This window comes from Bacillus cereus group sp. BfR-BA-01382 (assembly GCF_022663475.1).
GTDB classification, from domain to species: Bacteria; Bacillota; Bacilli; order Bacillales; family Bacillaceae_G; genus Bacillus_A; species Bacillus_A thuringiensis_S.
Window position 1 is genome coordinate 1 of the sequence record NZ_JAKUFQ010000044.1, and the last position, 44,311, is coordinate 44,311.

Sequence of the window (44,311 nt, forward strand, 5' to 3'; positions counted from 1 at the left end):
CCTTGTTGAGATCCTCTTCCGTTGTTCCCTTGCTGATTCCCATTATTTCCTTGTTGAGATCCTCTTCCATTGTTCCCTTGTCGGTCCCCATTATTTCCCTGTTGAGATTCTCTACTGTTATTCTCCTGTTGATTCCCTCTATTTTCTTGCTGGGATCCTCTTCCATTGTTTTCTTTTATTTGCTTCGATGGCTGTTCTTCTGTTTTCTTTTGTTCTTTATGCTCTGGCTTCTCATATTTTTTTTCTTGTACGGGAGACAAATCCGGTGATGCATCAGGAGATGACTCCGGCTGCAATTGTATCTCTTCTTCGTTTTCCACCGGATTAGACGGCGTGGCAGGAGGCGTAAGCGATTTGTTCTTCTCACTCTCTTGCTTTATATAGACACCTGTGCCAATTCCAGCTTTTCTAGCATTCTCTCGTACTTGCATTGTGCTACTTTGATATTCAACTGTAATATGTTTTAGCTCATATTCTTTCTTTAATTCTTTCATCGCCTTTTCCAACTGTGGTTCTAGTGCCTTGTCCTTTGCAACAGCTGTTAGCATAACTTGCTTATCATTCGTTAAATACTTATCCTCTTGACTTTGCTTTATAATCCTACGTATTACTTCTTGCAATTGTTTATTTTCCCATTGCTTCAATTCTTTTAAAATACGCCTTCCATCATCATTACAAGCCTGCAAATCTATAACACGAAAATCCTTTGTTACGCTCACCTCTAAACTTGGATTTATATCAACTGAGACGTAAGCAAATACTTTTTCTTCTGGTTGGTTGTAGAAAAACAGCACTGCAAATAGAAAACAAGCAACAAGTATTGATGCAGGTTTTAAAAAGGAAGGGATCGAAAAATGCGATGCTTTTTGTTCTTGCTCATCAAATAAGATTTCCTCCCCGATTATGCAAGAATCCCCTTTTCTTTTACACGTAATAAACTCTCCATTTGGTGTTAAAACAACTACGCTATGCTTTTTTATATCCATCACAATTCCTTTATTCATCATGCTTTTCCCCTCTTATGTAATCCAGAATATATGTATAGTTGTTTGCAAAAATAATACACATTGCAATAATGTATTTTCTATGTCGTTCCAACGTTTTACGACTTACCCTAACACGTGGTTCTATATGTTTAAGCGGTAACTTTTTCTTTCGGAACAGCTCTTCCATCATTTCCTCTTCTTTTATAATAATTTTTACAATTTCTATTAAGTGCTCACGTGTATCACGATGCTTAGGAGATTCTTTAGCAAGCTCTGAGAATGTGATTTTAAACTCAGCTAGCACACTTTGAAAATGAAGAATTTCCTCCTTACGGTTACTATTTTCCATCTCTTTCATATACTCCGTAAGCGATACTTGCATTTCTAACATTTCCTCTTGCTCATCTTCTTTTAAAAAGACAAAGTTATGTTTAGACTCCTTACGTATATAGTCAATTACATCTCTTTTTATAAGAAGATCAGCAAACGCTAAAAAGGATTTTCCTTTTGTATATGAATACTGTTCAATTGCTTCGTTAAACGCAAACAATCCAATGCTATATTCATCATCCTGTTCTGTAATATATCGGCGGCAGACAGATGAGATTGATTTTCTAATAAAAGGCTGATACTGTACGATAAACGCTTCTTTGTCTTCTTCGTTGTTTTGTATGTTACATACGATATCTTCTATTTTCGGTTTTCTTAAGATCTTCATTACTAAACTCAACACTTGTAATCTCCCAGCCTCCTTCAAATAGCAAAATGGCCACTACACAAGTGACCATTTAACCAGATTTTCTTGGTACTTTTCTTCGGTCTTGTCTTCTTGCTGTTAGTTATATTTTTCGATTCTAACTTTTCCTAACGTTTTCTTAATGATTTTCCTTTTCTCTCGGCACAAAAGTTAAGTTTTAATTTTTATCTACTTTCTTATTTTCTACCGTTCGTTTTGCTTATTCTTTTTCTATTTTATCTGCAATCCTTGAATAACTCTTCTCTATATCATTGGTAATTTCATCCTTTTATTTCGGATGCCCACTTAATCTAGTAAATTTATTAATGCTTCTATATTCTTTCATAGTCATTTTTCTTCTATTTATTTTCTTCACTATACATATTCGGAGGAATACATAGTTTTATGGGGGTCAAAAAATATTTTTTTAAAAAATACATATTTATTTCAAAAATAAAAACCATCAATTTGAAAAAGGATAATCAAATTGATGGTTTTCTTATAATATCTATTAAATTGGATTCTCATTTTGTACATTTTATCATGATTGAGGAGAGAAAAGATTAATATAAACCGATGCAGCTAAGTCATATTATCGAATCGAATGTAGTGTAATCACATATTTCTCATTCTCTTAAGTAAGGACTAAAAATAACCTATCCATAGAGCTACTAAAACCACTACGAATAAAGCAAAGCAACATGTAATATTTCGAATCCACTTTTGTATATCATCAAAATACTTTTCTATAAATGCAGTGTAAATAGAAAGCATAAGAAGTAGCACAATGAAAGTAAAGGATCCCAATTTATCGTTAAATCTTTCATTAGTAAATGTACTTACATGAAGGAATAGAAAAACAAACGTTACTATGAATAGCTCAAATAGCCTTTTTTATTCTCCCCACCACCTTACAGTAATTCCCTTTTATTCCATTTTATCAGAACATACTGTGTAGCAGTATATGAATATTATATTCATTTCAAAAAGGCCAACAATACAAGATCATTAGCCTCTACTTTCCATATTCGCACCTTTTATCACTTTACTTCCTAACAACCGGAATCCACATTTCACCAAATACTAGGCCATTTCTCTGTCCCATCTCAACCGTTGTATTCGGTCCACCAACATAGGCAAAATCCTTTGCTTCTGGTAAAGCTTGACCGAAGGCGATGCCAGTAAGCTTATTACTTAGCTCTTTAGCCGTTTTGTCTTCCCCTTTCACTACTAAGTATTCTCCCCTCGGAAACTGAATCACTCTAGATTCTTCTTCTATTTGTGCTTCTGTCATGACACCCGCATAATACATCATTTTGTTATTCACCGCTTCGCTCACGGAAAAAATGTATTCATTTGTAGCTAAAGCTTTTAAAGTGTCCAGCCTTCCATCTTCTTTAACAGCCGACCAAAAGTCTTCCTTTTCTTTATTTATCCCAGCAAAGTCTGTATAGTCACTCTTAATTTCAGTTCCAATACCTAACACAATAAAGCTATCTTTTTCTTCAATCGTATAATTCTTCATATTCAAAACCTTCCTTCTTTTAAAATGATTCAAATGATTTATCTTTTCATCTGATACGTTTATAATACCTTTAAACCATGTCAAAAAATGATACTGTTTAGGAGACCAAAATGAAAAAAGTTGAACGGATTAATACAATTATGCGGTATATCAACAACCGCTCCCACTTTACAATATCTGAAATTATACAAGAATTTAACATATCACGGTCGACAGCTATTAGAGACATTAGAGAAATTGAAGCTATGGGAATGCCACTTGTCGTTGAAGTTGGGAGGACCGGGGGATATTTTGTTATGCACAACTCTATCCTGCCCGTTGTTCGCTTTACTGATAATGAAGTGAAAGCTCTTTTTATTGCCTTTATGGCTACGAGGAATCAACAACTTCCCTACCTAAAGAGTCGTCAATCTTTAGCCGAAAAACTACTAGGACTCATCTCAGAAACCCAGCAAGATGATCTCGTTCTTTTAAATCAACTCTTGCTTTTCCAAGGGACTAATCCTTATAATCCCGATCTACTTGAGCTTTCTGATCTCCCCCATCCTATGTTAGAAAAACTCATTCAAATCCTTCTTTTAGATAACCATTTATTGATTACTATGAAAGAAGATGAAGAAATCAAGTCTTATCCAATTTATCTATTGCACCTTTATCAAGAAAAAAGCCATTGGATCATTGAAGGGTTTGACTTAAAAGAAGAAAAGAAGATGATGTTTCCTGTCGATGATCTCATTAATATCGAACCATACACGACGAACAAAAGGCTAAATAAGAAAAAGATTTTAGAAAAACTAAGTAAGAAGGACGAAGCAATTAACCTTGTATTTGAACTTGGTCCGACAGCAATTGCCCAGTTCAAAAAATACCATCCTTTAAAAATTTCAATATCTTATACTAATCCTTACCAATCCACAGCCATTTTAAAAACTTTTATCAATGTTAACAATCCCGATGAAGTGATGGAAATAATAAATTGGCTGCTTTTTCTAGGGAAGGATATTAAAATCAAAGAAATACCCGATGAAGTATTAGCAGATTTACAAAAACGAGTGTGCTTATACATTCCATAAGCAGTGAGCCTCAAATATTAAGCTTTATCACTGGATAATTATCCTATTTTTAAATACCATTTCATTTACTACAATGAGAGCATGATAAATAATAAAAGCACGGAAAATCTCCCGTGCTTTTCTAAATATATATTATTCCTGAAGGTTTCGTTTATCTCGTTTCTTACCCTAACTGACGTTTAAATGCTTTACTGGCGAAAAAGTAAGAGATGACCATTATACCTACGCACCAAGCGAGTGCAATCCAAATATCGTTACCCACAGTTCCTTCATATAAAAGAGCACGAATCGCATTCACGATTGAAGTTACAGGCTGATTCTCTGCAAACGCACGAACAATTTTTGGCATCGTTTCGGTAGGCACAAAGGCCGAACTAATAAATGGAAGAAAAACTAGCGGGTACGAGTAAGCAGTCGCCCCTTCCATAGACTTCGCTTTCAATCCTGGAATGATAGCTAGCCATGTTAGCGCCAGCGTAAACATCCCAAGTATTCCAGCTACCGCGAGCCACTCTAGAATATTAGCACTGGAACGGAAACCCATTAATAATGCAACAAGAATAACCACCACGATAGTAAGTACATTAGCAACAAAAGAGGTTAAAACGTGAGCCCACAATATCGATGAGCGCTTAATAGGCATCGTAATGAAACGTGCCATCAGCCCACTCTTTACATCCGTAAATAGTCGCACGGAAGTGTAAGCTACACCGGATGCGATAGCCATTAGCAAAATTCCCGGCAATAAATAATTAACGTAGTTATCCGTTCCTGTCTTTATAGCCCCGCCAAATACGTAAACAAATAATAGCATCATCATAATCGGTGTAATTGCTACCGTAATAATTGTATCCGGACTACGCATAATATTGCGCATTAAGCGCCCTAGTAATACCCCTGTTTTGCTTTTCATTTACATCTCCTCCTTTTTACCGATAATCGCAAGGAAAATTTCTTCCAACGTCGGCTGCTTCTCGATATACTCTACTTTTGCTGGCGGGAACATCTCTTTCAGTTCAGTAAGAGTACCTGTCGTAATAATTTTTCCGCCATGCAAAATAGCGATACGGTCCGCCAGTTGTTCCGCTTCCTCCAAGTACTGAGTAGTGAGCAAGATCGTTGTGCCGCTGCCGGCAAGTTCCTTGACGGTATCCCACACTTCGATCCGCGCTTCCGGATCAAGTCCAGTCGTTGGTTCGTCAAGAAAAATAACTGCTGGCGCCCCAATCAAACTCATCGCGATATCAAGTCGGCGCTTCATCCCGCCTGAATACTGGTCTGCCCTCTGGTTGGCCGCATCAGTCAGGCTAAATCTTGCAAGTAGATTATCAGCAACTTGTGCGGGATTGGAAACACCACGTAACTTAGCGATCATTATCAAGTTTTCCCTTCCAGTAAGCATGCCGTCTAAAGCTGCGAACTGTCCTGTCAAACTGATGCTTTGACGAACATGATCTGGTTGTCGCTGGACGTCAAAACCGCAAATACTCACTTCACCATCATCTTGTTTCATTAACGTCGAAAGGATATTGACCGTTGTCGTCTTTCCCGCTCCATTTGAGCCTAGCAGCGCAAAAATTTCGCCACGCTGCACCTCAAAATCCACTCCCTCTAAGACTTCTTTATCTTTAAAAGATTTTTTTAACCCTTTTATAGAAATTGCTGCATTGCTCATACTTTTTCCCCCTTATAGAATTAGATTACATACACCCTCTATTTAGTATCACTGATAATCTGTATTACTTAGTACTGGTTTAAAAATATAACTGAATAGCGATGGCGGCAATTCACATTTGTAACCAGCTAATCAGTCGGTATTACTAATTGCATTTATTTTTTTCTCAATTTCTTCATAATACTTTCATTCAAATCTTCACGATACTTGGAGACATACGTTTTAGCGTTTGCCACTAGTTCGTCAGCAAAGGAAGCCACGTCATCCCCAGTAATGTCAAGCACTTGTCTTCCTTCCGCTGCACCCGCTTCGAACAAATCGATTAATTCATACTGTATGTGTAACATATCCATCCCGTTACCCGCTGAGAAATTCCACATGTAGTTTTGAATTTTCTTAAATACAAATTGGTAGTCCTCTGGCAGAGCCTCAACTCGTGCCATCATCATTTTGTACTCTTTTTTATCACCAATTAACTTTTTGAACATTTCTAACATCTTATTTTCCTCCTTTTTTATAAAGCCGAACAAGAAATTCTCAAAGTATCGGCCAGAACATTTTATCTTATGAACCTATTTTGACTTCAAGACGTTAATTTTTGACGATACAAAATCCCATTTTTCCCAAAACAATTCAAGCTCCTGGCGGCCTTCTTCATTTAATGAATAAAACTTACGAGGAGGCCCCATATCTGATGGTTTCTTTTCAATATTCACAAGCTTTTTCTTCTCTAATCGTACGAGGATAGTATACACCGTACCTTCTACAACTTCGGTAAACCCAAGATCATTCAGGTGGCGGGTAATCTCATAGCCATACGTTTCACGGCGACTAATGATTTCCAGTACACACCCTTCCAGTGAACCTTTCAGCATTTCAGTTAAATTTTCCATGTCCTGATCCTCCTTTACCCCCTATTCTGTCTGGCTTATATTCAGTACTACAGAGTACTAAGGCGAATTTTTACTGAATAGCTTTTGAGTAAAACTACACTATTCAGTATTACTTATTACAACTACATTGTATGACTAAGTAGTTGTGGATGTCAACTTTATTTTCAAAAAAATTAAAAATCCGCTTTACCCTAACCGGATACAGTCTCCTTTTTTTGTTGTAAGGGCCGTCAAACTAGTAAAACAGCGCTGATTCAAAGTGTAATTTAAATCAGCTCTGCTTTATTGTTTTCATACCGATATATCATGTTTTTTCACGATACAAATTGTTTCTCACTACCATTCCCATTGCATATAAAGCATAAAGGCAAGTGCGGTCAGAGAAAATTCCCAGAGATTATCCGTACATGATACGAGCCCCTAAAATACAATTCTGTTAGAAATTTGTTCTCTATATTCTCTTTTATTTTATTTCTGATAGTTGATTCACAACACTATCTAAAAATTTTTCTACCTTTTCTTTTGATGTATCCGGCGCATGATAACCAATCGTAAATGTAAGTCTTCCATTATAAGAGCTTACTCCCATTGAAAAGAATGGTGCATACATAATAGGCGATGCCATATACCCGTCCTCAGCTTGAATTTGACCAAACTGAATAGGTTCCTCAGCGATCACTCCCAAATTTGTCAGTAATGGCAACGCCATCCCCATCTGTACAGCCTCTTCATATTGCTGATTATACATTTCCTTCACTGTAGATAGCTTCATTTCTGCCAGTAGCTCCATTCCTGCTGCTGAAGAAAGACCTGGATTTTGAGACTTTATTTTATCCATTGATTGTTTAACTCGAACAAGAGTCTGCTTAAATGTTTCATCGTCTTCCATTTTAATCACTGACATTTCCATACCGGATAAGTTGCAAATAGCACCAGTTGTATTATTAGGCAGATATCGACGTAAATCAATTGTCAAGCCAATCATTTTTTCTGCAGTGCGAGGTTCTGCATACACAGTGAAATGTGATAAAGCTCGGAAGTATGCAGTCATGATTACATCATTCAAGGTAGCCTGTTGTGCTTTTGTCCATTGGGTTAAACGTAGAGTTTGCTCATGGCTCAATCGCCGTACGGACATTTGGGGAAATTTATTTTTGTTAGGTTGAGATGGAAAAGACCATAACGATGCCTGTTGTTCTTGGTTAGGACGATACGCACTTTTTATGTCCGATATTCCAGCGTATTTGAATACATGTGATTGATCTCGACAACTCTCATTTCCCTCATCAAATTCCTTTATAATTTGCTTCTTAGACCGTCCCAATGAAAGGTGCGTATATATTGTTCCAAGCAATTTAATATATTCCTTGACTCCTGCACCATCTGAACATAGATGAGATAATTTCACAACTAACATATCTGTTGTAGTGCCCCGTAATAATTTCGTTTGAACCATAGGCCCCTGTATACGATCACCAGGTTCTTTAATAAAATCTATTGCCATTATTTCAAGTTCTTGATTATTTCCTTCTGCAAAAAAGCAAATAGATGAGTTAGTGTCAGATGAATGTTCCTTCCAGTAAGGAATATCATTTTCTACAAACCGGCTGTTCAAAACTGGTTGCAATTGCAACGTTATCCTTACTGATTCTTCAAGTATTTCCTTGGATATACCTACAGGAAAATAAAGAACTGCATTAATTTGTTGATCTGCAGAATAAAGACCTAATACATAATTCATTCGATCTTGTGGTGTTACTGAATACTTTCTTTTCTCCATAATTCCGTCCCCCTTTAAGACTTTTTGTATAACCCTATTTTCCATATGCTTGTAATTTTTCTAGTCATTTTTCTTCAAGAGCTAATAACGCTTATTTTTCGAATTTTTAACGAAATCATCTTCTCCGTATTGGTTTCATTCTTTTTGCAGGTGATATATCCATTATTTTATTGTTATTAACACTGCCTAACCTCCCAATGAAACCAAACAAAAATAAATTAAGTTTACATATACATAAACATTTTATTATAACGTCTATAAATTATCAATACAGCAAATAAATCATTTTTATGTCTGTCAATAAAAAACAATATATTCAAGGGCTACTTCATAATAAAAGATTGATGTGCATGTATATGTACCCATATCACTATCAAAATAAGAATGAGAATTTTTTCAACAAAAATAAGCTGCAGATATTGATTTTACAGTAAAAAAAGCCCCTCCATTTTGAAAATGAGTAGGGCTATTTCCAATTTGAATTTTATAAAAGAATGATTATCATAAATAATATTTTACTTTTTAGTCTACCTTATTATTTTTAATCCATTTTCCTAATAAATGAATGGATTTTATTCATATAATTTGAGGTGGTATCGTTGGTTTTTAAAAATAGAAAGCTTATTTTCAAATCAAATGAAAAAGAGGTGAAATTATAGATATTCATGTAAAAATTTCGTTTTGGGGATACTTAAAATCTTAAGGTGATGGGCATGTGGTGTTACACTTTAAAAGCTTTATAAAATTATAAAATTTATAGATATAGCAAATTTTCTTTATTAATAATCATTTGTATGTATGTACGTTTACTCACACACATACAAATGATTTATAAAGCCACAATTAAGTGAAAACATCTTTTCCGTTACGATAACATCATAGCCATATCTTCTGCTGCATTTGTAATTAGTTTTAAACCAAATGTTTCTTGTAATACATCAAGCACGCCAGCTGAAATAAATTCAGGAGCCTTTGGACCGATGCGAATATCTTGAATCCCAAGACTAAATAGCCCTAGTAAAATGGCAACCGCTTTTTGTTCAAACCATGATAGGACAATACTTACTGGCAATTCATTCACTTCACATTGAAAAGCATCAGCTAAAGCAGCCGCTATTTTCACTGTAGAAATTGAATTATTGCACTGTCCTAAATCAATGTAACGCGGAATTTCCGTACCAGGTACAACACCGTAATCCACATCATTAAAGCGGAATTTCCCGCAAGAAGTTGTTAAAATAACCGTTTCTGGCGGAAGTGACGTTGCTAATTCACGATAATATTCTCCGCTTTTTCCCGGTGCATCACAACCGGCGATAACAAAGAAACGCTTTATTTTCCCTTTTTTTACTGCGTCAATAATTTCTGGAGCTAATGATAATACTGTATTATGATGAAACCCTGTCACTAACTGTTCATCCGACTCCATATGTACTTCTGGAAGTTCTAGCGTTTTTTGAATTAACTTTGTAAAATCATCATTTTCAATTTTTTGTACACCTTCTAAACCTGCAATGTCATATGAAAAGAATCGATCAGAGTACGAGCCTTTAATTGGCATAACACAGTTCGTTGTAGCTAATATGGCACCAGTAAATTTTTCAAAAAGGCGTCTTTGATCATACCATGCCTTACCGATGTTTCCTTTTAAATGTTTATATTTTTTCAGCTGCGGGTATCCGTGTGCTGGTAGCATTTCAGAATGCGTATAAATATTAATGTCTTTTCCTTCTGTTTGCTTTAATAGTTCTTCTAATGCAAATAAATTATGGCCCGTAACTACAATTGCTTTACCTTCTACACAATTTTGTGTAATTTGTACAGGTTCTGGCACACCAAAATGATTCGTATGTGCCTCATCCAATAACTCCATCACCCGTAAAGCTGATTTCCCAACTTTCATAGCCATATCAATATGCTCTTGTTCGTTAAAATTAGAATTTGTTAATGTCATATATAAAGCTTCTTGTGTTGTAGCATCTACAAATGCATCCGTATACCCTAGCTGAGCAGCATGTGTGCGATAAGCTGCAATTCCTTTTAGCCCAAACACAATCGTATCTTGTAAACTCGCAATCGTTTCATTCTTACCACAAACACCCATCACTTTACATCCGCCTGTTGGCGTTTGTTCACATTGATAACAAAACATATCATCCCACCCTCTCCCAATCATTTATTACACCTTAAGCATAATACCCATTGAAAAAAAGTGATGTGATATCAATCACAATAATAAATAAAGATTTGTGACAGTTCATATTGTTGACATAATATTTTTATTGACACTAAAAAATGTACATTAGTGTGCACACATCTTTCGATACTTTTAAATAGCTAAATAATTAATTTGGAGAAATATATACAACGAAAATTTTTTGAACCCTTATACAAATAGTTGCAATTCATCACATATGAAAATAGACATACAAAAACGCCATCCTTTTCTATCATTCAATAGAAAGAATAGCGTATTTTTTATTTTAAGGAACTATCATTTTTTATTAAAGCCTTTATTGTAAAGCTTTTTATTTACAATACATTTACACTATCTTAACATTACTTACATTATTTATATGATATATTTATATAGAAACTACTTAAGAAATTTCATATACATTTTATCTTTATGATCTCTTATCTAATCAATAAAAAGATCATGTTATATTTTTATAACAGGGGTGAATTAGAATGACTGAAACTTTAAAAACACTTATAATGCTTGATGCTACTTACGTTGTTATAGCAATTATGACAGTTCTAGTATTTGTATACTTGGAATTAAAATCTCAGTAATACATGCTGGCGTAATCGACAGATTCAGCATTTAAATATAGTTAGAAGAAAGAGAGGAGAAAATTATTTCTCCTCTCTTTTGTATTTCTACAATTTCTTATTTTAATAAATCCAATGTATGTAAAAGTAATCCTCTGTCTCCTACTTCTCCATGACCAGGTACTACCGAATCTATATTTCCATATCGCTTCAGCACATTCTCAATCGATGTAGACCATTCATTTACGTATGCATCTGCAACATTTCCTAAATCTTTTGCTTCCGCAGATTTCACTAAACAGCCTCCAGCTAAAATTTTATATTGTGGCAACCAAACAACAATATTATCTTCTGTACGTCCTTTCCCTGGATGGAACGTTTCTACTTTTGTATTGCCAAACTTCAAACTCGTAATTGTTTGTAAATCTCCAAGCGGCTCTTCATATCCATTTTTCTTTGCTAATTCTGCAGTTAATGCTGTACTATGCGCTTTAATACCTCTTTCTTTCAACGTTTTTATTCCGCCAATTCGATCAGCGTGCGCATGTGTAATAATGAAATCCGTTACGCGCTTCTGAAATTTCTTTTCTACCATTTCTATTAGTTCCTTCGTTAATTTGTCATCCCAATCTGAAACTCCACAATATTCATACTTAATCTCCCCTCATTACAAATACTCCATTTTTCTATTACATTTAAAATCAAAATTGTATTTTGTTAAATTATAACATTCAGACTATAATTTATTTATAGCCCATTAACGGAGGTGTTTGCAATGACTCTCTTCGCTTCACCATCATTATTCATAGTAGCAATCATTTCATTTGCACTAGCTTATTTCATCGGAGTAAAACAATACACTTGCCTCTTATCAGGATTCAACGAACGCCGCGTGCTTGATAAAGTGACACTATCAAAAATAGTAGGTCTTTATAATTTAATTGCTGGTGTCATTGCGACAATCGGTAGTGTCTTCACTACTCCTAATGCCAAAATCTTATTTCCTATCATTATAATTGGACACGTTATAATCGCGGCTTATGTAAATACACGCATGGTGCAGTGAAAAAGATCACCCAAATGGGTGATCTTTTTTATAATTTATCAACATATTGCTTCGCTTCTAGTAAGGAAAAACCAAAAGCTTCTCTTACTCTCTTAACTGCTGTAATTTTTTTGCCTTCTTCTACAAGCTGGCGTAGTTCTTTATTAATTTCAGGTTCTCTTTCTACAATTCCCAATTCTTTCGTAATTAATTGTAATCTATCTTCAATTCTCTTTAAACGCGCATCATTTTTCTTTTCAATTGTAGTTAATTTTTCAGCGATATAAATGAATCCAAAGGCTACTATCGGTATAACCATCCAGAATTCCATGAATGTTCCCCCTTACTAACTTTCATTTGTTTTATTTCACTGACTTATCAGCTTTAGTCATTGAAATCATTCATTCCTTACAAGGAAAGGGCAAACTAAAACTTTCTCAAAAATTAGTACTAGACATGATTTCTCCTCAAGGTTGCTCAAAATGGACTGGATTAGGTGTTTTTCTAGATGATTCTAATGAAGAATTACAGATTTATTCACTCGGATGGGGCGTCGGATTTCAATGTATGATGGTTTGTTATCCATACTGCGGGAATGGCGCTGTTATTATGACCAATTCCGATTTAGGTGTTCATCAAATGGAAGGGATCATTGGTGAGGTTGTAAAAACGTTATCCTTATAATGAAAATAAAGAAGCTGTTCCTTCCAGCTTCTTTATCTATATAACATTTTTCGCAACAATTTTTATATGTTCTGGTGCGATAATCTCCGTTATACTTTCCTGGAAATCTTCATGTAACATTTCTTCCAAATGTTCTAACTGCACTTCAACATGAGTGCATTCTAAATTATGTATATTTAATAGTGCATAATGATCTTTTTTCTTAATTACTAAATATTGATTTTCCTCTGTCACAAGTACAGAACCTAATCGGACTCCTAGTAAGCGTTGATCATCAAACTTCATAATTACTTCTCCTTCCCTTATATAAACGAAACTACAATGAAAATAATTACATTTATGGAAAAACACACTTATTTAGACTATATCATAATTTACTAAAATATAAATATCATTTTTCCTTTTAATAAAGTGAAACTTTAATCAGTGGAGGCCTTACTGTCCGTTAATGTGGGATGAAAATCCCTATTTTTTCATATATTTCGATACAAAAAACTTTCTCAACATGAAATTTGAATTTTCAGTTTTTAATTCTATGAAAATCTATTATAATAAAGTTAATAAATGTTTGACCTCTCCTAATTCATGTACATATGGATGATCAGTAGTTATTGCTACTGATCTATTTTTTTGATTTCAGAAAGCAAATATACTGCATCCTTTCCTACACCACAAATAAGCGCAGAGCCTCTTTGAGATTGCCACGGCAATCCGATATAATACAATCCTCTTACTGGACTAACTCCCTTTATATGATTAGGAAACCCTTTCTCATTCACTGCCTGTTCAATTTCAATCCAATTATAATTTTGAACAAAACCAGTTGACCATATAACGCTTTCTGCACTATAAATATCACCATTCTGAAACATAATGTTATTTCCTGATGCACTTACTACTTTTTCTTGTAGTTTGATTGCTCCATTACGAATAAGTTTCTTACCTTCAAAACCGAAAATAGGGTCCTTTCTCTTCTGAAACCATCTTCCCCTCTTTGTATTTATTTCAGCGTACAATAAACCCACTTTTTCTAGCAGATTAAAAATACTTTTTCCAAAAAGTTGTAACGGTAAAAACGTTAAGGGATGACTAATAGACACCGTAACTTCATGCGTTTTTGCAAGTTCTACTGCGATTTGCATTCCTGAATTTCCGCCACCTACTACAAGTACCTTCCCCTGTGGAATTTGCGATGATGATCTATATTGTGATGAATGTATTTGAAAAATATGTGGTGAAAGATTTTCTGAAACTGAGGGAATAAATGGTTGCTGAAAACCACCTGATGCAATAATAACTTTTTTCGTTTGTAAAATTTCTGTAGGAGTATGTAATTCAAATATTTCTTTTTCTTTCTTTATTTTTAGAACTTCCGTTTGTAATTGTACCGGTAATTGAAAATGTCTTGCATATTCTTCTAAATAAGTTGCAATTTCATCTTTATGTGGAAATTCATTCCTTGCTCCTTTTAATATCCTACCTGGTAAACTACTATATTCACTCGGTGTAAAGAGCCGCAAAGAATCATATCTATTTCTCCATGAATCACCAATTCGGTTTCCTGCCTCGAGTAATAAAAAATTATATCCTGCCTGCTTCAAGTAGTATCCTATTGTCAATCCCGCTTGACCAGCTCCAACAATGATTGCATCTAACATCTTTTCCCTCCTCCTTACAACAAATGAATATATGCTCATTTGTTCATGTATTTTATCATACGATTTATTTTTCAATAATTCAATCTGTTTAACAACATGAAAAAGAGCAGTTCACTACTTTATGAACTACTCTTCATTACATTTACCACGTAACTACACTACTTAACCCATGAATATTTGTATATGAATCCTTTCTACTCCGACAATTTTTCCTCATAAAATATAATTCTATTTAAAAACGGATCAATCACAGTTAATTCAATTGTACCCCAAGGTGTTTTTTCTATATTCGGCTTCGAATAAGCATATTCTTTACTTAATAATACAGAATGATAATCCTTTACATCATCTATTTTGATCCGAATCGTACCACCTGGTGAGGCATCACCATGATGTTCTGATAAATGTATCACAGTATCATCTAACGAAATTTGTATATATAATGGCATATTTTCCTCATACCGATGTTCCCAATCCAGTTTAAATCCTAAAAAACCTATGTAAAATAGTTTTGCTTTTTCAATATCAAAAATTCTAAATATAGGTGTAATCATTTATAACTTCATCTCCTATTTATAAACATCCGCAGCCAATTCCCTCAAAACATCCACATTCACTACTTCAAAGCAACCATTGTTTTTCTTTATAATCTCTTTATCACAAAAAATATTTAATGTACGTAATAGGTGCCGATAACTCGTTCCTAACAATTCAGCTGTTTCCGTTAAATTCCCACTAAACACAATTCGATTTCCGTGCTGCACCGCTCGTTCCCCTGCTGCTAACATGTAACTTGCAAGTCTATTTTCAAGTGGATATAGTAAATTAATTGTACTATTTTTTGAAAGTCGATTTAACTTATGTGCTAACGATCCACAAATACATCTTAAAAATTTCGCATCATGAAATAGCTGATTTCTCACTTTTCCTAAAGGTAAAGCAACACAATATGAATCTGCCATTACTTGTACGTTTGAAGCAGTCTTTTGAGAATGAATTAACTCAACATCTCCTAACAGCTGCAAACTATCATAGAAACATAGCAATACAGATTTCCCGTTACTTAATGTATTAAACGCTTTCGCTTTTCCTTCAACGAAGAAAAATAAATACTCTATTTCTTCATTTTCTCTACAAATAAACTCATTCTTTTTAAAAAATATAAGTTCCATATATGGCTTCATATCATGACTAAAAAATGAATCAATATTATTTTTCTTCATATACTCTGCTAGTTTAATAGAATTACATACTTTCTTCATAGTCCCCCACCTTTACAACTCATCCCCATTGTAATTAAAATTTTCTTCTTCCACTATGACATATGTCATAACAATACACAATTTCAGCATGATACAGTCATTACAAATATGAAATATAAAGGGGATATTACATTGTATAACTTTCTTTCTGTCTTTATTGGTGTGCTCATCGCCGTTATGCTCCCATTGAATGGAATTTTATCCGAGTTAATTGGGAAGTATACAGCAAGCGTTGTCATTCACCTCGTCGGTTTAATTGCAGTTATCTTCATTTTAATCTTAAACAAACATAAAATTCATTTCGATAAAGGTATTCCGATTTTTTTATATAGCGCTGGAGCGATTGGAGTATTCACTGTTCTTTTTAATAATATAAGTTTCTCCGTCCTCGGTGCCTCTATTACGATCGCATTAAGTTTACTCGGTCAATCTATTGCTTCCATCGTTATTGATCATTTCGGCTTATTAGGAATGAAAGTTGCAAAGTTTGAAAAGAAAAAACTAGTTGGATTAGCATTCATCTCTTCTGGGATTATTATCATGACAATTTATTAATGGGGGCAAAAATATGTTATATATTACGATCGCTATTTTAGCTGGTGTTTCTATCGTCGTTGCTAGAATTATTAACGCGAATTTAGCAAAGGAAATTGGAAACTGGGAAGGCACGTTTTTCAATTATATTACTGGATTATTTTTCTCTATGTTATTTTTAATTTTCAGTTCAGATTCATTGTATATCCCTATTCATACGTTGCAATCTATTCCTATCGCCGTGTACTTAGGCGGATTAGTAGGCGTTATCGTTATTTCATTATCCAACTATATTACTCCTAAAATATCAGCCTTTTATTTAACATTACTCATCTTTATCGGACAATTATTTGCGGGGACTATTATTGATTTCTTCCTGACAAATGAACTCTCTATCGGTAAAGTTATCGGTGGCATTTTCGTATTAATTGGGCTCACTTACAATTTACTCATAGATCGCCCGATAAAAACTGTGAAGCATAACCAAGTTCAACTATAATACTTTACGCTTACCTATCATATATTAATAGAAAAGCTCTTCACACAAAGTAATAGAGAGGAGAAAATCCTATTAAAAAAATTATTTTATTGTTAGGTAGCGTATTAATTATTTCTGGAATTGTATGGTTTGTAAACTCGGGAAAATCTATTCAAGATCTGTATACTGCAAATAAGCCGAAAAAGAAAGCTACTATTATTTCAAGCTCCCGAGATCCAAATGAGCCTCCTGTTTTTTTAGGAAAACAGGAAATAAAAGATATACATGTCGAATCAATTAAAACAAAAAAGGATATCTTTCTCACAAAAACAGATGAGTTAAAAACGTTTATTAACAGTATGAATACCGCAAAAAAAGGCAAATTAACATTGGATGAGGAAGGATCAGATTTAATAGATTGTGATATGTGGATTACTTTCGAAGATGGAACTTATAAAAAATATTTCATATGGGTAGTTGATCATCACAACAGCGAAGTGATGATTGCTCAGCAAGATACTCCTGATGATGTAAACCTTACGTACTATCAGTTAAACGAAGATAGTTCAAAAAAAGTTTATAATTTATTTAAAAAAATTATTTAAACGAAAAAGTCATGAGCACGCGAGCTCATGACTTTTTGCACTATATATACTCCGGGAACACTTTACATCCCTTTTCCTGCTCTATATCATGACCAAAGAAAATAATTGGTTTCTCTTTCGCCACAACTTCTTTTAAACGTTTAATTGAAGATAAAGCTAATTCTGAATCAAATCCTGCAAACGGCACTTCATCTTCAAAATTCTCTTTCGTATAAGATGCATCAATCGTTAATAATATCGGACCGGATTTTTCTGTCTCAATTAACAGTGACTGATGCCCTGGCGAATGTCCTGGTGTATACAATAACCGAACACCAGGTACCACTTCATAATCCCCTTCAATAATTTTGTAGTTCAAATGCGGCAATATACACTCTTTCAAATATTCTTCTCTATATTGCGCCGCCTCATATTCAGCACGCTGTATAATGATTGGCGTATTCGAAAAAGCACCATTTCCTCCCGCATGATCAAAATGCAAATGTGAACTAATAATATATAGGAGATCATCTGGCTCATACCCTGCACGCTTTAAAATAGTTATGATTCTATCTTCTTCAGTCATTTTCGGTAAAATCTGTCCTTCAACAAATGTACCGTTAAAAAGACCTTCATTATTAACCGCAATTTCTGGCATACCTGTATCTACTAAAATAGGCCCTTCTTCCGTCTCCAAAAGATAACACCATACAGGTAAGTTCAATAAATTTCCCGGTGTGAGCGTACTATTAACAGAAGAATGGTCTAACATACAACGACCTGCTGGGATGAAATAAAGCTTTTTTACTGTCATTATGTATCCACCTTTACATTTAATTTAAGATAAAGTAACACAATAAAAAATTCTGCTTTTTAGAAATAAACTCCTTCCACACTTTCATACCAGCATAAATAAAAAAGAGTGTACTTTTTTACATAATGGCATTTCACCATCTATAATAAAAGAGTAAATGACTCTTACTTTAATGGAGGGAATAGAAATGAAAGCAATTGGTTTACATGAATACTTACCTATTGAAGAAGAAAACAGTTTAATTAATATTGAAGTTGAAAGACCTGTTGCTACAGGAAGAGATATACTCGTTAAAATTAACGCAATTTCCGTTAATCCAGTTGATACAAAAGTTCGCTCTCCGAAAGATAAAAAAGAAGATATAGCAAAAATACTCGGCTGGGATGCGAGTGGTATTGTCGTACAAACGGGCGAAGGTTGTACGTTATTTAAAGAAGGCGACGAAGTGTTTTACGCTGGAAGCATTACGAGACAAGGTACATATAGTGAATATCATTTAGTTGATGAAAGAATCGTTGGTAAGAAACCAAAAACGTTAAATGATGCTGAATCTGCCGCAATTCCTTTAACAGCGATTACAGCTTGGGAAGGTTTATTTGAACGTTTAGGCATTGATCATACTAAAAAAGATACGAACTCATTTAAAAACATTTTAATTATCGGCGGAGCTGGTGGTGTCGGTTCAATTGCAATTCAACTGGCGAAATGGGCTGGACTAAATGTAATTGCAACTGCTTCCCGCGGCGAAACGATAGACTGGGTTAAAAAGCTTGGAGCTGACCATACAATTGACCATCATGCCCCTTTAAAAGAGCAATTACAAAGCCTTGGATTCAGCGATGTAGATTATATTTTCTGCTTAAACAATACAGATCAACATTGGCAAGCAATATGTGACCTTATTAAACCACAAGGCAAAATTTGCTCTATCGTAGAAAATGAACACCCTCTTGAAATGGGTATTTTAAAAAGTAAAAGTGCTACACTCGTTTGGGAGTTTATGTTTACAAAAGCAATGTATGAAACTGGCGATATGATTACGCAGCACGAACTATTAAATAAAGTAAGCGAACTACTAGATGAAGGCATTTTAAAGACTACCTTAAATGAAACATTAACACCTATTAACGCTGAAAACTTAAAGAAGGCACATGCACTACTTGAAAGTGGACGTACCATCGGGAAAATCGTATTAGAGAAATTTTAATCATGATAGTGACAGATAGTATGTGAAATTATATTAACGATTTTTCGAACATATCTATCATAACGTACAATATATCAACGATTTTTCAAATATATCTATCACAAATCAAATTATATCAACAATAAGAAAAGGCTGTTCCAGATGAACAGCCTTTTCTTTATTTACTTGAAATCTCTTTATTGTTTTGAACGTCTAACGGAGCTCGCTTCCCTATTCCAAAAGCATAGAAACTAATTGTAACGATAGCTAAGAAAATAATACCTACAACTAGTGAAATACGAGTATCATCGTTAAACCACATTCCGATTAATACCATAATTAAAAAGGCAATCGTTAAATAGTTTGTTACAGGAGCAAATGGCATTTTGAACGGATGATCTTTCATCTCTGCTCCCTTTTCTTTTCTAAAACGAATTTGACTAATTAAAATGACGAACCATGGTACCATACCAGGAAGTACGCTCGCACTATATACATATACGAATAAGTTTTTCGGTGCAATATAGCTTAATACAACACCAACCGCTAAACCGATAATTACGCCAACTGTACCAAATAAAGGTACACCATTTCCAGAAAGTTTTGTGAAATATTTTGGTGCTTGTCCATTTATCCCTAACGTATAAAGCATACGTCCAGCACTATAAATACCACTATTACAACCAGACATTGCCGCTGTAATTACAACGAAGTTAATAAGTCCAGCTGCTGCCGTAATACCAACTTTCGCAAAAGTCGCTACGAACGGGCTACCAATTGTACTTAATTGATCCCACGGATACACAGTTACAATAACGAAAATAGCACCAATATAGAATATTAAAATACGCCAAATTGTACTTTGAATTGCTCTTGTAAGTGTCTTCTTCGGATTTTTCGCTTCACCAGCAGTAATCCCGATTAATTCCACACCTTGATATGCTCCAACTACAAGTGATAATGCAAAGAAGAATCCTGAAAAACCACCTGTAAAGAAACCGCCATTTGACCAAAGATTAGATATACCAATCGCTTCTCCACCGTTACCAATCCCGAAGAAAATAAGACCAAATCCCGCAATAATCATTAATAGAATCGTAACAATTTTAATCATCGCGAACCAAAATTCAAATTCACCAAATGACTTAACAGAAATTAAGTTAGCTGCACCAAGAATGACCATGGCAATTATACCTGGTATCCAAGCTGGTAAATCCGGGAACCAATATTGCATATACGCTCCAACCGCGATAATTTCTGACATCCCAACGATAACCCACTGGAACCAGTTACTCCACGCTGTCATATAACCAGCTAGCGGATGAATATACTTATGACCGAATGTCGCAAATGAGCCTGTACTTGGCTCCATATACAACATTTCTCCCATGGCACGCATAATGAAGAAGATAAAAATACCTGCAATTGCATAAGCAAGCATTACTGACGGACCTGTCCATTTAATTGTGCTGGCTGACCCCATAAACAAACCAACACCAATCGTTCCGCCTAAAGCAATCATTTGAATATGACGTGCTTCTAAACCTCTTTTCAATTCTTTGTTTGCCACTTCACTTCCCCCTCTTAGATGATTCATAGCCGCATTTTAAAACAAGATGCTTTCCCCTAATTCCTTTCGGCCCTGAAAATGATGAAGCAAACGTCATTTTACACTAGCTTTAAAGCTATCCTAAAATCGTTTTGTGCTCCTAATAAAATTCTCAAAACCTTCATCTTCCAATATTCTATAAATCTTAAAATTACTTACCTTATATTAATTCATTAATCTGAAAAATTCAATTATTTTTTCAATAAATTATTATACATAAGCCTGCTTAATTTTTAACTAAATTAACAATAAAATACATCTATTCAATATGATTCCGGTATGAATATTATTACAATATAAATAACCAAGGATGGCATTTCTTCCTCGGTTTCACATCTCATGTACTTCAATCTTCATAGTTGATAACGTGATTTCCCAAACGTTAGATTCATATACCAATCAGAAATTTAATATATTAATAAATTACTAACTTCTTTAGTCCAGTCCAATTTTGAGGCATAAAATATAAAAGAGTCTCATTTTTAATGAGACCCTTTTACCATTTCATATTTAAATTGCTTTTGAAGTTTGTTTACCTAAAATAAACACTTTAGTAAACACCATCATAATAACTACAATAACCAGAAAATAAAGTGGCATCACCATTAACGATCCTGTATGCAGTTGACTCATTCCCCAAATTGTCATCGTTACAATTACATAGTACCCTAAGCTAAACAATGCACCTGCTGTACCAATGACATCTTGAAAATCTACTAACGCTAAACTTAAACAATTAGGTAATGCTACTCCAATTCCTAATAGCAATATAAACATCGCTACTAAAAATCCAATCATATATATTATGTTTGGATTTGATCCAACAAACGTAATAACAGATAAAAGGATAGCTCCTCCTGTCATTACGAGACAACCGATATATATAATTTTCTCTGGTTTATAAGTAGCAAGTAAACGTTTCGAAACTTTCGCTCCAACAATAGAAGCAGACGCTACAACAATTCCTAGAAATCCATACATACTAGGCGATAATTGAAAGTATTCAATAAAGATAAACGGCGCTTCTGCATAATAGCTAAATAAAACACCATTTGCTCCTCCAATTAATAGCCCATATGTTACTACTTTCGGATTTGTAATTAGCCTCTTCAAGACTGAAAATACATTTATTTTATTCGTTACTGAGCCCGTTTTTGTTTCAGGAAGAGAAACAAACGTATACAGAAAAATCCCGACACTCATAACAACTAAACTTAAAAATACTATTTTAAATCCAAACATTTGATCAAGAAAGCCCCCAACTAGCGGGCCTATCGCTGGTGTAAAAGCAATGACTGCCGAAATTTGAGCAAACATAACATGGCGTTTATGCCCATCTACACTTTCCCGAAGAATCGTTTGTGTAACCACGGATCCTGCACTTGCTCCAAACGCTTGAATAAAACGACTTAGCAATAAAACTTCAATGGAATTTGCAATAAAGCACAAGAAACTCCCAACGCCATATACGACAATTCCAAGTAACATCGCCCGGCGACGACCAATTATATCTGATAACCAGCCAATAAAAAATACACCTAACGCAAATCCAGCAAAATACACACTAAGTGTTAACTGCACCTCATTATTACTTACCTGTAATGCCTTTGAAATGTCTGGTAAAGATGGTGTGTAAATCGTTTCACTAATTTGCGGAAATGCGACAAGAACAATCATTAACAAAAGTGATGGTACTGAGACTTTTTTCATTTTTCATACCCTCCTATAACTTTGAAAATCCCAGAAATAAAAAGACTTTCCTTAGCTACGGAACAGGAGGGGCCATTATAGAAATCCGGTCATAAAACAACAAAGAAAACACCTCAATTACGTATGTTAATACTTATAGGAGGGTAATATTAACATCGATTTTTAAATATACTTTTTCAATTATATTACATATTACTTTTATTTTTCTAGTATTAACTATATTAGTGAACAACTAATACACGCCATAGAAGATAACTACTTGATATAACCACCTTATTATGGAATAATTAGAAATAGTTTGAATCTATAAACCTAATTATAAAATGATATACTCATATATTCCTAATGTCATAAAGCTGAACAAGTAGGAGGACTTTCGTAATGATTGAAATTTTAAGGACAGTAGTAAACTTTCTAATTCCTCTATTCTCAGGAGAATTACCATTTGTATATTATGTATGGATTATTACCCTATTCCTAATTCAAATAACCCAATCTACTCTAAACTATAAACTCTTTAACAAGAAAGACAATTTCAGCACTTATATATTGGAAGGATTACTTGCTTTTATTATTTTATTGTTTGGAGGAATATTAGTATCTAAGTTACTTGCTTACATAATAGAAGACCCTACTATTAGTATGACGAATTTAACACATTATTTTGTTTCTCTTATCATATTAACTATATTTGTCGTAATAACCTGTGTTAAAGACTTTATAGAGACATCTATAAAGAATAAAAATATATCTCTTTTTAGCTTTTTAGTAATTTCCTTAATAACAAGTATACTTTCATTCAAGTTTTTATCACCTTTCATTGAAGGTTCTTTTTCTCTTTCTAAATCTTTTATAACTACTTTAATCATTCTAGTAACTGTATCCATTCCTCTATTAATTTCTTTAGAGGAAAAATATGCAGATGAAAAGGAAAAGGAAACGGAAAATTTATAGCTTCTCATTTATATAAAAGAAAGAGGGAGCTCCCCTCTTTCTTTTATATTGTTCTATTTCACAAGACTAAATCATTCCTTTTAATATCAATCCTAAAACTGACATTATTATCGTACTAATAATAATTCGCAAAATCCAAGTTGTGTTTGTACTTATTTTTTCTAATTGCTTATTGATTGTTGCTATGTCTTTCTCATTAATAGTGGTACGCGTTTCTAAATTTCGAATGTCTCGCATAATTTCTTTTTGCTCCGCCTTGAGACTGTCAATTTTAGCGTAAACATCTTCCATATATTCACACCCTCTGTTCATCTTAATAGAAAAATCTATATATATTATGAGACAACCCTCTTACCTGTGAATACATTCCGTATATCCGCGTACCAAATTATTTGTACATTTTAATTGAATTACTCACATGTTTCCATTCTTCTATTTATAAATTAGCGTTAAGATACGTTCAAATTAGAAAAAGTATCCCTTGTTTATTTAACAACAAACAATGTGCAATCCAACATTCGGGAGCACCTACGATAATTTCTATTATTTTCATATTTACAACTCAATATAATCAGTATGATTTTCTGAAGAATCCACTTTTTGAACTGCTTAAAGTATACTAATATGAATACGAAATAGCTGTATTGATAAACTCTCTAGAACAATAAATATACTGGCTGAAACGGATCTAAATCCGATATTTTTCCCAGTAACATTAATGGTTATTTCTGACAAATGCATTTGTATATCATTGTTTTCAAAAATTTCATCCTCAACCTTTACAATATCTGCTTCACAATCTACTTCTTTAAAAGTTTTCAATAATTTTGTTTCCAATAAACTACAATCAAAGTTCTCATCTTTTATTACGGCAAATTTAACCTTCATATCCATTTCCCCATTTTTAAAAAACTAAAATCATTAAATCAATATAAATATATATTATTCTATTAAATAATTCAAAATATACGCTTCTTACATACATTATTAAAAATCAATTCTAAAGAATTAAATGCAAAAAGAAATTTAGTATTAGGCGTTCCACTAATCTTTGGTATAATTCGTCTCTTAATTATTTTGCTCATTGCGCTTTTTTATTTCCCTCCCTATTTCAACTGAACTTTGTGTAATAATGCATATTTCAAATACATTATTTCCTTTCACTCATACTTTTATCATTGAGTTTTTATTCACAAATTCGTAACACATATATATGAGTTATCATGCTAAAATTAGTTTATTCACAAGAAGAAGTTATTCTTAATAAATCAATAATTTTTAATACCCTGTTTAAAGCCTTGCCCCCCTGCAAGGCTTTTTCCTATTTAACTAGCATAGTATTTTTCGTTATGCATCTCTCCCCTTTGTTCCTTACCCTACAAATAATACTGAATGTTTATTTTAATTTTTCAGCATCGGCACTCGCTCTTTTCGAGAGCTCTTTACCAAATATTCAATCTAATGATAAAATTGACCAAATTAATATTTTCGTCCATTACTGTATCAAAAAGTACAATAAAGTAAAACTTTAATCAGTGGGGGTTTTGTTCATCCCTCACTGATTATCAGCCCTCACCAATCGGGCTTTTACGATTAAGTAAACGCGAGCTTTTTCTTCTATCTACTTACTATTTAAGGTTGATAGTTTAATAACAAAATTTAAAAATTCGACTTAAATTCATTGATGAATGGAGAGGTTTATATGAAATTAAAAGACAAAGTAGCAATCATAACTGGTGGTGCAAGTGGAATTGGCGAATCTACCGTTCGTCTTTTTATCGAAGAAGGTGCAAAAGTAGTTATTGCTGACTTTTCTGAACGTGGAAAAGACCTATCAGATGAATTGAATGCACATGGATATAATACGTTATTTATTAAAACCGATGTAACAAAAGAAGCAGATATTAAACAGCTAATTCATGAGACTGTAAGTACATACGGTAAATTAGATATTATGTATGCCAATGCCGGCGTTGCTGATGATGCACCAGCAAACGAATTATCCTATGAAAAATGGAAAAAAACTATTGATATTAATTTATCTGGGGTATTCCTTTCTGATAAATATTCGATTGAACAATTTCTTAAACAAGGTACAGGTGGTGTCATCGTTAACGCTGGTTCGATTCATAGTTTTGTTTCATTACCTACCCCAACAGCATACTCCTCTGCAAAAGGTGGTGTGAAACTATTAACTCAAAATTTATGTACTGCCTACGCTAAATACGGAATACGTATTAATGCGGTGTGCCCCGGTTATATTGACACCCCTTTACTTGGTAGTGTTAATCCTGAACAGAAAGAATATTTAGCTTCACTTCATCCACAAGGCAGACTTGGAACACCAGAAGAAGTCGCTAAAGCTGTCTTATTTTTAGCAAGTGATGATGCTAGTTTTGTTAACGGTACAACACTTCTTGTTGATGGAGGCTATACTGCATGTTAATTTAAAAATTTTGAAGCCCCCTAAGAAATATATAGTCTTCAATAAAAAAAGCGCCATCACAAGTGACGGCGCTTTTCTATATAAGAGCAACTAGAAGGTATCCTTCTAGCCTACTCCCATTTATAAGTCCAAAACTGTTCAAGTTGCAGCCATTTTAATGTTGCTGCATCTTTGTTTTTTATTTTTGCATGCGTGTCTTCAAGCATTGCTTCTGTTTGTGAACGGTGCGCACCTAATGCAGTTAATTTATAATCAAATACTTCACTAATGTTATTTACAACATCCGGTTCTCCTAATACTGCTTCACGATTTTTCGTAATCGCAACAGCATGAATAACTGGGCGCTCTTCTTTTGGCATACGTGATACAGCGCGAACGACAGCGCGGCCAAATGCATTATGATCTGGATGTACACCGTGCTCTGGATAAAATGTAATAATTCGAGATGGATTTACTTCTTGAATGATTGCTTCAATTTTGTCAGCAACGAAATCAACATCTTCAAATTCTAACGTTTTATCATGGAAGCCAAGCATTCTTAAATCTTTAATACCCATCGCTTCACAAGCATCTTTCAATTCTTTCTTACGGATATGTGGAATCGTTTCACGGTTAGCGAATACGTTCTTACCCATGTTACGTCCCATTTGTCCTAGAGTACCACATGCATATGTTACAGGTACTCCTTGATCTGTTAATAAGCGAATTGTTCCTCCCGCAGCATATGCTTCATCATCTGGATGCGGAAATACAACAAGTACATGTCTCTCCATAAGTTTCCCTCCTTCTTACTTAAATGGTGTTAAGCTTAACTCAAGTGCAACTGCTAGACGACCTAAATTATCATGTCCAGCTAATAATAAACGCTCTTGATCGTCTACTTCCCAGTGCGTAATACCTTCAGCATATACCCAACCGTGATCCATTTTCAGACCAACTCGGTATGGATTTGTTCCAGTTATCTTCCCGCGTTCAAAACTGATAATCGCATTTCGAATGAAAGCACCAACTGTCATCATCTTTTCATTTATGTGTGATGCATACGCTCCGTTTGTCGTTTCTAAATGAATATATACATCTTTATTTACAAAACGTTCAATTTCATTTTGAATAAGAGAACTATCTTTTACTATTTCCATCGGAATTCACCTCTTTAAACCATTTTACGCAAAAATAATGTAAATTGCTATCTCTATATTAGAGGACAACGCTCACTTTTCCTAATAATTTGCACTGTGTTTTTTATATTTTTTATATGATATGTAAAAAATACATTTTTTCCTTCACTTTGTTAAATAGTTTTCTTTCTTTTTTGAATTTGCTACAATATATTTTATCCCGTATTATTGCAGCGAGATACATTTCGACAATTGAATACATAATTTAAAGAAGGTGACATGATTGGAACAGTCAGCACATGAAGTAGCAAATTGGCAATATTATTTTGCAATTGCCGTATTTTTAATCACGTACGGATTTATTATTTCTGAGAAATTGAATCGTGCTGTAATCGCACTATTCGGTGCTGCTATTATGATTATTTTTGGAGTTGTAGATTTACATACTGCTTTCACATCACATATTCAATGGGAAACGATTACCCTTTTAATTGGGATGATGATTCTCGTACATATTACGAGTCAATCAGGCGTCTTTGAATTTGTGGCCATTAAAGCGGCAAAAGCAGCTGGCGGAAAACCGATTCGCATTTTATTATTACTATCCCTATTAACTGCTGTCGGATCAGCATTTTTGGACAATGTAACGACTGTTTTATTAATCGTTCCTGTTACATTATCCATTACACGTATTTTAAAAGTAAATCCTGTGCCTTATTTGATTTCAGAAGTGCTGTTTTCAAATATAGGCGGAACAGCAACATTAATCGGTGATCCACCTAATATTATGATTGGATCAGCAAACAAGCATTTAGACTTTAACGCCTTTTTACTTAACTTAGCTCCAATCGTAATTATTATTTCTATCGTGACACTTGGCATTATTTACTTCATGTATCGTAACAAACTAAAAACAACACCTGAACAAATCGAAAAACTAATGGCATTAAACGAAAAAGATTACATTAAAGATCAAAGCCTCCTTTTAAAATCTATTTCGATTTTAGGACTAACAATTTTAGGCTTCGTACTTCATTCGATTATTCATGTAGACGCTGCTGTTATCGCGATGACAGGCGCTACACTTCTTATGTTAATCGGCGTGAAAGAACATGATATTGAAGATGTATTTGCCCACGTTGAATGGGTTACCATTTTCTTCTTCGCCGGATTATTTGTTCTCGTTGGCGGGTTAATTGATATCGGACTTATCTCTTCACTTGCAAGAGAAGTAATCGATGTAACAAACGGTGACATCGGATTCGCAGCTATACTTATTTTATGGGTATCTGGCATCGCATCTGCGACAATCGACAACATCCCATTTGTCGCAACGATGATTCCTCTTATTCAAGACTTAGCTACAGGACTCGGACTATCTGTCGATTCTCCGCAAATCGAAGTACTATGGTGGGCGTTATCTCTTGGAGCTTGCTTAGGAGGAAATGGAACACTAATCGGAGCATCTGCAAACGTAGTCGTTGCTGGTATTGCAAAACGTGAAGGACATGGCTTCTCTTATATGGACTTCTTAAAAATTGGTTTACCATTAACTATTGTTGCACTCTTGTTATCACATGCTTATATATATTTACGTTATTTAATGTAAAAGTTGTATTGCATGAAATTATATCGTCAAATACAAAAGGTTTGCAGCATCCGTGCTGCAAACCTTTTTTCATCACCAAAATATACCGATAATTGCTAAACCACCTAAAATCATACCACCAATTTGTCCGACAATTGTTGGTGATAATTGAACACCTTTTCTCACTTCAACAACTGGTCTTTCGTGCCTTAGTTGCTGCACTTCACTTTGAAGTTGGTGCACACTTCCGTGTAACTCTTTAATAAGTTCTTTTAATTCGGCGACCTCTTCATTTACTGGTTTTGCCTTTTCTAAATTCATTTTGCATGACTCCTTATAAATTCAATCAACACACTGTAAATTTTCGCCAATTACCATTATATCTCCTGCATACTACATATATAATTTCGAATGTACTTTCTAACCTTGCAGCTCTATCCATTCATCCCGCAATATCCCCATAATGATACGATCAAAACACTTCCCATCTCTTTGAACCGCTTCTCTCATACACCCTTCCATCTGAAAACCTATCTTTTTATACAACGCAATGGCTGCTTTATTATAAAAAATCACATCCAGACCGACGCGGTGTAAATTCAATTCATAGAAAGCATATTTTAAGATAAGATGGATTGCTTCTCTTCCATATCCCTTTCCTCTATCATTTGCATCTCCTATACCAATGGCTAATAAACCCGTTCTGTTATTCCACTCTATGCCATGAATTGCAACAAAACCAATTAAGCGATCTTCTTGAACTGTCCTTACCATGAAAGAAACACTATTCGATCTCCGTCCTTTTAATAGCCCATCACTTGCTATTTCATTTAAAGATTGCGGGAATGCTACATCTGTATCTACATTTCTTAAATACTCACTATCCTCTTGCCACATAGCCATCAATTCAACATCTTTTTCTCTCATAACTGATAATTTAATCGTTTTATTTCGAAAAAGATTCATTGTCATTTCAAAATCCCCCTTTATTACATAATGGGGATAATTGTTTCAGCCCATTTATCCCCTAGTTCCATAAACTGCTTTATAAACGGGATACTTACAATAAGCGCTGACATTGGCACATCTCCTCCATATTGAATTAACTTCATTGTATAATTTTTTATTTATTCTAACAATAATAGAAAGGCCCTCCAAATTTAGAGGGCCTTTCCTAATAGCAAAACTATATTATTTCGTAAACATTTTCTCCGCTTCATCCATTGCCATTTTGTTTCCTAAAGCAGAATAGTCCAGCCATGGTTGATCATTGATAATGTATACGTGCTTGCCTTTAACTGCTTTTAAGTCTTTCCAAATTGGCGTTTCTTGAAGTTGTTTAAATGCTGCTTTTGCTTTATCATCTCTATTTACAACAACGAAAATCGCATCTGCATCAAAGTCAGGTAATACTTCTTGTGAAATGACTTCGAAAGGGCGGTTTCCATCAATTTTCTCTACACCATTTGCAGGCTGTAACCCTAAGTCTTGGAATAAAATTGGTCCCATCGGTCTTTTCGTACTAAATACACGCAATTCTTTTGCAGTAACGCGAATTGCCATTACTTTTTCGTTATTACCTAGCTCTTTATCTATTAAACCTTTTACTCGTTTTGATTGCCCTTCGTAATCTTGAATATATTTATCTGCTTCTTTCTCACGGTTTACAAGTTTACCAACTTGTTTTAAATGATCTCTCCACGTACCTTCATCTAAATTGAAAGAATGTGTTTTTGCAATTTTTTCGTATTTCGCTACATCTTTACCAGCATATTTTTCATCAACATAAATGTCAGTTGGCTTTAATTGAAGTAACGCTTCCATATTCGGATCTGTTACAACACCAAGCTTCTTCGTATCTTTCAACTTCTCTTTAGCGTGCGGTAAGAAATCTTTTAAATCTCCCCCAATAACAGAACCTACTGGTGTAATTCCTAATGCAAGTAAATCATTTGTTAAATGAATAGACATTGAAGCAATTTTTGGGTCATTACTTTTTTCCGTTTTTTTCGTTGCCTCTTCATTAGCTTTCGTTTGACCACATGCTGCTAATACTAAAATACACATCATGCTAAATAAAATAGTAAGTTTCTTTTTCATATGTTCTCCTCTTTGAAGTATTTATTTTGTTTTTGTAAGTAAATAAAGAAAATACGGTGCTCCTAAAGCTGCCACTACTACACCAGCTGGAATAGAGTTTGGCTCAAATATAGAACGACCTATCGTATCTGCTAGCACTAAAATAATCATTCCGATAATGCCAGCTAAAGGAAGAAAATGTTGATACGTAGTACCTACTAACTTTCTTGCAATATGCGGAGCAACTAAACCGATAAAACCAATTCCTCCTGCCATCGATACACTCGCGCAAGATAATCCAACCGCTGTAGCTAAAAGTAGTAACCGTTCTTTTTGAACAGAAACACCAAGTCCTGCTGCCACACTATCACCTAGTGACAATGCATTTAACGTTTTAGATTTTAGCCATGCATACGGGGTTAGTATGAAAATCCAAGGTAATAATGCAAGGACATGAATCCAATCCCTTCCCCACACGTTACCAACTAACCATCTGGAAGCGAATGTATATGTCTCATCATTTAACTTGAGAGAGAAAAATAACGAAATCGCACTAAATCCAGCTGAAACAGCAATACCAACGAGAATAAGTCTAATAGGAAGTAAACCTTTTGATCGATCACTCGCAAGTATAATAATTAAAAATGCAGCTAGTATTCCCCCACCAAATGTAAATAACGGTATTAAAATCGATGCATTCTCATTAATAGAATGAAAGAAAGTAACAAATATAATTAGCCCGAAAGATGCACCTGAATGCAATCCTAAAATACCAGGGTCTGCAAGTGCGTTACGTGATAATCCTTGTAAAATCGCACCGGAAATCCCAAGGCCAATACCAGCTAACATTGTGATTATAATTCTTGGCATACGATAATCGTATAGCACGGTTGCACTTTCAAAATCACCATAACCGAAAAGCGTTTGAATTACTTTGAGCGGTGCAATACTAAGTGTCCCTGTATTTAAGCTAAGTAAAATGACAGCGATACCAATACAACCGAATATTGTAGTTACAGTAATGGCTCTTTTTTTATCTGTGTTAATAAGACCCTTCACTTATAGCTCCCTCCCAACTTTACGTGCTATATAGAGGAAGAACGGAACTCCAACAAGAGCTACCATAATTCCTATCGCAAGTTCTTTAGGAGGGTTTACTGCTCTTGCTCCTAGGTCAGCTAAAACTAATAACATAGCACCTAATAATGCTGACATAGGAATAATGAGTCGATAATTAACACCAACTAATTTTCTAGCAATATGCGGAATAACGAGTCCTACAAATCCGATAGAACCAACAGCTGAAACAGATACACCTGCAAGAATGACTACTATAATCATCCCTAGTATTCTCGTTCGGTTCGTTTTCACTCCTAAATTTGTAGCAACATCATCTCCCATTGATATGAGTGAAATAGATCTCCCTAGCATTGTCGCAAAAATAATCGTTATAAGAATAATAGGGACTAAAAATTTCAAGTGTTCCCACTTAACCCCTGCAACACCACCAGCATACCAAAACGCTAAATCTTGGCTTAAATCATAATAAATCGCAACACCTGAACTTAATGAATGTAAAAGCGCTGCCATAACCGCTCCAGCAATCGTTAACCTCATTGGTGTTAATCCGCCTGATGTGGCCGATCCGATAATAAAAATGAGTACTGTACTTAAAACCGCTCCAATAAAAGAGACAATCATTAAATAGGAATATGGCATATGCGGAAAAAAGGCAAAACTAAGTGCTACTACAAACATCGCACCTGCATTTATGCCAAGCACACCTGCATCAGCTAAAGGATTTCGTGTTACTCCTTGCATAACAGCCCCAGCGACCGCAAAAGCTGCTCCTACAACTGCTGCTCCAATTACCCTTGGGAGCCTTAATTCATATATAATTTGGTGCTGCGTTAATTTCGGATTATAATCAAAAACCGCTGTCCATACGGTTTGCAAATGGATATCCTTTGCACCGAATGCAATAGCTAAAAATATAGATCCGATTAAACATAAAATTGATAAGCACATGAAACATATGAACTTAATATGTTTCATGTGCTTATTGCCAGCATATACAGCAGACTTATGTAACATGTTTCATTTCATCCTTTATATTCAGTTGTTTTTTATAATTATTTTTATACTTATTTTTATTTTATACTATTTATTGATAATAATTATCATTTTTATTTAGAAATTATATCCTCACTTTTTTAAAATAGCAAACTATTTTTTTAATTTGTTAAATATTAAAATACTTATTACAATTCCTTTCTAAAACTTACAAATACATGCAAAATAGACTGCTGGTTTATTTTTTAAATTGTAGTATACTTAGTCATTATTTTGATTTTTCTAACAAAAAGGAGATACAATGTTCTATATAAAACAACTATTACATTTCACTTACGAGCAAGCATTATCCTGTTTATTCCCAGTCGTTATTTTCTTAACACTAGCCCTATCAAAAATCATTTCCATCCCAGGGTTATACCGCTATGATTTCATACTCATCGTATGTCTTCTTATGCAGTGGATTATGTATAAGACTGGACTTGAGACGAAAGATGAACTAAAAGTAATTACTGTTTTTCACCTTATCGGGCTTTTACTAGAAATATATAAAGTACATTTTGGTTCATGGAGTTATCCAGAAGAGGCATATTCAAAAGTTTTTGGAGTTCCACTTTACAGTGGCTTTATGTATGCAAGTGTTGCCAGTTACATATGCCAAGCGTGGAGAAGATTACATTTACAAATGTACCATTGGCCGAGGGCTATTTTTGCTATACCGCTAGGCGCTATGATTTACTTTAATTTTTTCACACATCATTTTCTATATGACTTTAGATGGGTATTAACTGTACTTTTATTCATCGTTTTCTTTCGGACATTTGTAGAATTTTCATTACGAGGCGTTACATATAAAATGCCACTCGTTCTCTCCTTTTTCCTTATTGGGTTCTTTATTTGGATTGCAGAGAACATCGCAACATTTTTCGGAGCATGGCAATATCCAAATCAACGGGAAGCGTGGAATCTCGTTCACTTAAGCAAAATTAGTTCATGGTTTTTACTCGTTGTTATTAGCATTATGATTGTTACACAACTCAAACATTTGAAAGAGTCGAAAAAATAATGCTGATTATGTAAAAATAGTTAGCCCATCACTCATTAGAAAGTGATGGGCTTTTTTACCTTCCTTATTAAAGTAGTTACATATTATGAGCTACTACTAGCAGAAGATGTTGCTGCAGATGAAGCGGCAATCGTTGCCATCATAGCTGCTTGTTGTGCTTGTATGAGGACTTCTATCATAGTTTGTAAACCTGTGTTGGTAGCTTTACTTTCCTCACCTTTCTGACTTACGAACAGTTGAATAGCAATAAGAATATTCGCATCTGCATGCCAACGGAATAATTTCTCCCCCTGCAGTTTTTCAATCAACGCTTTAATAGCATAAATCTCTTTTTCTCCATCTTCAAGTAACGCTAGTAGCCCGATTGCTGGATAATGCATCTGTTTCACTTTTACCTTTTCTTGTTTTAACAAATTCCATATGTTTGTACATGTTGCAACTAACATTTCTTCACGGACATCCTTCTTTAGTGAAAGAATATGACTTAAAAACTGAAGATCATTCCCTTTACGCAAACCAGCTTTCGCTAGTTTCTGATACAGACGTTCTACACGATCCATAAGTGTTTCTACATTCTCTGATTGTCCTGCTAATAAAACCGCGAGCGGATAATCATTTGTACTTGTAAGAAAGAGGTGATCCTTTTTCATGCGTTTATATACTTGCATCGAACGCTGAATGTGCGCGCCATGCTGTTCATTTTCTTCTGTTAAAAGCACAGCTGCTGCGAGATAAGTAAATATACTCCGGCTAAAGCCACTAGTGACCAATTGTTCATATAAATCTAAAAACGTCCGAAAAGCTTTCTTGTAATCTGTAAAGTGAATATCTAATGTTGCGGCCACTACAAAACGATGATAAGACTTTAAGTATGAAAACATCCCTACCTGATTCTTAATATAACTACTAATTTCTAAAAAACGTTCGAGATTAAACAATTTATCACTACCTGCATACATAGCAGCAATCATCATTCCTGTTCGAGAATCACTCGTTTTCCATTTTAGTTCTCCCTTTAACTGTACATATGTATGTTTATATTGCTCTAACTTTTGCTCTAATGTAATCATAGTATTCACCCCTATTTCTAGTTCTTCTCTATCATTATACTTATATTCCATATTTAGGAATACTACAATTAATAATCACAACCTAAAAAATTATAAAATTCTCTAATCCTTCTTCATCAGCACCACGATGATAATCCCTAATCCTTCAAGAAGTTATACAAAAAAGGTAGATAATAATTTATCTACCTTTTTTGTATATATTATTTAACATTACAACTGTATTGCTTGTTATATGCAATTAAGACTAAAGAGCTTTAATAATACGTTCCATCGCTTTCATTTGCCCAATATGATCAGCTTCATGATAAAGCATCATACCGTAAAGCTCCCCTACTGTTTCCAATCCTAGGAATGGCTCTGGCAGTTTATTTTCAAATGCTTCTGCTGGAATTTCGTTAATACGTTTTGCTTGTTCTTTTAATTGAGCCGTTAATACTTCTAACGATGGTCCTTCTGTTTTCCATTTAGATGGTCGTGATCCATACCCAAACATACCTGGATATTCAGTTGGTAATTGTTTGAATTCTTTTCCAAACATGAAAACCTCTGCTGCCGTTAACACATGACCGATATGCCAACGAATTGTATTGTTAAAACCCTCTGGCTGCGTATCCGCAGTTTTATCATCTAACGTTTCCATAAATTTAAGTAACGCCCCGCGCGTTATTTCAAATTGTTTTAAACCCACTAGTCTATTCATTTTATCGTTCCCCTTCTTGATGTACAATTTATTATGAACTAAGAATGTTCAACTTATTAACGTTTCACCTTGTTTAATCTATCAGAAACGATTAAGAAAAACATCTAATATGCTTAGTAAAAATAATTAAAAGGTTCACCCCTAATAAATATAGAATTACTTACTACACAGTTAGTTTAGTAAATAATAGAGGAGTGTCAATTACATGTTACATGTTTTAAAACAACAATATGATCTTATTAGCTCTACAAGAGAAACTCTATTTTCGTTTTTGGAAGAAATCCCACTAGAAAAATTACATAGCACTGTTCCTAATTTCGGGAGCGGTAGCATTATAAAGACGCATATTCATGTAGCCGATTGCTACCGATACTGGCTTGGATCATTCGCATTCAAGCAAAAAAGAGCAGATTTTTCATTTGCTAGCGATTACGAAATTGAGCATGCAGATGTGGAAAAAGTCCGTGCTAGATTTAAGTTAGTAGATGAGACTGTACAACGTTTTTTAGATGAATACAATGACCGTTGGCTCGAAAATATAGCAAATGAAGTAAAGTGGCAAAAAGAACCTTGGAGCACAACTCCGCTATGGCTTTTAACTCATACGGAGACTCATGAGTTTCATCATAAAGGACAAATTGTATCGATGGCTAGGTACCTTGGATATACTCCTCCTGATACTGACCTTAGTTAATTCAATGGTTTATGATTACCGAAAAAATTAGAATGAATACAAATCGAGCATGTTTTGAAATCCAATCTAAACATGCTCTTAAAATACTCTACCTTACAATCTCCATATCCTCATCAATACCAAATAGTCTCCGCATAATTATAAGCATCGCTATTCGGAATGGCATGTTTCCCCTGTGCTTGCGCTTTTCTTGGATCCAAGTCATATACCATTGGCGTATAGCATGATGTTTGTCCTTTATTTACAACACCATTTCCTCCAGCACTTCCGCAAGTATATGCCTTTCCATCTGTTTTTCTAACAACCCTTGCATCAGCTTCGTTATTATAAACTGCTGGACGAGTTACAGTAACTTTCGCCCAAGCCGTCTTACACGTCGTGCTAAATTTTAATTCTACATAAGAATTTGAATCTATCCATTTCTTCTCTTTCGTTACTGCGGATTGATCACAACTATTATAATAAGGACTTTTCCCATCATATGAATGATCTTCTGCATATGCTTTATCGCTATTAATCGTGCTAAACATACTAGTTACAACGAGTAAAGATAGCAATAAACATGCACTCGTCTTTTTTAAAAGTTTCATATAATTTCACTCCTTTATTAGTAACGTGCTGTTTTCCCGTAACCGTTATTAAACGTAACTGCTTCAGCATCTGCTGTGTATCCGAAATCAGCAGTTAAATCAAATACCATTCCTGTATAAGTGCTCGTTTGACCTGTTTTTATTGTGCCGTTCCCCTGATTAGAAGTAACTGATTTTTGGAATACATCATTTTTGTATTTATTTACAACAGCGTACGCGTACACTCCTCCCGAAACAGCTGGTGCTGGTTGATCTAACACAAACTTAGCCCATGCTGCATGACATTTATTACTGTAACGTAAATACACTGTCCCCACTTTTTTACTACCTTCATAAACTGCTGTAGACTTTGCATTAAATCCATCTGCATCACATGTTGTACTTCCCCCGTATACTTTCGTTGTTGCTGGATTTTTCCCGTCATAATAACTACTTAAATCAGTAGCTGCAAATGTACTTCCTTGAAAACTAAATAATACACCTATACTTGCCGCACTTAACACACATACTTTCATTAACTTTTTAAACATTTTAAATTCCCCCTCACAATAAGTACGTATACTAAAGACAAGCTATACTGCTATGTAAGCCCTCCTTTCACTCTTCCTAGAGGCATCTTACAGAAACGAATAAACGTTGTAAATTCCCTGATGATTATTGGAATATACGAAGAATTTTACTTATCCTTGTAAGAAAAAAAGTTGAGAAATACACATTTTATAGCATTCTATATTTAAAACATAAAAGAACCGATACTTGTTATATTCAAGCATCGGTTCTTTATACAAAATTGCCATTTTTTCTTTTATATAAAATAAATATTTCTCCACTTAATCCGTTGTAAAAAACTCCCTTGTTACATCAATAAATTGCTGCAGTGGTGCTGTCATCCATTTATCTTTATGCCAAGCAATTTGTGTATAAATCGATGAAATTGCATTTTCTAAATGTAACTCTTTTATTGTCCCTTCTCTTATATCTTTTTCTACTACTATCGCTGGTAGAACAGCTATACCTAAATCTGCAATAACACATTGTTTAATTGCCTCGACACTAACGAACTCAATTTTATTTGCTGGATACACATCTTCTGTACGAAATAGTTCTTCAAATAAAGTCCGATACGAGCAGCCTAATTCTGTTAGTAGAAGTGTTTCACTCTCTAAATCTTTTATAGAAACTGAAGGTTGTTCAAGTAAACGATGCGTAGGAGCAGCTACTACTTTTAATTCTTCTTTCATAAGTGGTTCCACATGTAAAACATCTTCTGTTTTACATTCGTCCAAAATAAATGCAAGATCTACTTTCCCCTCCATCAATTGTTCCTTTGCATCTTTATTGGAATGTGCTGGTTTAAATATAAGTTTTATTTGAGGAAATTGTGCTTTAAACCTCTTTAATATAGAAGGCAGTCTGTATGTACATTGACTTTCTTGTGCACCAATTATTAACGTACCTGCTATTTCCTCATCATCTTTCACGGCCGTCTTTGCTTCTTTACTAAGTGCGATTATCTTGTCCGCATATAGTTGAAACTTTCTTCCTGCTTCAGTTAAGAAAAGGCGTTTTCCTAATCTTTCAAATAACGGTGTACCAAGCTCAGCTTCTAACGTTTTAATTTGTGCCGTTACGCTTGATTGGGCAAAATTTAATTTCTTTGCAGTTTGTGTAAAATTCAAAGTGTCTGCTGCTACTTTAAATGTAATTAATTGTTTTATCTCCATTTATCATCCCTCTTTTCAATCGATATTTCCGATTGATTTCATCAAAATAATCCTCTTTGCCTATTGATATTTGTATTGTATGATAAAGAGCATCGACAAACAATACAAATGGAGGGATTCCATATGAAAGCACTTTGTTTCGAACAGTTTGGAAATCCAGATGTACTACAATATAAAGAAATACATGATCCAATCATAAATCCAAATGAAATTCTAGTCCGCACGAAAGCAATCGGATTAAACTTCGCTGATATTTATAGACGCCGCGGCGATTATCATCTTGCTGGCAATCCGCCTTATGTATTAGGTTATGAAGGAGCTGGAATTGTTGAAAAAGTAGGAGCTGACGTTACTACTATCAACCTAGGAGACCGTATTGCATTTGCGGACGTCCCATTTGCAAATGCAGAACTAGTTGCCGTTCCATCTGAAAAAGTAATCCCACTACCAGATTCTATTTCTTTTGAAACAGCTGCTTCTGTCTTATTACAAGGATTAACTGCACATTATTTAACGCAAGATAGCTATCAACTAAAACAAAGTGATATAGCTTTAGTACACGCTGCAGCTGGTGGCGTCGGTCAACTTCTTGTTCAAATGATTAAACTATATGGCGGAAAAGTAATTGGTTTAACGTCATCAAAAGAGAAAGCAAAGATAGCTACATTAGCTGGTGCCGATCACGTATTTTTATATAACGAAGAATGGCATACGAAAGTACTTGAAATGACTAATGGAACTGGAGTAAATGTTGTATATGAATCAGTAGGTTCTACATTAGAGGACAGTTTTAACGCTACTAAAATTGGCGGTACTGTCGTATTTTACGGAATGGCTGGTGGTAATCCTGCGCCAGTTGATCCACGTATGCTTATGGATACTTCAAAAACTTTAACTGGCGGAGACCTTTGGAACGTTCTTACCACTTATGAAGAACGTAAAAAACGATCTACTCAATTATTCGATTGGATCGCAACTGGCAAATTAAACATTGAGTGCCCTACTACATTCTCCTTACAAGATGGTGCTCTTGCACATAAATTATTAGAGAGCAGAAAAAGTACAGGGAAGATTTTATTAATTCCATAATCGTTCCAATAAGAAAAGGAAGCTAGATTTCTCTACCTTCCTTTTCTTATATCTCTTGGAGATTTAATTATATTTCCACACTTTCTTTCCCTTTTGCAACATAACTCATATCTCCAACCGACTCGACTGTATATGTTCCATCTTGGTATACAATCTTCGTCACACTAGCATTTTCCACCCCAAGTTTTGTTTTGCTACTGTCTAACATTTCTATTAAGGTAGTAATCAAAAGCCCATGAACGACAACTAAAACGTTACCGCCACCATTTCCAGCAGCTTCTTCACTAATTTTATCTATCTCAGCTTTTATACGAGTAGAAAATAATTCCCAATCTTCCGCCTGTTTTGTAGGATCTGCTACTCTAATAAGATTAATCACTTCTTGAATAGAAAACTTCATAAGTTCTTCTGGTGATGGAACGCCTGCAGCTTTTCCAACCACATCCCACATATTCTCAAGTTTTTCACCTTCAAAAATACCGAAATTTAATTCTCGCAAATCTTTTCTTTGCTCAAGTTTTAATTTTGATTGCTCACTATATTTTAATACTAAATTAGCAGTTTCAATCGCTCGGCCACTATCACTACTATACGCATTCATAAAATGAATATCTTTTAATCCTGTTCCTAAATTTGTGGCAACTTCAACACCTTTTTCTACTAATGGAGAATCAGCCCAACCTTGCGCGCGATGATTCGTATTTAATATTGTTTTACCGTGTCTTGTAACATATAACGTAACTGCATTCTCATTGCTATCTGTTTCTCGCTTATTCATTCTATTCTCTCCCTTTACGTTTCTATCTCAATTTTACCACCTCAATTATTCATTGAGCAAAATATACGTCAGTAGATCCGCTTAATAAAAAAAGCTATCTTTCTGTATATCCATACAAAAAGATAGCATCTTTTATGATTACATTTCTTAACCGTTACTCCTACTCAGCAAAAGCACTCGAATACTGAACAACTCCTTCTACACCTTGGAGAGCGTTCTCTCTTAGCTCCATCGCCATAAACACTTCTTCAGGCACTTCAAACGGTGCTTTTACATTCCACTCACTTGCTTTCTTAAAACCAAATTTCGGGTAGTACTCTGGATGTCCTAATACTACAACTGATCCGTATCCAAGTTCTTTCGCTTTTTCTAAAGCAGCCGTAATCAGTTTTCCGCCAATTCCTTTCTTCTGATGGCCCCTAGCAACTGAAACTGGCGCAAGTGCTAACGATTCTACAGAAGTTCCATCTTGTTCTATTGTAATTTTTGATAACATAATGTGACCAACTATATCTTCATCTACCGCAACAATTGATAACTCCGGAACAAACGCGTCACATTCTCTAATACGTTTTACAAGTTCATGTTCTGTTTTATCACTAAATTCTTCAAGTAAAAATGCTTCTTTTACGACTTCTTCTGTTTTTCTATAATCATTTTTTTGTTCTTGTCTAATCGTTACCATTTTAACTTATCCTCTATTCTTTCTTATTTCTTTTTGAATTTTACGCAGTGCTTTTTTCGATCCGCGCTCAATATCGTGTTGCATTTTTCTTTCTTTATAATCAACAAATAGTGTATTTAAATCGTATCCTTCTGGATATAACTCCTTCGCTGCTACTTCTAAAGTAATACGTTTTACATTTACTTCAACGAATTCACCGTTATAATATACAACAACGTTATAAAAATTATCTTTTTCCTTATAGATGATACCAAAATCATCATAATCCAATAAATTCACACGATCGCCGATTTTGTACTCATAATGAGATTCTCTTTTTTCTTGTACAAATTTCGGTTTTCTAATTTTACTTTCATTCACTTTTTCTAAAGCGTACTCTTTATTTCCCATGTACTCTTTCGCTCTTTTCAGTACATGTTCTTTTACGCTCATTTTATTCGCAATCCAAAGTGCATTACTTTCCCCTGATTTTCCGATAACTAATTTATAAAGCGGCTCTAACGTTTCACTATTAAATTGCATCGCTGCATTCATAAAGTCATCGTGCATTTCTGAGAAGCGTTTAATTTCTCCGTAATGCGTACTCGCAACGGTAATACATCCCGCAAGGTACAATTCTTCTAAAATAGAAATTGCAAGTGCTGCACCTTCATTCGGTTCTGTACCGCTCCCTATTTCATCAAATAATAGCAACGTATTATTATTTGACATCCTCATAATCTCAGAAAGATTTTTCATATGAGACGAAAATGTACTTAATGCATTTTCAATACTTTGATTATCACCAATATCTACGAATACATTTTCGAAAATAGCGATTTCTGTACCTCTATCTCCTGCAATATGAAGGCCTGACATTGTAGCTAATGTTAACAATCCAATCGTTTTTAACACAATTGTCTTTCCGCCCGCATTCGGCCCTGTAATAATTAAACTACGATACTCTTGACCAATTTTAAAATGTAACGGTACAACTTGCCCTGTTAAAAGCGGATGCTTACAATTCACTAAATGAATGTAGCCATGATCATTTAACTTCGGCTCTATTCCATCAATCGATTTACTAAACTTTGCCTTCGCAAATACCATATCATACTGACTAATTAGCTCCATGTTAATCTTTATACTATAAATGTTTTCTAACACCATTCCTGATAAAGTCGCTAAAATCTGATACTCTTCAACCGCTTCTTCTGCTTTCAAACCTGCTAATTCTGCATTCAATTTCGTAACCGTATGCGGTTCTATAAATACAGTAGAGCCTTTTGCCGAGGCTTCAATAATACTTCCAGCAACTTGATTTTTATAGGAAGATTTAATTGGAATCGTATAACGGTCATCCTTTTTACTAATAAAGAATTCCTGAATGAATTTCTTATTTGCACTACTATTTAAAAATTTCATTAAACGTTCTTTTATTTTCCCATCTACAGAATCAATATTATTTCGAATTCGCTTTAACTCTTTACTTGCAGCTACATCAATACTATTTCCTTTAATTGAAAAGTTAATTTCCTCTTCAATACTTTTATATTCAGTCATTGAATTTGCATAAGAAGCTAATACTGGTGCAAAAAATTCTTTATCTAACATAAACTTTTTAATCTTTCTACATCCACGTAAAAAGTCTGAAACACTTACTAATTCTTCTGGATCTAAAATCATCCCTTTTTCTAATTTTTGAATTGTACTAGCAATATTAGAAATGCCGAAGAAAGGAACATGCCCCTCTGCATCTAATATAGCTCGTGCTTCTGTCGTTTCATTCAAGCGATTTCTCACTACTTTTAGACTCGTACTCGGCTCTAATTTGTTTAATAATTCCTTACCTAATCCACTTACACAATAAGATTTCACTATATCCTTTAATTCGTTATATTGTAACTTTTCAAAAGTCATCGTATTCATTTTGTTTCTCCTCACTATGATTGATTTTTATCATAAATGAAGATACCTACTCATTAGATTCCAATGAGTTCTACATTATTCAATTACCATTTTTATACATTAAAAATATATACAAAAAAGCTGCGGGGATACCGCAGCTTTTACATTTACAAGGCATGTGTAATAACATATGAGGAAATAAGCCATAAAAAATAGATGGCAGTCCCTTATTACACGCTTTATAAAGTATTGTAGGTATCTTCATAGGTATCGAAATAAATCCATGACAAAGTTAGGGGTATGGTATACATAAAAATCCCCTGTTCTTATCTGACTTATTTCATTAAATTTTTCCTATTTAGTACCTACCGCACTCACAAAAAGCACCTCTCATTAATTTATATTATAGTCATTGAAATCTAATTTATTGAAATCATCATACTATATGTTACGTGAGAAGTAAAGGTGTCATACTTAAGTAGTACGTAACTGTACGCTTCAATATCACTTAAACTAGACCTATATTTGCTGAGGAAAAATTATAGAAGCGGCTCCGCTATTGCGAATGTCATTTACTTCCTCTAATACATTTAATAATTATGACAAGCAATGATAGGAGGTTTACTATATGAATGAAGAATATAATACTTTACATGGACCTGCTCTGGAACCAAATTTAATCGGTCCCACACTACCATCAATTCCACCATTTACTTTCCCTACTGGACCTACTGGAATCACAGGCCCTACCGGTGCGACAGGT

The 44,311-nt window shown here is 34.4% G+C and carries 48 protein-coding genes and 2 pseudogenes; 14 read left to right on the top strand and 36 right to left on the bottom strand.

Going from position 1 to position 44,311, the window contains the following annotated elements:
• From MR160_RS17860 to MR160_RS17875, 4 genes are all read right to left on the bottom strand, one after another.
• Positions 1 to 1,007: anti-sigma-I factor RsgI family protein (locus MR160_RS17860; protein ID WP_000981214.1), on the bottom strand; the 1,007-nt coding region annotated here is incomplete at its 3' end.
• Positions 997 to 1,719 carry an RNA polymerase sigma factor SigI gene (sigI, locus tag MR160_RS17865; RefSeq protein WP_002082432.1) on the bottom strand — a complete coding sequence of 241 codons (723 nt, stop codon included), beginning with the start codon at positions 1,717 to 1,719 and terminating at the stop codon, positions 997 to 999. The genes MR160_RS17860 and sigI, both read right to left, overlap by 11 nt.
• A 648-nt stretch (positions 1,720 to 2,367) precedes the next feature.
• The gene (locus MR160_RS17870; protein WP_082180115.1) at positions 2,368 to 2,595 is read right to left on the bottom strand and encodes a DUF3963 domain-containing protein; all 228 of its coding nucleotides are present in this window, start codon (positions 2,593 to 2,595) and stop codon (positions 2,368 to 2,370) included.
• Between the two features lie 172 nt (positions 2,596 to 2,767).
• Positions 2,768 to 3,247, bottom strand: a complete 480-nt coding sequence (locus tag MR160_RS17875; RefSeq protein WP_000801030.1) for a GyrI-like domain-containing protein — start codon at positions 3,245 to 3,247, stop codon at positions 2,768 to 2,770.
• A gap of 110 nt (positions 3,248 to 3,357) precedes the next feature.
• On the opposite strand from MR160_RS17875, the gene MR160_RS17880 reads away from it, so the two are divergent.
• Complete coding sequence (locus MR160_RS17880; RefSeq protein WP_242297823.1) at positions 3,358 to 4,320, top strand: helix-turn-helix transcriptional regulator; 963 nt, start codon at positions 3,358 to 3,360, stop codon at positions 4,318 to 4,320.
• A gap of 163 nt (positions 4,321 to 4,483) precedes the next feature.
• Here MR160_RS17880 and MR160_RS17885 read toward each other — a convergent pair whose 3' ends face one another.
• From MR160_RS17885 to bla, 7 genes and pseudogenes are all read right to left on the bottom strand, one after another.
• Complete coding sequence (locus MR160_RS17885) at positions 4,484 to 5,233, bottom strand: ABC transporter permease (protein WP_000837798.1); 750 nt, start codon at positions 5,231 to 5,233, stop codon at positions 4,484 to 4,486.
• Positions 5,234 to 5,995, bottom strand: coding sequence for an ABC transporter ATP-binding protein (locus MR160_RS17890; protein ID WP_000063306.1), 762 nt, complete (start codon positions 5,993 to 5,995; stop codon positions 5,234 to 5,236).
• A 155-nt stretch (positions 5,996 to 6,150) separates the two neighbouring features.
• On the bottom strand, positions 6,151 to 6,492 hold the full coding sequence (locus tag MR160_RS17895) for a DUF1048 domain-containing protein (RefSeq protein WP_000891986.1): 342 nt from the start codon (positions 6,490 to 6,492) through the stop codon (positions 6,151 to 6,153).
• A gap of 75 nt (positions 6,493 to 6,567) precedes the next feature.
• Positions 6,568 to 6,888: a PadR family transcriptional regulator gene (locus MR160_RS17900; RefSeq protein WP_000429487.1), complete on the bottom strand. Its 321-nt coding sequence runs from the start codon at positions 6,886 to 6,888 to the stop codon at positions 6,568 to 6,570.
• A 463-nt stretch (positions 6,889 to 7,351) separates the two neighbouring features.
• On the bottom strand, positions 7,352 to 8,668 hold the full coding sequence (locus MR160_RS17905; RefSeq protein ID WP_098900547.1) for a condensation domain-containing protein: 1,317 nt from the start codon (positions 8,666 to 8,668) through the stop codon (positions 7,352 to 7,354).
• Positions 8,669 to 9,533: 865 nt separating this feature from the next.
• Entirely contained in the window at positions 9,534 to 10,820 is a 1,287-nt protein-coding gene (gene hcp / locus MR160_RS17910) for a hydroxylamine reductase (RefSeq protein ID WP_242297825.1), read from the bottom strand.
• 741 nt (positions 10,821 to 11,561) lie between these two features.
• A pseudogene (gene bla / locus MR160_RS17915) lies at positions 11,562 to 12,077 on the bottom strand (subclass B1 metallo-beta-lactamase); the annotation flags it as partial.
• Between the two features lie 141 nt (positions 12,078 to 12,218).
• On the opposite strand from bla, the gene MR160_RS17920 reads away from it, so the two are divergent.
• Positions 12,219 to 12,509, top strand: a complete 291-nt coding sequence (locus tag MR160_RS17920; protein WP_000171767.1) for a DUF3784 domain-containing protein — start codon at positions 12,219 to 12,221, stop codon at positions 12,507 to 12,509.
• Positions 12,510 to 12,537: 28 nt separating this feature from the next.
• On the opposite strand, the gene MR160_RS17925 is transcribed toward MR160_RS17920, so the two are convergent.
• Entirely contained in the window at positions 12,538 to 12,819 is a 282-nt protein-coding gene (locus tag MR160_RS17925; protein ID WP_000397727.1) for a hypothetical protein, read from the bottom strand.
• 38 nt (positions 12,820 to 12,857) lie between these two features.
• Here MR160_RS17925 and MR160_RS17930 point away from each other — a divergent pair.
• Positions 12,858 to 13,172, top strand: a pseudogene (locus MR160_RS17930) (serine hydrolase domain-containing protein); the annotation flags it as partial.
• Positions 13,173 to 13,208: 36 nt separating this feature from the next.
• Here the strand turns inward: MR160_RS17930 and MR160_RS17935 are convergent.
• The 4 genes from MR160_RS17935 to yeiL all read right to left on the bottom strand — a co-directional run bounded on the left by MR160_RS17935 (position 13,209) and on the right by yeiL (position 16,092).
• Entirely contained in the window at positions 13,209 to 13,457 is a 249-nt protein-coding gene (locus MR160_RS17935) for a hypothetical protein (protein WP_000666947.1), read from the bottom strand.
• A gap of 329 nt (positions 13,458 to 13,786) precedes the next feature.
• Positions 13,787 to 14,830 (bottom strand): flavin-containing monooxygenase, encoded by a 1,044-nt coding sequence (locus MR160_RS17940; RefSeq protein ID WP_000882899.1) that lies wholly within the window; start codon positions 14,828 to 14,830, stop codon positions 13,787 to 13,789.
• A 194-nt stretch (positions 14,831 to 15,024) separates the two neighbouring features.
• Entirely contained in the window at positions 15,025 to 15,384 is a 360-nt protein-coding gene (locus MR160_RS17945; protein WP_000632390.1) for a glyoxalase superfamily protein, read from the bottom strand.
• Between the two features lie 15 nt (positions 15,385 to 15,399).
• Positions 15,400 to 16,092, bottom strand: a complete 693-nt coding sequence (gene yeiL, locus MR160_RS17950; protein ID WP_000754833.1) for a transcriptional regulator YeiL — start codon at positions 16,090 to 16,092, stop codon at positions 15,400 to 15,402.
• A 108-nt stretch (positions 16,093 to 16,200) separates the two neighbouring features.
• On the opposite strand from yeiL, the gene MR160_RS17955 reads away from it, so the two are divergent.
• The 3 genes from MR160_RS17955 (at position 16,201) to MR160_RS17965 (ending at position 17,709) form a co-directional block, all read left to right on the top strand.
• Positions 16,201 to 16,647: a DMT family transporter gene (locus MR160_RS17955; RefSeq protein ID WP_002082423.1), complete on the top strand. Its 447-nt coding sequence runs from the start codon at positions 16,201 to 16,203 to the stop codon at positions 16,645 to 16,647.
• Positions 16,648 to 16,660: 13 nt separating this feature from the next.
• Positions 16,661 to 17,125 carry a DMT family transporter gene (locus tag MR160_RS17960; RefSeq protein ID WP_000965812.1) on the top strand — a complete coding sequence of 155 codons (465 nt, stop codon included), beginning with the start codon at positions 16,661 to 16,663 and terminating at the stop codon, positions 17,123 to 17,125.
• Positions 17,126 to 17,214: 89 nt separating this feature from the next.
• Positions 17,215 to 17,709 (top strand): YhfM domain-containing protein, encoded by a 495-nt coding sequence (locus MR160_RS17965; protein WP_000901705.1) that lies wholly within the window; start codon positions 17,215 to 17,217, stop codon positions 17,707 to 17,709.
• A 40-nt stretch (positions 17,710 to 17,749) separates the two neighbouring features.
• Here MR160_RS17965 and aiiA read toward each other — a convergent pair whose 3' ends face one another.
• On the bottom strand, positions 17,750 to 18,502 hold the full coding sequence (gene aiiA, locus MR160_RS17970) for a quorum-quenching N-acyl homoserine lactonase AiiA (protein ID WP_000216598.1): 753 nt from the start codon (positions 18,500 to 18,502) through the stop codon (positions 17,750 to 17,752).
• Positions 18,503 to 18,689: 187 nt separating this feature from the next.
• On the opposite strand from aiiA, the gene MR160_RS17975 reads away from it, so the two are divergent.
• Complete coding sequence (locus MR160_RS17975; protein WP_000643781.1) at positions 18,690 to 19,709, top strand: zinc-binding alcohol dehydrogenase family protein; 1,020 nt, start codon at positions 18,690 to 18,692, stop codon at positions 19,707 to 19,709.
• Between the two features lie 157 nt (positions 19,710 to 19,866).
• Here MR160_RS17975 and MR160_RS17980 read toward each other — a convergent pair whose 3' ends face one another.
• Complete coding sequence (locus MR160_RS17980; protein WP_001284408.1) at positions 19,867 to 21,258, bottom strand: amino acid permease; 1,392 nt, start codon at positions 21,256 to 21,258, stop codon at positions 19,867 to 19,869.
• Positions 21,259 to 21,807: 549 nt separating this feature from the next.
• The gene (locus tag MR160_RS17985; protein ID WP_044784226.1) at positions 21,808 to 23,007 is read right to left on the bottom strand and encodes a multidrug effflux MFS transporter; all 1,200 of its coding nucleotides are present in this window, start codon (positions 23,005 to 23,007) and stop codon (positions 21,808 to 21,810) included.
• Positions 23,008 to 23,388: 381 nt separating this feature from the next.
• On the opposite strand from MR160_RS17985, the gene MR160_RS17990 reads away from it, so the two are divergent.
• Positions 23,389 to 23,961 (top strand): DUF5823 family protein, encoded by a 573-nt coding sequence (locus MR160_RS17990; RefSeq protein WP_044784225.1) that lies wholly within the window; start codon positions 23,389 to 23,391, stop codon positions 23,959 to 23,961.
• A gap of 66 nt (positions 23,962 to 24,027) precedes the next feature.
• Here MR160_RS17990 and MR160_RS17995 read toward each other — a convergent pair whose 3' ends face one another.
• Both MR160_RS17995 and MR160_RS18000 read right to left on the bottom strand, forming a co-directional pair.
• A complete protein-coding gene (locus MR160_RS17995; RefSeq protein WP_000390464.1) occupies positions 24,028 to 24,252 on the bottom strand; it encodes a hemolysin XhlA family protein in 225 nt (74 codons plus the stop codon).
• 318 nt (positions 24,253 to 24,570) lie between these two features.
• On the bottom strand, positions 24,571 to 24,849 hold the full coding sequence (locus tag MR160_RS18000; RefSeq protein WP_000865002.1) for a hypothetical protein: 279 nt from the start codon (positions 24,847 to 24,849) through the stop codon (positions 24,571 to 24,573).
• 814 nt (positions 24,850 to 25,663) lie between these two features.
• Here MR160_RS18000 and MR160_RS18005 point away from each other — a divergent pair.
• The gene (locus MR160_RS18005; protein ID WP_000768007.1) at positions 25,664 to 26,407 is read left to right on the top strand and encodes an SDR family NAD(P)-dependent oxidoreductase; all 744 of its coding nucleotides are present in this window, start codon (positions 25,664 to 25,666) and stop codon (positions 26,405 to 26,407) included.
• A 110-nt stretch (positions 26,408 to 26,517) separates the two neighbouring features.
• On the opposite strand, the gene bshB2 is transcribed toward MR160_RS18005, so the two are convergent.
• Positions 26,518 to 27,180, bottom strand: a complete 663-nt coding sequence (bshB2, locus tag MR160_RS18010) for a bacillithiol biosynthesis deacetylase BshB2 (protein WP_044784223.1) — start codon at positions 27,178 to 27,180, stop codon at positions 26,518 to 26,520.
• Between the two features lie 15 nt (positions 27,181 to 27,195).
• Positions 27,196 to 27,546: a YojF family protein gene (locus MR160_RS18015; protein WP_242297827.1), complete on the bottom strand. Its 351-nt coding sequence runs from the start codon at positions 27,544 to 27,546 to the stop codon at positions 27,196 to 27,198.
• 262 nt (positions 27,547 to 27,808) lie between these two features.
• On the opposite strand from MR160_RS18015, the gene MR160_RS18020 reads away from it, so the two are divergent.
• The gene (locus MR160_RS18020; RefSeq protein WP_000437992.1) at positions 27,809 to 29,134 is read left to right on the top strand and encodes an ArsB/NhaD family transporter; all 1,326 of its coding nucleotides are present in this window, start codon (positions 27,809 to 27,811) and stop codon (positions 29,132 to 29,134) included.
• 72 nt (positions 29,135 to 29,206) lie between these two features.
• Here the strand turns inward: MR160_RS18020 and MR160_RS18025 are convergent, their stop codons facing one another.
• From MR160_RS18025 to MR160_RS18045, 5 genes are all read right to left on the bottom strand, one after another.
• The gene (locus MR160_RS18025; RefSeq protein WP_001047304.1) at positions 29,207 to 29,434 is read right to left on the bottom strand and encodes a coiled-coil domain-containing protein; all 228 of its coding nucleotides are present in this window, start codon (positions 29,432 to 29,434) and stop codon (positions 29,207 to 29,209) included.
• A gap of 99 nt (positions 29,435 to 29,533) precedes the next feature.
• Positions 29,534 to 30,085, bottom strand: a complete 552-nt coding sequence (locus MR160_RS18030; RefSeq protein WP_044784222.1) for a GNAT family N-acetyltransferase — start codon at positions 30,083 to 30,085, stop codon at positions 29,534 to 29,536.
• Positions 30,086 to 30,304: 219 nt separating this feature from the next.
• A complete protein-coding gene (locus MR160_RS18035; RefSeq protein WP_242297829.1) occupies positions 30,305 to 31,213 on the bottom strand; it encodes an iron-hydroxamate ABC transporter substrate-binding protein in 909 nt (302 codons plus the stop codon).
• A gap of 21 nt (positions 31,214 to 31,234) precedes the next feature.
• Positions 31,235 to 32,251, bottom strand: a complete 1,017-nt coding sequence (locus MR160_RS18040; protein WP_000677264.1) for a FecCD family ABC transporter permease — start codon at positions 32,249 to 32,251, stop codon at positions 31,235 to 31,237.
• Entirely contained in the window at positions 32,252 to 33,286 is a 1,035-nt protein-coding gene (locus MR160_RS18045) for a FecCD family ABC transporter permease (RefSeq protein WP_000902700.1), read from the bottom strand.
• 280 nt (positions 33,287 to 33,566) lie between these two features.
• Between MR160_RS18045 and MR160_RS18050 the strand changes: the two genes are divergently transcribed.
• Positions 33,567 to 34,331, top strand: coding sequence for a DUF817 domain-containing protein (locus tag MR160_RS18050; RefSeq protein WP_000499382.1), 765 nt, complete (start codon positions 33,567 to 33,569; stop codon positions 34,329 to 34,331).
• A gap of 83 nt (positions 34,332 to 34,414) precedes the next feature.
• On the opposite strand, the gene MR160_RS18055 is transcribed toward MR160_RS18050, so the two are convergent.
• Entirely contained in the window at positions 34,415 to 35,452 is a 1,038-nt protein-coding gene (locus MR160_RS18055; RefSeq protein ID WP_003309751.1) for a DUF4003 domain-containing protein, read from the bottom strand.
• A gap of 193 nt (positions 35,453 to 35,645) precedes the next feature.
• The gene (locus MR160_RS18060) at positions 35,646 to 36,101 is read right to left on the bottom strand and encodes a DinB family protein (RefSeq protein ID WP_001081119.1); all 456 of its coding nucleotides are present in this window, start codon (positions 36,099 to 36,101) and stop codon (positions 35,646 to 35,648) included.
• A 205-nt stretch (positions 36,102 to 36,306) separates the two neighbouring features.
• Between MR160_RS18060 and MR160_RS18065 the strand changes: the two genes are divergently transcribed.
• A complete protein-coding gene (locus MR160_RS18065; RefSeq protein ID WP_000903443.1) occupies positions 36,307 to 36,795 on the top strand; it encodes a DinB family protein in 489 nt (162 codons plus the stop codon).
• 113 nt (positions 36,796 to 36,908) lie between these two features.
• Here the strand turns inward: MR160_RS18065 and MR160_RS18070 are convergent, their stop codons facing one another.
• The 3 genes from MR160_RS18070 to MR160_RS18080 form a co-directional block, all read right to left on the bottom strand.
• Positions 36,909 to 37,385: a DUF2690 domain-containing protein gene (locus tag MR160_RS18070; protein ID WP_000771161.1), complete on the bottom strand. Its 477-nt coding sequence runs from the start codon at positions 37,383 to 37,385 to the stop codon at positions 36,909 to 36,911.
• A gap of 17 nt (positions 37,386 to 37,402) precedes the next feature.
• Complete coding sequence (locus MR160_RS18075) at positions 37,403 to 37,915, bottom strand: YjfA family protein (protein ID WP_000473731.1); 513 nt, start codon at positions 37,913 to 37,915, stop codon at positions 37,403 to 37,405.
• Between the two features lie 300 nt (positions 37,916 to 38,215).
• Positions 38,216 to 39,109, bottom strand: coding sequence for a LysR family transcriptional regulator (locus MR160_RS18080; protein WP_000403874.1), 894 nt, complete (start codon positions 39,107 to 39,109; stop codon positions 38,216 to 38,218).
• A gap of 123 nt (positions 39,110 to 39,232) precedes the next feature.
• Between MR160_RS18080 and MR160_RS18085 the strand changes: the two genes are divergently transcribed.
• The gene (locus tag MR160_RS18085; RefSeq protein ID WP_000645236.1) at positions 39,233 to 40,198 is read left to right on the top strand and encodes a quinone oxidoreductase family protein; all 966 of its coding nucleotides are present in this window, start codon (positions 39,233 to 39,235) and stop codon (positions 40,196 to 40,198) included.
• 67 nt (positions 40,199 to 40,265) lie between these two features.
• Here the strand turns inward: MR160_RS18085 and MR160_RS18090 are convergent, their stop codons facing one another.
• The 3 genes from MR160_RS18090 to MR160_RS18100 form a co-directional block, all read right to left on the bottom strand.
• Positions 40,266 to 40,976: a histidine phosphatase family protein gene (locus MR160_RS18090; protein WP_001042048.1), complete on the bottom strand. Its 711-nt coding sequence runs from the start codon at positions 40,974 to 40,976 to the stop codon at positions 40,266 to 40,268.
• A gap of 160 nt (positions 40,977 to 41,136) precedes the next feature.
• The gene (locus MR160_RS18095; protein ID WP_000256473.1) at positions 41,137 to 41,661 is read right to left on the bottom strand and encodes a GNAT family N-acetyltransferase; all 525 of its coding nucleotides are present in this window, start codon (positions 41,659 to 41,661) and stop codon (positions 41,137 to 41,139) included.
• Between the two features lie 6 nt (positions 41,662 to 41,667).
• Positions 41,668 to 43,569: an endonuclease MutS2 gene (locus tag MR160_RS18100; protein ID WP_001095201.1), complete on the bottom strand. Its 1,902-nt coding sequence runs from the start codon at positions 43,567 to 43,569 to the stop codon at positions 41,668 to 41,670.
• Between the two features lie 607 nt (positions 43,570 to 44,176).
• Between MR160_RS18100 and MR160_RS18105 the strand changes: the two genes are divergently transcribed.
• Positions 44,177 to 44,311: exosporium leader peptide-containing protein (locus MR160_RS18105; protein ID WP_242297839.1), on the top strand; the 135-nt coding region annotated here is incomplete at its 3' end.

Bases quoted from the DNA above. Each gene is read 5' to 3' on its own strand.
- MR160_RS17875 (WP_000801030.1), bottom strand. From the start codon at position 3,247: ATGAAGAATTATACGATTGAAGAAAAAGATAGCTTTATTGTGTTAGGT.
- MR160_RS17880 (WP_242297823.1), top strand. From the start codon at position 3,358: ATGAAAAAAGTTGAACGGATTAATACAATTATGCGGTATATCAACAAC.
- MR160_RS17885 (WP_000837798.1), bottom strand. From the start codon at position 5,233: ATGAAAAGCAAAACAGGGGTATTACTAGGGCGCTTAATGCGCAATATT.
- MR160_RS17890 (WP_000063306.1), bottom strand. From the start codon at position 5,995: ATGAGCAATGCAGCAATTTCTATAAAAGGGTTAAAAAAATCTTTTAAA.
- MR160_RS17895 (WP_000891986.1), bottom strand. From the start codon at position 6,492: ATGTTAGAAATGTTCAAAAAGTTAATTGGTGATAAAAAAGAGTACAAA.
- MR160_RS17900 (WP_000429487.1), bottom strand. From the start codon at position 6,888: ATGGAAAATTTAACTGAAATGCTGAAAGGTTCACTGGAAGGGTGTGTA.
- MR160_RS17905 (WP_098900547.1), bottom strand. From the start codon at position 8,668: ATGGAGAAAAGAAAGTATTCAGTAACACCACAAGATCGAATGAATTAT.
- hcp (WP_242297825.1), bottom strand. From the start codon at position 10,820: ATGTTTTGTTATCAATGTGAACAAACGCCAACAGGCGGATGTAAAGTG.
- MR160_RS17920 (WP_000171767.1), top strand. From the start codon at position 12,219: ATGACTCTCTTCGCTTCACCATCATTATTCATAGTAGCAATCATTTCA.
- MR160_RS17925 (WP_000397727.1), bottom strand. From the start codon at position 12,819: ATGGAATTCTGGATGGTTATACCGATAGTAGCCTTTGGATTCATTTAT.
- MR160_RS17935 (WP_000666947.1), bottom strand. From the start codon at position 13,457: ATGAAGTTTGATGATCAACGCTTACTAGGAGTCCGATTAGGTTCTGTA.
- MR160_RS17940 (WP_000882899.1), bottom strand. From the start codon at position 14,830: ATGTTAGATGCAATCATTGTTGGAGCTGGTCAAGCGGGATTGACAATA.
- MR160_RS17945 (WP_000632390.1), bottom strand. From the start codon at position 15,384: ATGATTACACCTATATTTAGAATTTTTGATATTGAAAAAGCAAAACTA.
- yeiL (WP_000754833.1), bottom strand. From the start codon at position 16,092: ATGAAGAAAGTATGTAATTCTATTAAACTAGCAGAGTATATGAAGAAA.
- MR160_RS17955 (WP_002082423.1), top strand. From the start codon at position 16,201: ATGAAATATAAAGGGGATATTACATTGTATAACTTTCTTTCTGTCTTT.
- MR160_RS17960 (WP_000965812.1), top strand. From the start codon at position 16,661: ATGTTATATATTACGATCGCTATTTTAGCTGGTGTTTCTATCGTCGTT.
- aiiA (WP_000216598.1), bottom strand. From the start codon at position 18,502: ATGACAGTAAAAAAGCTTTATTTCATCCCAGCAGGTCGTTGTATGTTA.
- MR160_RS17975 (WP_000643781.1), top strand. From the start codon at position 18,690: ATGAAAGCAATTGGTTTACATGAATACTTACCTATTGAAGAAGAAAAC.
- MR160_RS17985 (WP_044784226.1), bottom strand. From the start codon at position 23,007: ATGAAAAAAGTCTCAGTACCATCACTTTTGTTAATGATTGTTCTTGTC.
- MR160_RS17990 (WP_044784225.1), top strand. From the start codon at position 23,389: ATGATTGAAATTTTAAGGACAGTAGTAAACTTTCTAATTCCTCTATTC.
- MR160_RS17995 (WP_000390464.1), bottom strand. From the start codon at position 24,252: ATGGAAGATGTTTACGCTAAAATTGACAGTCTCAAGGCGGAGCAAAAA.
- MR160_RS18000 (WP_000865002.1), bottom strand. From the start codon at position 24,849: ATGAAGGTTAAATTTGCCGTAATAAAAGATGAGAACTTTGATTGTAGT.
- MR160_RS18005 (WP_000768007.1), top strand. From the start codon at position 25,664: ATGAAATTAAAAGACAAAGTAGCAATCATAACTGGTGGTGCAAGTGGA.
- bshB2 (WP_044784223.1), bottom strand. From the start codon at position 27,180: ATGGAGAGACATGTACTTGTTGTATTTCCGCATCCAGATGATGAAGCA.
- MR160_RS18015 (WP_242297827.1), bottom strand. From the start codon at position 27,546: ATGGAAATAGTAAAAGATAGTTCTCTTATTCAAAATGAAATTGAACGT.
- MR160_RS18025 (WP_001047304.1), bottom strand. From the start codon at position 29,434: ATGAATTTAGAAAAGGCAAAACCAGTAAATGAAGAGGTCGCCGAATTA.
- MR160_RS18030 (WP_044784222.1), bottom strand. From the start codon at position 30,085: ATGACAATGAATCTTTTTCGAAATAAAACGATTAAATTATCAGTTATG.
- MR160_RS18035 (WP_242297829.1), bottom strand. From the start codon at position 31,213: ATGAAAAAGAAACTTACTATTTTATTTAGCATGATGTGTATTTTAGTA.
- MR160_RS18045 (WP_000902700.1), bottom strand. From the start codon at position 33,286: ATGTTACATAAGTCTGCTGTATATGCTGGCAATAAGCACATGAAACAT.
- MR160_RS18050 (WP_000499382.1), top strand. From the start codon at position 33,567: ATGTTCTATATAAAACAACTATTACATTTCACTTACGAGCAAGCATTA.
- MR160_RS18055 (WP_003309751.1), bottom strand. From the start codon at position 35,452: ATGGAATATAAGTATAATGATAGAGAAGAACTAGAAATAGGGGTGAAT.
- MR160_RS18060 (WP_001081119.1), bottom strand. From the start codon at position 36,101: ATGAATAGACTAGTGGGTTTAAAACAATTTGAAATAACGCGCGGGGCG.
- MR160_RS18065 (WP_000903443.1), top strand. From the start codon at position 36,307: ATGTTACATGTTTTAAAACAACAATATGATCTTATTAGCTCTACAAGA.
- MR160_RS18070 (WP_000771161.1), bottom strand. From the start codon at position 37,385: ATGAAACTTTTAAAAAAGACGAGTGCATGTTTATTGCTATCTTTACTC.
- MR160_RS18075 (WP_000473731.1), bottom strand. From the start codon at position 37,915: ATGTTTAAAAAGTTAATGAAAGTATGTGTGTTAAGTGCGGCAAGTATA.
- MR160_RS18080 (WP_000403874.1), bottom strand. From the start codon at position 39,109: ATGGAGATAAAACAATTAATTACATTTAAAGTAGCAGCAGACACTTTG.
- MR160_RS18085 (WP_000645236.1), top strand. From the start codon at position 39,233: ATGAAAGCACTTTGTTTCGAACAGTTTGGAAATCCAGATGTACTACAA.
- MR160_RS18090 (WP_001042048.1), bottom strand. From the start codon at position 40,976: ATGAATAAGCGAGAAACAGATAGCAATGAGAATGCAGTTACGTTATAT.
- MR160_RS18095 (WP_000256473.1), bottom strand. From the start codon at position 41,661: ATGGTAACGATTAGACAAGAACAAAAAAATGATTATAGAAAAACAGAA.
- MR160_RS18100 (WP_001095201.1), bottom strand. From the start codon at position 43,569: ATGAATACGATGACTTTTGAAAAGTTACAATATAACGAATTAAAGGAT.